General features: G+C 63.2%; 55 protein-coding genes and 1 tRNA gene (2 of these 56 only partly in view). 23 read left to right on the top strand and 33 right to left on the bottom strand.

Annotated elements, in window-relative coordinates; translation table 11 throughout:
• Positions 1–482, top strand: the 3' portion of a protein-coding gene (locus K0F86_RS09085; RefSeq protein ID WP_219134085.1) for a glutathione peroxidase. The gene continues 97 nt to the left of window position 1, outside the view; the window shows 482 of its 579 coding nt (coding positions 98–579); its start codon lies off the left edge, out of view; the stop codon is at positions 480–482.
• A 120-nt stretch (positions 483–602) separates the two neighbouring features.
• Entirely contained in the window at positions 603–962 is a 360-nt protein-coding gene (locus K0F86_RS09080; protein WP_086144438.1) for a DUF1428 domain-containing protein, read from the top strand.
• Here K0F86_RS09080 and pabB read toward each other — a convergent pair.
• The 3 genes from pabB to K0F86_RS09065 all read right to left on the bottom strand — a co-directional run bounded on the left by pabB (position 959) and on the right by K0F86_RS09065 (position 4,230).
• Positions 959–2,797 (bottom strand): aminodeoxychorismate synthase component I, encoded by a 1,839-nt coding sequence (pabB, locus tag K0F86_RS09075; RefSeq protein WP_219134084.1) that lies wholly within the window; start codon positions 2,795–2,797, stop codon positions 959–961. The genes K0F86_RS09080 and pabB overlap by 4 nt on opposite strands.
• A 21-nt stretch (positions 2,798–2,818) precedes the next feature.
• Positions 2,819–3,394, bottom strand: a complete 576-nt coding sequence (gene slmA, locus K0F86_RS09070; protein WP_086144344.1) for a nucleoid occlusion factor SlmA — start codon at positions 3,392–3,394, stop codon at positions 2,819–2,821.
• A gap of 101 nt (positions 3,395–3,495) precedes the next feature.
• Positions 3,496–4,230, bottom strand: a complete 735-nt coding sequence (locus K0F86_RS09065; RefSeq protein WP_219134083.1) for a pyrimidine 5'-nucleotidase — start codon at positions 4,228–4,230, stop codon at positions 3,496–3,498.
• 95 nt (positions 4,231–4,325) lie between these two features.
• Here K0F86_RS09065 and K0F86_RS09060 point away from each other — a divergent pair, with 95 nt between their 5' ends.
• A complete protein-coding gene (locus K0F86_RS09060) occupies positions 4,326–5,195 on the top strand; it encodes a TraB/GumN family protein (protein WP_257572062.1) in 870 nt (289 codons plus the stop codon).
• A gap of 143 nt (positions 5,196–5,338) precedes the next feature.
• Here K0F86_RS09060 and K0F86_RS09055 read toward each other — a convergent pair.
• Together K0F86_RS09055 and argB are read right to left on the bottom strand one after the other, a co-directional pair.
• A tRNA-Thr gene (locus K0F86_RS09055) sits at positions 5,339–5,413 on the bottom strand.
• 65 nt (positions 5,414–5,478) lie between these two features.
• The gene (gene argB, locus K0F86_RS09050; protein WP_010393729.1) at positions 5,479–6,372 is read right to left on the bottom strand and encodes an acetylglutamate kinase; all 894 of its coding nucleotides are present in this window, start codon (positions 6,370–6,372) and stop codon (positions 5,479–5,481) included.
• Positions 6,373–6,603: 231 nt separating this feature from the next.
• Here argB and K0F86_RS09045 point away from each other — a divergent pair, with 231 nt between their 5' ends.
• The 3 genes from K0F86_RS09045 to K0F86_RS09035 all read left to right on the top strand — a co-directional run bounded on the left by K0F86_RS09045 (position 6,604) and on the right by K0F86_RS09035 (position 11,119).
• Positions 6,604–6,804, top strand: coding sequence for a cysteine-rich CWC family protein (locus K0F86_RS09045; protein WP_219134081.1), 201 nt, complete (start codon positions 6,604–6,606; stop codon positions 6,802–6,804).
• 93 nt (positions 6,805–6,897) lie between these two features.
• Entirely contained in the window at positions 6,898–9,936 is a 3,039-nt protein-coding gene (locus K0F86_RS09040; RefSeq protein WP_219134080.1) for a response regulator, read from the top strand.
• 31 nt (positions 9,937–9,967) lie between these two features.
• On the top strand, positions 9,968–11,119 hold the full coding sequence (locus K0F86_RS09035) for a two-component system response regulator (RefSeq protein ID WP_219134079.1): 1,152 nt from the start codon (positions 9,968–9,970) through the stop codon (positions 11,117–11,119).
• A gap of 138 nt (positions 11,120–11,257) precedes the next feature.
• Here the strand turns inward: K0F86_RS09035 and K0F86_RS09030 are convergent, their stop codons facing one another.
• Both K0F86_RS09030 and K0F86_RS09025 read right to left on the bottom strand, forming a co-directional pair.
• Entirely contained in the window at positions 11,258–12,529 is a 1,272-nt protein-coding gene (locus K0F86_RS09030; protein WP_257572061.1) for a PHB depolymerase family esterase, read from the bottom strand.
• 54 nt (positions 12,530–12,583) lie between these two features.
• Entirely contained in the window at positions 12,584–12,997 is a 414-nt protein-coding gene (locus K0F86_RS09025) for a CopG family transcriptional regulator (protein ID WP_034783786.1), read from the bottom strand.
• 278 nt (positions 12,998–13,275) lie between these two features.
• On the opposite strand from K0F86_RS09025, the gene K0F86_RS09020 reads away from it, so the two are divergent.
• The 3 genes from K0F86_RS09020 (at position 13,276) to K0F86_RS09010 (ending at position 15,494) form a co-directional block, all read left to right on the top strand.
• A complete protein-coding gene (locus K0F86_RS09020; RefSeq protein ID WP_070304433.1) occupies positions 13,276–13,509 on the top strand; it encodes a DUF1289 domain-containing protein in 234 nt (77 codons plus the stop codon).
• A gap of 8 nt (positions 13,510–13,517) precedes the next feature.
• Positions 13,518–14,441: an MBL fold metallo-hydrolase gene (locus K0F86_RS09015; RefSeq protein WP_219134078.1), complete on the top strand. Its 924-nt coding sequence runs from the start codon at positions 13,518–13,520 to the stop codon at positions 14,439–14,441.
• A 99-nt stretch (positions 14,442–14,540) separates the two neighbouring features.
• Positions 14,541–15,494: a nitronate monooxygenase family protein gene (locus K0F86_RS09010; protein WP_219134077.1), complete on the top strand. Its 954-nt coding sequence runs from the start codon at positions 14,541–14,543 to the stop codon at positions 15,492–15,494.
• Positions 15,495–15,598: 104 nt separating this feature from the next.
• Here the strand turns inward: K0F86_RS09010 and K0F86_RS09005 are convergent, their stop codons facing one another.
• The 8 genes from K0F86_RS09005 to K0F86_RS08970 all read right to left on the bottom strand — a co-directional run bounded on the left by K0F86_RS09005 (position 15,599) and on the right by K0F86_RS08970 (position 24,763).
• The gene (locus K0F86_RS09005; RefSeq protein WP_071079967.1) at positions 15,599–16,180 is read right to left on the bottom strand and encodes a hypoxanthine-guanine phosphoribosyltransferase; all 582 of its coding nucleotides are present in this window, start codon (positions 16,178–16,180) and stop codon (positions 15,599–15,601) included.
• Positions 16,181–16,243: 63 nt separating this feature from the next.
• Positions 16,244–17,500 carry a phenylacetate--CoA ligase family protein gene (locus K0F86_RS09000; RefSeq protein WP_219134076.1) on the bottom strand — a complete coding sequence of 419 codons (1,257 nt, stop codon included), beginning with the start codon at positions 17,498–17,500 and terminating at the stop codon, positions 16,244–16,246.
• 90 nt (positions 17,501–17,590) lie between these two features.
• The gene (locus tag K0F86_RS08995; RefSeq protein ID WP_219134075.1) at positions 17,591–18,427 is read right to left on the bottom strand and encodes an ABC transporter ATP-binding protein; all 837 of its coding nucleotides are present in this window, start codon (positions 18,425–18,427) and stop codon (positions 17,591–17,593) included.
• Between the two features lie 132 nt (positions 18,428–18,559).
• Positions 18,560–19,879 (bottom strand): ABC transporter substrate-binding protein, encoded by a 1,320-nt coding sequence (locus K0F86_RS08990; protein WP_219134074.1) that lies wholly within the window; start codon positions 19,877–19,879, stop codon positions 18,560–18,562.
• Between the two features lie 65 nt (positions 19,880–19,944).
• Positions 19,945–21,003, bottom strand: a complete 1,059-nt coding sequence (locus K0F86_RS08985) for a branched-chain amino acid ABC transporter permease (RefSeq protein ID WP_034752817.1) — start codon at positions 21,001–21,003, stop codon at positions 19,945–19,947.
• 78 nt (positions 21,004–21,081) lie between these two features.
• Complete coding sequence (locus tag K0F86_RS08980) at positions 21,082–21,978, bottom strand: branched-chain amino acid ABC transporter permease (RefSeq protein ID WP_219134235.1); 897 nt, start codon at positions 21,976–21,978, stop codon at positions 21,082–21,084.
• 23 nt (positions 21,979–22,001) lie between these two features.
• Positions 22,002–22,817 carry an ABC transporter ATP-binding protein gene (locus K0F86_RS08975; protein WP_029496076.1) on the bottom strand — a complete coding sequence of 272 codons (816 nt, stop codon included), beginning with the start codon at positions 22,815–22,817 and terminating at the stop codon, positions 22,002–22,004.
• Between the two features lie 14 nt (positions 22,818–22,831).
• Positions 22,832–24,763, bottom strand: coding sequence for an AMP-binding protein (locus K0F86_RS08970; protein WP_219134072.1), 1,932 nt, complete (start codon positions 24,761–24,763; stop codon positions 22,832–22,834).
• 179 nt (positions 24,764–24,942) lie between these two features.
• On the opposite strand from K0F86_RS08970, the gene K0F86_RS08965 reads away from it, so the two are divergent.
• The 7 genes from K0F86_RS08965 to K0F86_RS08935 are packed head-to-tail and all read left to right on the top strand — an operon-like array spanning position 24,943 to position 31,983.
• A complete protein-coding gene (locus K0F86_RS08965) occupies positions 24,943–25,641 on the top strand; it encodes a Crp/Fnr family transcriptional regulator (protein ID WP_219134071.1) in 699 nt (232 codons plus the stop codon).
• Positions 25,628–27,688: a DUF4132 domain-containing protein gene (locus tag K0F86_RS08960; protein ID WP_219134070.1), complete on the top strand. Its 2,061-nt coding sequence runs from the start codon at positions 25,628–25,630 to the stop codon at positions 27,686–27,688. The genes K0F86_RS08965 and K0F86_RS08960 overlap by 14 nt, the downstream gene beginning before the upstream one ends.
• A 46-nt stretch (positions 27,689–27,734) precedes the next feature.
• Positions 27,735–29,561, top strand: coding sequence for an aminopeptidase P family protein (locus K0F86_RS08955; RefSeq protein WP_219134069.1), 1,827 nt, complete (start codon positions 27,735–27,737; stop codon positions 29,559–29,561).
• On the top strand, positions 29,561–29,809 hold the full coding sequence (locus K0F86_RS08950; protein WP_219134068.1) for a hypothetical protein: 249 nt from the start codon (positions 29,561–29,563) through the stop codon (positions 29,807–29,809). Before K0F86_RS08955 ends, K0F86_RS08950 begins: the two co-directional genes overlap by 1 nt.
• The gene (locus K0F86_RS08945) at positions 29,810–30,550 is read left to right on the top strand and encodes an MgtC/SapB family protein (protein WP_219134067.1); all 741 of its coding nucleotides are present in this window, start codon (positions 29,810–29,812) and stop codon (positions 30,548–30,550) included.
• Between the two features lie 5 nt (positions 30,551–30,555).
• Positions 30,556–31,143 carry a DUF924 family protein gene (locus K0F86_RS08940; protein ID WP_219134066.1) on the top strand — a complete coding sequence of 196 codons (588 nt, stop codon included), beginning with the start codon at positions 30,556–30,558 and terminating at the stop codon, positions 31,141–31,143.
• Between the two features lie 12 nt (positions 31,144–31,155).
• A complete protein-coding gene (locus K0F86_RS08935) occupies positions 31,156–31,983 on the top strand; it encodes a Rossmann-like and DUF2520 domain-containing protein (RefSeq protein WP_219134065.1) in 828 nt (275 codons plus the stop codon).
• Between the two features lies 1 nt (position 31,984).
• On the opposite strand, the gene K0F86_RS08930 is transcribed toward K0F86_RS08935, so the two are convergent.
• Entirely contained in the window at positions 31,985–33,481 is a 1,497-nt protein-coding gene (locus tag K0F86_RS08930; protein ID WP_257572060.1) for a sensor domain-containing diguanylate cyclase, read from the bottom strand.
• A 224-nt stretch (positions 33,482–33,705) separates the two neighbouring features.
• Here K0F86_RS08930 and K0F86_RS08925 point away from each other — a divergent pair, with 224 nt between their 5' ends.
• On the top strand, positions 33,706–34,068 hold the full coding sequence (locus K0F86_RS08925) for a hypothetical protein (protein ID WP_219134064.1): 363 nt from the start codon (positions 33,706–33,708) through the stop codon (positions 34,066–34,068).
• Positions 34,069–34,074: 6 nt separating this feature from the next.
• On the opposite strand, the gene K0F86_RS08920 is transcribed toward K0F86_RS08925, so the two are convergent.
• Positions 34,075–34,656, bottom strand: a complete 582-nt coding sequence (locus tag K0F86_RS08920) for a molybdopterin-dependent oxidoreductase (RefSeq protein ID WP_219134063.1) — start codon at positions 34,654–34,656, stop codon at positions 34,075–34,077.
• 236 nt (positions 34,657–34,892) lie between these two features.
• Here K0F86_RS08920 and K0F86_RS08915 point away from each other — a divergent pair, with 236 nt between their 5' ends.
• Positions 34,893–35,474 (top strand): porin family protein, encoded by a 582-nt coding sequence (locus K0F86_RS08915; RefSeq protein WP_219134062.1) that lies wholly within the window; start codon positions 34,893–34,895, stop codon positions 35,472–35,474.
• A gap of 72 nt (positions 35,475–35,546) precedes the next feature.
• Here K0F86_RS08915 and ettA read toward each other — a convergent pair whose 3' ends face one another.
• Together ettA and rarD are read right to left on the bottom strand one after the other, a co-directional pair.
• Positions 35,547–37,217 carry an energy-dependent translational throttle protein EttA gene (gene ettA / locus K0F86_RS08910; protein ID WP_219134061.1) on the bottom strand — a complete coding sequence of 557 codons (1,671 nt, stop codon included), beginning with the start codon at positions 37,215–37,217 and terminating at the stop codon, positions 35,547–35,549.
• A 96-nt stretch (positions 37,218–37,313) separates the two neighbouring features.
• Positions 37,314–38,198: an EamA family transporter RarD gene (gene rarD, locus K0F86_RS08905; RefSeq protein WP_219134060.1), complete on the bottom strand. Its 885-nt coding sequence runs from the start codon at positions 38,196–38,198 to the stop codon at positions 37,314–37,316.
• A gap of 238 nt (positions 38,199–38,436) precedes the next feature.
• Between rarD and K0F86_RS08900 the strand changes: the two genes are divergently transcribed.
• Positions 38,437–40,314: a potassium transporter Kup gene (locus K0F86_RS08900; protein ID WP_219134059.1), complete on the top strand. Its 1,878-nt coding sequence runs from the start codon at positions 38,437–38,439 to the stop codon at positions 40,312–40,314.
• 167 nt (positions 40,315–40,481) lie between these two features.
• A complete protein-coding gene (locus K0F86_RS08895) occupies positions 40,482–40,943 on the top strand; it encodes an FKBP-type peptidyl-prolyl cis-trans isomerase (RefSeq protein ID WP_257572059.1) in 462 nt (153 codons plus the stop codon).
• 73 nt (positions 40,944–41,016) lie between these two features.
• Here K0F86_RS08895 and K0F86_RS08890 read toward each other — a convergent pair whose 3' ends face one another.
• From K0F86_RS08890 to K0F86_RS08880, 3 genes are all read right to left on the bottom strand, one after another.
• Positions 41,017–41,688 carry a diphthine--ammonia ligase gene (locus K0F86_RS08890; RefSeq protein WP_219134058.1) on the bottom strand — a complete coding sequence of 224 codons (672 nt, stop codon included), beginning with the start codon at positions 41,686–41,688 and terminating at the stop codon, positions 41,017–41,019.
• On the bottom strand, positions 41,685–42,152 hold the full coding sequence (locus tag K0F86_RS08885) for a GNAT family N-acetyltransferase (protein ID WP_219134057.1): 468 nt from the start codon (positions 42,150–42,152) through the stop codon (positions 41,685–41,687). Before K0F86_RS08885 ends, K0F86_RS08890 begins: the two co-directional genes overlap by 4 nt.
• A 120-nt stretch (positions 42,153–42,272) precedes the next feature.
• Complete coding sequence (locus K0F86_RS08880; RefSeq protein ID WP_035823589.1) at positions 42,273–42,698, bottom strand: organic hydroperoxide resistance protein; 426 nt, start codon at positions 42,696–42,698, stop codon at positions 42,273–42,275.
• 284 nt (positions 42,699–42,982) lie between these two features.
• Between K0F86_RS08880 and K0F86_RS08875 the strand changes: the two genes are divergently transcribed.
• Positions 42,983–44,248: a histidine kinase gene (locus K0F86_RS08875; protein WP_219134056.1), complete on the top strand. Its 1,266-nt coding sequence runs from the start codon at positions 42,983–42,985 to the stop codon at positions 44,246–44,248.
• The gene (locus K0F86_RS08870) at positions 44,235–45,017 is read left to right on the top strand and encodes a LytTR family DNA-binding domain-containing protein (RefSeq protein WP_219134055.1); all 783 of its coding nucleotides are present in this window, start codon (positions 44,235–44,237) and stop codon (positions 45,015–45,017) included. The genes K0F86_RS08875 and K0F86_RS08870 overlap by 14 nt, the downstream gene beginning before the upstream one ends.
• Before the next feature lie 54 nt (positions 45,018–45,071).
• Here K0F86_RS08870 and K0F86_RS08865 read toward each other — a convergent pair whose 3' ends face one another.
• The 7 genes from K0F86_RS08865 to K0F86_RS08835 all read right to left on the bottom strand — a co-directional run bounded on the left by K0F86_RS08865 (position 45,072) and on the right by K0F86_RS08835 (position 52,677).
• Positions 45,072–46,115: a histone deacetylase family protein gene (locus K0F86_RS08865; protein WP_219134054.1), complete on the bottom strand. Its 1,044-nt coding sequence runs from the start codon at positions 46,113–46,115 to the stop codon at positions 45,072–45,074.
• A gap of 19 nt (positions 46,116–46,134) precedes the next feature.
• Positions 46,135–47,736 (bottom strand): glutamate--cysteine ligase, encoded by a 1,602-nt coding sequence (gene gshA, locus K0F86_RS08860; protein ID WP_219134053.1) that lies wholly within the window; start codon positions 47,734–47,736, stop codon positions 46,135–46,137.
• A gap of 215 nt (positions 47,737–47,951) precedes the next feature.
• Entirely contained in the window at positions 47,952–48,782 is an 831-nt protein-coding gene (gene prmC, locus K0F86_RS08855) for a peptide chain release factor N(5)-glutamine methyltransferase (protein WP_219134052.1), read from the bottom strand.
• 10 nt (positions 48,783–48,792) lie between these two features.
• The gene (locus K0F86_RS08850; protein WP_219134232.1) at positions 48,793–49,263 is read right to left on the bottom strand and encodes a disulfide bond formation protein B; all 471 of its coding nucleotides are present in this window, start codon (positions 49,261–49,263) and stop codon (positions 48,793–48,795) included.
• A 184-nt stretch (positions 49,264–49,447) separates the two neighbouring features.
• Positions 49,448–50,524 carry a peptide chain release factor 1 gene (gene prfA, locus K0F86_RS08845; RefSeq protein WP_071079939.1) on the bottom strand — a complete coding sequence of 359 codons (1,077 nt, stop codon included), beginning with the start codon at positions 50,522–50,524 and terminating at the stop codon, positions 49,448–49,450.
• A 96-nt stretch (positions 50,525–50,620) separates the two neighbouring features.
• Positions 50,621–51,895 (bottom strand): glutamyl-tRNA reductase, encoded by a 1,275-nt coding sequence (hemA, locus tag K0F86_RS08840; RefSeq protein ID WP_219134051.1) that lies wholly within the window; start codon positions 51,893–51,895, stop codon positions 50,621–50,623.
• Positions 51,896–51,987: 92 nt separating this feature from the next.
• Positions 51,988–52,677, bottom strand: coding sequence for a response regulator transcription factor (locus K0F86_RS08835; protein ID WP_071079937.1), 690 nt, complete (start codon positions 52,675–52,677; stop codon positions 51,988–51,990).
• Positions 52,678–52,844: 167 nt separating this feature from the next.
• Between K0F86_RS08835 and K0F86_RS08830 the strand changes: the two genes are divergently transcribed.
• The gene (locus K0F86_RS08830; RefSeq protein ID WP_219134050.1) at positions 52,845–53,348 is read left to right on the top strand and encodes a hypothetical protein; all 504 of its coding nucleotides are present in this window, start codon (positions 52,845–52,847) and stop codon (positions 53,346–53,348) included.
• 5 nt (positions 53,349–53,353) lie between these two features.
• Here the strand turns inward: K0F86_RS08830 and minE are convergent, their stop codons facing one another.
• The 4 genes from minE to metE all read right to left on the bottom strand — a co-directional run.
• Complete coding sequence (minE, locus tag K0F86_RS08825) at positions 53,354–53,605, bottom strand: cell division topological specificity factor MinE (RefSeq protein WP_071079935.1); 252 nt, start codon at positions 53,603–53,605, stop codon at positions 53,354–53,356.
• A 1-nt stretch (position 53,606) separates the two neighbouring features.
• Positions 53,607–54,422 (bottom strand): septum site-determining protein MinD, encoded by an 816-nt coding sequence (minD, locus tag K0F86_RS08820; RefSeq protein WP_071079934.1) that lies wholly within the window; start codon positions 54,420–54,422, stop codon positions 53,607–53,609.
• 37 nt (positions 54,423–54,459) lie between these two features.
• Complete coding sequence (minC, locus tag K0F86_RS08815; RefSeq protein WP_219134049.1) at positions 54,460–55,197, bottom strand: septum site-determining protein MinC; 738 nt, start codon at positions 55,195–55,197, stop codon at positions 54,460–54,462.
• A 228-nt stretch (positions 55,198–55,425) separates the two neighbouring features.
• Positions 55,426–55,857 carry the 3' end of a 5-methyltetrahydropteroyltriglutamate--homocysteine S-methyltransferase gene (metE, locus tag K0F86_RS08810; RefSeq protein WP_219134048.1) on the bottom strand. Its footprint extends 1,899 nt past the window's final position, so only the last 432 of its 2,331 coding nucleotides appear in the window; the start codon falls outside the window, past its right edge — the gene reads right to left on this strand; the stop codon is at positions 55,426–55,428.

Raw genomic sequence — 55,857 nt, 5'->3', positions numbered from 1 at the left:
CCTGTCCCGCCATCCTCAAGCAGACCTTCAATCGTTTGCAGGATGAGGCGCCGCAAAACCTGTGCCAGTACGCGGGCAAGGTCGTGCTGGTGGTCAATACGGCCAGTTATTGCGGTTTTACCAACCAGTATGAAGGGCTGGAAGCGCTGTACGCCAAGTACGGCAGCAAGGGCTTGGTGGTACTGGGCTTTCCGTCGAACGATTTCGGCAAGCAGGAGCCGGGCAACAGCAAGGAAATCGCCGATTTCTGCTACAACACCTATGGCGTGAAGTTTCCCATGTTCGCCAAATCGGCGGTTTCCGGCCCCACGCCGAACCCCCTTTACGTGGACTTGATCAAGCAGACGGGCAAGACGCCGGCCTGGAATTTCCATAAATATTTGATCGACCGCCACGGCAAGGTGGTGGAAAGCTTCCCCAGCAAGGTGACGCCGGACGACAAGAAACTCGTTGGCGCAGTGGAAAAAGCGCTGGCGATGTAAGTTGCCGACACACAAGCAGGCCTGCGCGCCTGCTTTTTTTAATGCCGCGCTTGTCGTCTTGCCATCATTGTCCTAAGCTGGTGGTTCGTGTCTGTCAAAACAACCATCAAGGAGATCATCATGGCGTATGTCGATGGATTTGTGGTGCCCGTACCGAAAGCCAAGCTCGATACCTATCTGGCCATGTCGCGCGCCTGCGGCGCCGTCTGGCGCGAATATGGTGCGCAGGAATTTCGCGAATGCGTGGGCGACGATGTCAAGCCGGGCAAGCTGACCTCGTTCCCGCAGGCGGTGGACTTGCAGGATGGCGAAGTGGTGGTGTTTTCCTGGATCGTGTTCGAATCGCGCGCCAAACGCGATGAAATCAACGACAAGGTCATGAAAGACCCGCGCCTGGCCGAGATGATGGATCCGGCCAAGCTGCCGTTCGATGGCAAGCGGATGATTTATGGCGGCTACGAAATGCGCGTAGACGCTTAATTGACAAGCTGCGCCATCATGGCGCCGCGCAGCGCATTGCACACGACGATCGCCTCGGCCCGCGCCAGCATGGGACGCGTGATGATGGTTTCCCGCGCATCCCAGGCGGGATCGGCCAGCATGGCCGCGCGCTGCACGCCGGGCAACAAGCCGCAGGACAGGGGTGGCGTGTACCAGCGGCCATCGAGCCGGACGAAGACATTGCTGCGCCCGCCCTCCGTCAGTTCGCCCCGCTCGTTAAAGAACAGCATGTCGAAGCCGCCTTGCGCCTCGGCCGCGCGCCAGGCCGCGTCGTAGCACGCGCGCACGCTGCTCTTGTGGCGCAGGAACAGGTCGTCGGCAGTCGTGGCGTCGGGCGCCAGCAGGATGTTGACCATCTCAGGCAAGGCGGTGAGGGCACCGCTTTGCGTCGTAAACTGGCCGCCCTGGCGCAGCGCCAGGCGCAGGCGGAAGGGGATATCGTCGGAGCGCGCCGCGCAAGCCGCCTGCAGCGCGGCGCGGGCAGCGTCCGCATCCCAGGCAAAATTAAAATAGGCGCAGGAGGCGGCCAGGCGCGCCAGGTGGCGTTCCTGCTGGCGGCAGCCATAGTCGCGGCTGGCGTGCAGGGTTTCGAACAGTTCGAAGTCGTTCGTGAGGCCCGTGAGGAAGCGCGCCTTGAGCTGGCACTCCGCAAATTCCTCGTGCGGGTCGCTGTCGAGCACGATGCCGGCACCCACGCCCATTTCGCCGCGCCGCATGCCGCCAGGGCCAGCCGGCTGCAGAGCCAGCGTGCGGATCGGCACGGACATGCAAAAGTCGCCCACGGCGTGGGCGGCGCCAGCGTTTGGTGGATCGAACCAGCCGATGGCGCCCGTGTAGATGCCGCGCGGCGCCCCTTCCAGTTCGGCGATGATTTCCATGGTGCGGCGTTTCGGCGCGCCCGTGATCGAACCGCACGGATACAAGGCCTGGAAGATGTCGGCCAGCGAGGCGTCGCCGCGCAGGCGTGCCTGCACGGTGGAGGTCATTTGCAGCACGCTGCTGTAGCGCGTCACTTCGAACAGGGCGGGCACATTGACGGAGCCCGTGGCGGCGATGCGGCCGATGTCGTTGCGCAGCAGGTCGACGATCATCAGGTTTTCCGCGCGATTCTTCGGGTCATGGGCCAGGGCCTTGGCGCGGCGCGCATTTTCTTCCACCTGTTCGGCGGGAGCGGCCGGCGCCGTGCCTTTCATGGGACGCGCCGTCAGCTCGCCTTGCGCATGGCGCACGAACAGCTCCGGCGACAGCGACAGCAGGGCGCCGCCACCGGGCAGCATCACCAGCGCGCCATACGGCACGGGCTGGCGCGCGCGCAGCCGCGCATACAGAGCCAGGGGCGAGCCGAAGGCGTCGAAGCGCAAACGATACGTGTAGTTGACCTGGTAGGTGTCGCCGGCCACGATGTAGTCGTGGATGCGGTGCAGTGCGCGCGTGAATTCGGCTTGATCCACATTCGCGCGAATATCGGCCACGCCGGCCGGCGCGGTGTCCGCGCGGACGCGTTCGTCCAGCCACTGCGCCACGTCCTCCTGCGACAGCTGGGTGCAATGGTCAAAGACGAGCACTTGCGCCAGCGGTGGCGCGCCGGGGCCGGGGGCGCGCGGCGGCATGGCCAGCAAGTGCGCGCCCAGCTCGTAGCTGCACACGCTGACGGCGTACTGGCCGCGTTTTAAAGCCCCTTGCAGCCCTTCGAGCAGGGCCGGCCACTGCTCCCCCTCGCTGCACCGCAAGACCGCCGCCAGGCCCGTGTACAGGCGCGAACCGGCGCCGGGTGTGCTGGCGTCGTCGAGCAGGGCGAAACAGTCGGTGTGCATGGGGACAGCCGCGGCGATGACTTACCCCAGCAGCATGGCGATTTGCAGCGCCGCTTCCTGGGAGGGATTGATCTTGAAGCCGCTCTTGGCGTAGCGGTGCCAGCGTCCGATGACGAAGCTGACGATCAGGGTGGCGCGCGCCGCCACTTCGCTTTCCTTGCCATGGCCTTCGGCGGCGGCCACGCGCAAGGCCTGCTTGAGCGCCAGTTCCACGCGGTCGTAGAACTGGTTCATGCGCACTTGCAGGCGCTCGTCCTCATTCACCAGCGCATCGCCGATCAGCACGCGCGTCATGCCCGGATTGCTGATGGCGAAATTGAGCAGCATGCCGACGATGTCGCGCGTCTGCGTCATGCCGTCGCTGTGCTTTTCCGCGATCTGGTTGATCAGGCCGAAAACGCTCGACTCGATGAATTCGATCAGTCCTTCGAACATTTGCGCCTTGCTGGCGAAATGGCGGTACAGGGCCGCTTCCGACACGGCCAGTCTGGCCGCCAGTGCGGCAGTGGTGATCTTTTCGCCTTTCGGCTGCTCCAGCATTGCGGCGAGGGCCTGAAGAATTTGTAGCCTGCGTTGGCCCGGCGGTGTGCTTGCCATATTTTCTCTTGTCGTTAAAAAAATGCTGCCTTGATGGGGCGTTCCGTCACCGCCGCTAGCGGTGCGGCTTCCGGCGTCAACCGGAAGCCCAGGAGTCCCCTTCAACGCAGGCGGTGAAGGCGGCGTACCAAATGCCGGACAGATTTTACTTTGACATCGACGTAAGCGGGGCGATTTAACGCCTTGGGCAGCTTCGCCACGCCGATCGGATCGGCCATTTTCAGGTATTGCGTGACCCAGGCCGTGCGCATGCCCAGTTTTTTTGCGCCCTTCAGGTTGGCCAGGGTGTCTTCCACCAGGATGCAGCGGCCAGGGCGGATCTGGTGCTTGCGCATCAGTTTGCGCAGCATCAGCGTCGATGGCTTGGGCCGCAGCTGGCGGTGCACATGCATCGCCTCAATGGCGATATGCTGCGCAAAGTGCCGGCGCAGGCCCAGATGGCGCATCACGTCGCTCGAGTAGCGCAGCGGCGCGTTGGTGAGTAAAATTTTACGGCCAGGCAGGCGTTTGAGTAAAGCCCCCAGCCCCCGCTCGGCGCGTATCATGGCGCGCAAATCGTCGAAGGCGTGCGTCTCGTGCAAAAAATGCGCGGCCTGCACCTGATGGTGCTTGACCATGCCCAGCAAGGTGGCGCCATAGCGGCGCCAGTAAGCCGCGCGCGCCGCATTGACGATGGCGTCGTCGGCCGGCGTCACGCCGTCGCCCAGCACGCGGGCAATATACGTGTTCATATTGGCCGTGATGGTGGGGAAGATGGCGTGCGAGGCATTGTGCAGCGTGTTGTCGAGGTCAAACAGCCAGACCGGCGACGAGCGGTTAAGATGGGACACAGGCACAGGAGTCTTTAGGCAAGATGATAAGCAAGATGAAAAATTCAACAATCAGGAAAACCATGCGACGCCAGATTATAGTGATGTTTTGCGGATTATTCTTGTTGCCGTTGCCAGCGGCCTTCGCCGAAGTGCCGCCCGTGGCGCAAAACCGGGGTGCCCTGTTCAGAGTGCAGGACGCCGGCCACACCCTGTATTTGTTCGGCACCATCCACGTCGGCGCCCCCGACTTTTATCCGCTGGAACCCACCGTGACGCAGGCGCTGCATCAGGCTGGCGCGCTGGCGCTGGAGATCGATCCCGGCGCCGACCCGCGCGCCGCCCTGGGCGCCGTGCTGAAATACGGCATGGAGGCGCCGGGCAGCCAAGTGCCGGCCGACTGCCGCCAGACCCTGGCCCCGCGCCTGGCGCCGCTGTTGCAAAAATACGGCATTCCGGCCGAAGCGGTGGCGCAGATGAAACCGTGGATGCTGGCCAGCATGCTGGCCATCGGCGAGTTTTCCACCCTGGGCTACCGCTCCGACCTGGCGGTCGACAATTATCTGTCGCAGCAGGCCAAGGCGCGCAAGATCCCCGTGCTGGAACTCGAGTCGATGGAAGGCCAGCTGGCGCTGTTTGGCGCGATGACGCCGCTCGACCAGTGCCGTTTCCTGGAAGACGGCGTGGCCTCGATCGAGGACCAGGAACAAAGCCAGGAAGCGCGCGAGATCGCCAACGCCTGGCGCACGGCCGACGCGGCCGCCTTCGACAAGCTGGCGGCAAAGGCAGCGACAGACCCTTCGTTCGCCGCGCAGTTCGTACAAAAGGTGTTGTTAGATGGCCGCAACCCGGCCCTGGCCGACGGCATCGCCAAGTTGCTGGCGCGCGAAAAGCACAGCCTGGCCGCCATCGGCGTGCTGCACCTGGTCGGAACGAAAAGCGTGCCGGAACTATTGCGCCAGAAGGGCTTGAAGGTCGAGCGGGTGTATTGAAACGCGGAGTAAATGCGGGCTACAGATAGCAGAGCAGATGGAAAAGTGTTCAGGGCAAGGCGGACTGACGAAGACAGTACGAATGTACGGCGAGGAAGGACAACGCCGCCTTGGGCATTTTTACAGCTGCGGGGAAAGGATACTGGTGCCCTTGACGTGGATCGAACACGTGGCCTCTCCCTTACCAAGGGAGTGCTCTACCACTGAGCTACAAGGGCAAATTAAAAGCGGCGCCAGGTGATCTGCGCCGCCAAACTACTCGCTGTGATGCATTGCGATTTTTTTAGTGCGAACGGATCATAGTACCAAAAGCCTGCTCGGTCAACACTTCCAGCAATAATGAGTGTTCGATGCGGCCATCGATGATGTGCACCGTGTTCACGCCGGACTTGGCGGCGTCGAGCGCGGACGAGATCTTCGGCAGCATGCCGCCCGAGATCGTGCCATCGGCGAACATCTCGTCGATTTCGCGCGCGGACAGGTCGGTCACCAGGTTGCCCTGCTTGTCCTGGACGCCGGCGATGTTGGTCATCATGATCAGCTTTTCCGCTTTCAGGATTTCCGCGATCTTGCCGGCTACGACATCGGCGTTGATGTTGTAGGCCTGGCCATCCTGGCCGAAACCGATCGGCGAAATGATGGGAATGAAGGCATCGTCCTGCAGCGCCTTGACGACGGCCGGGTTGATCGCGTCGATCTCGCCGACAAAGCCGATGTCGAGGAATTCGCCCGGATGTTCGCGGTCCGGCATCTGCATCTTGCGCGCGCGGATCAAGCCGCCATCCTTGCCCGTCAGGCCGACAGCCTGGCCGCCGTAATGGTTGATCAGCATGACGATATCCTGCTGCACTTCGCCGCCCAGCACCCACTCCACCACTTCCATGGTTTCTTCATCGGTGATACGCATGCCTTGCACGAAGGTGCCTTGCTTGCCGATTTTTTTCAGTGCGTTGTCGATCTGCGGTCCGCCGCCATGCACCACGACCGGGTTCATGCCGACCAGCTTGAGCAGGATGACGTCGCGCGCGAAGCCGTGCTTCAGGCGTTCGTCCGTCATGGCATTGCCACCGTATTTGATGACGATGGTCTTGCCATGGAAATTGCGAATGTAGGGAAGGGCCTCGGCCAGAATCTGCGCCTTGATTTGCGGCGACACCGCCGTCAAGTCGTCATTCATGTCCAGGTTCAAGTTAGCTAGTTGATTCATGGCGAGTCCGGAAAATAGATTTGTGCGATTTTACAGGGAAGAAGAAAATCCTGGAGGCATTATAGGGCGATCTTGTTGTATTTTCCCTGATGATCCTATAGTCTGGCCCGATATGTCCCCCAGCCAGCCCTTTTACTGCCCGTTACATCTGCGTCGCATCCCGTCGCAGCATGACACACACTTGCCAATTCAAACACAGCCATGAGCGTATGCACCCGCTGCGGCGCCACCTTCCAGTGTGGCCAGACTGACCCGCAGGCCAGCGGACCCTGCTGGTGCTTGGCCCTGCCGCCAGCCGTTCCCGTGCCCGGCGGCGCCGTCGGCTGCTGGTGCCCAGCCTGCCTGCAAGCGCATATCGCCACCCTGACACCCCCTGTAAAAGCCATCACGTCGGCCAATTAAGCGCTTCGATATAAATTGCTTTGCAATAAACCTTGCATTCCGTAGGGGAATACGTTCAGACTTCAATTTTTAAGAATTTCTTATAGGAAAGTTATGCGCTTCAGGGATATCCGCATCGGCGTGCGCATCAATGCCGGTTATGCCATTTTGATCGTGCTGATGCTGGTCGTCATCGTCCTGGCCGGTAGCCGCATCTATGCCATCCGCGCCGAGACCGACGATATCCTGCAGCGCGACTGGGTCGCCGCCAAAGCCACCAGCAAGATCCATGGACTGGCGCGCGAGGCGGCCACGCGCATTCCCAGCCTGCCGAACCAGCACGAATTGGCACGGCGCCAGGCGAATCAGGCGCACCTGGAAGCGATCAAGCAAGGCATCGATGAACAGGTGCGCATCCTCGATGGTCTCGATGCGCGGCCGGAAGAACGGCGGCTGCTGGAACAGATGCACCTGGCACGCGCCGACTACTATGGCTCGCTCAAGACGATGTTCGAACTGGTCGAGCGCGGCGAGGATGCTGCCGCGGAGCTGGCCATGCGGACGCAGACCTTGCCGGTGCTGGAAAAAGTGCTGCTGTATGTGGGCCAGCTCGATGACTTGCAGCAGCAACTGATACGCGACAGCGCGGCCAGGATACGCGACGATATCGATACGTCGCTGATCCTGATGGGTGGTATCGGGCTGGCAGCCCTGTTGATCGGCCTGGCCTTTGCCTGGTCGGCGCGCTCGATCACGCGTCCCTTGGGCGAGGCGGTGGCGATCGCTACGCGCGTGGCCAAAGGCGACTTCAGTTCCGTCATCGAAGTGACGTCGCGCGATGAGACGGGCGAATTGCTGCAGGCGCTGAAAAACATGAGTACCAACCTGGCCGTCGAGCAGGATCTGCGGCATGCCGTCGAAGTGGCCGAGGATGCGACCAAGATGAAGTCGGACTTCCTGGCGAATATGTCCCATGAAATTCGCACGCCGATGAACGGTATCATCGGCATGACCCACCTGGCGCTGCAGACGGAACTCACCTCGACCCAGCGCAACTACCTGGAAAAGGTGGAATCGGCATCGAAGAACCTGCTGGCCATCATCGACGACATCCTCGATTTCTCGAAGATCGAGGCGGGCAAGATGGCCTTTGAAAAAGTCGATTTTTTCCTCGAGGACGTGCTGGCGCAGATCGCCGACCTGTCCGTGATGCGTGCCCAGGACAAGGGGCTCGAACTGCTGTTCGACATCGCCCCCGACGTGCCGAACGCATTGCAGGGCGATCCGCTGCGCCTGGGCCAGGTGCTGATCAACCTGACCAACAATGCCATCAAATTTACGGACAAGGGCGAGATCGTCGTCAGCATCCGCCTGCAGCAGCTGGAAGAACATGCGGCGGTGCTGCGTGTCGATGTGCGCGACACGGGCATCGGCCTGACGCCGCCCCAGCGCAGCAAATTGTTCCAGGCATTTACCCAGGCCGACACGTCCACCACGCGCCACCATGGCGGCACCGGCCTGGGGCTGACCATCAGCAAGCGCCTGGTGGAAATGATGGAAGGCGAAATTGACCTGGTCAGCGAAGCGGGCGTGGGCAGCACCTTTTTCTTTACGGCCCGCTTCGGCCTGGCCGCCGTGCCGCGCGACAGCCTGCCAGTGCCGTCGCAGTTCCAGGGCCTGCGCGTGCTGGTGGTCGATGATAACCCCAGCGCGCGCGAAATTTTCGTCAGCATGCTGACGGCGCTCGGTTTCGATGCGCGTGCCGTGTTTGGCGGCGTGCTGGCCATCGGCGCCGTGGCGCAGGCGCGCACCGAGGGGCGCCCGTACGGGCTGGTGCTGATGGACTGGAAAATGCCGGGCATGAACGGCCTCGATACGCTGGCCGGCATCCGTGCCGATGCCGCCGGCATCGATGCGACGCCGGCCTGTATCATGGTCACGGCCTTCCATCGCGAAGCACTGCTGGAGGCGGCGCGCCAGCGGGAATTGCCGCTCGATGGCGTATTGAACAAGCCGGTCAGCGCCTCGACCCTGCTCGACCAGATATCGTTCGTGTTTGGCGGCGTGACAGGGCAGAGCCGCAAGACGCAGCGCCAGAGCAGCTACCGCGACGACGAACGCGCCCTGCGCGGCGCCTGGCTGCTGCTGGTGGAGGATAATGAGGTGAACCAGGAAGTGGCGCAGCATATTCTCAACGACGCCGGCATTCGTGTCGACATCGCGAGCAATGGCGCCATCGCGCTGGCGAAGATCGAGGAAAACGCCTATGACGGCGTGCTGATGGATTGCCAGATGCCGGTGATGGATGGCTACCAGGCCACCCGCAAGCTGCGCCAGGATCCCCGTTTTTCGGATTTGCCGGTGATCGCCATGACGGCCAATGCCATGGTCGGCGACAAGGAAAAATGCCTGGACGCCGGCATGAACGATTTCATCGCCAAGCCGATCGACGTGGCGCAGCTGTTCGGTACCCTGGCGCGCTGGATCGCGCCGGCCGCGCCGCAGGAAATGACTGTGCTGGTGGCGCAGCCGGAAGCGGAGCTGCCCGTGATCGCCGGCCTGAAAATGGCGGAGGCCATGCGGCGCGTAGGCGGCAATGCCACGTTGATGCGAAAATTGCTGGATCGCTTTGTGGAAACCCAGTTCGATGCCATGCAGCGCATCGTCGCTGCCATCGAGAACAATCAGCTCGAGACGGCAATCCGGGAAGCGCATACCCTGAAGGGCCTGGCCGGCAATATCGGCGCCGGTGGCCTGGCCGACAGCGCGGCGCGGGTCGAGCATTTGCTCAGCCTGGGATCGCATGACGGCTTGCCGCAGGCACTGGCGGCCTGCACCCTGGCGCTCGACGAACTGGTGCCGAAGATCGTGCTGGCCATGCAGTCGCGCAGCAATGTGCCCGAGCCGGGCAACGCCGTGGCGGCACCGGTGGACCGGGCATACCTGGAGGCGGGCTTGCGCGAACTGTCGCAACTGCTGCAGCAGGACGATGCGCAGGCCGTCAAGCATCTCGATGGCATCGGTCCCGTGCTGGTCGCGGCCGGGCAGGCGGAACATGCGCGCCAGCTGAAGCGCATGCTGGGACAATACGATTTCGAAGGTGCGCTGGCGCAGCTGGGCGAGGTGGCCGATGCGCTGGAACTGACACTGTGACAAGGATAACTATGCAGAGCGAAGGACGGGCATGAGAGCGCCAGCAAGCAAGCCAACCATCCTGGTAGTCGACGACACGCCAGACAATATCGACCTGCTGCGCGCGGTGCTGGAAGACGATTATCGCACCAAGATCGCCGTCAATGGCGAGCGCGCCCTGAAGATCGCCGCCGGCGGCGACCAGCCCGATCTGATCCTGCTCGACATCATGATGCCGGGCATGAGTGGCTACGATGTGTGCCGCGCGCTGAAGGCCGATGCCGCCACGGCCGGCATCCCCGTGATTTTTGTGACCGCCATGAGCGAAGTGGCCGACGAGCAGCTGGGCCTGGCCCTGGGCGCCGTCGATTACATCACCAAGCCGATTTCGGCGCCCATCGTGCTGGCCCGTATCAAGACGCAGCTGGCGATGAAGCAGATGCAGGATTTTTTGCGCGACCAGAATCATTACCTGGAAACGGAAGTCGAGCGCCGGGTGCAGGAAGTGGCGGCGCTGCAGGACGTCACGATACACGCCATGGCTTCGCTGGCCGAGACGCGCGACAGCGAGACGGGCAACCATATCCGTCGCACCTCGCACTACCTGAAGGCGCTGGCCGAGAAAGTGCGCGACCTGCCGCGCTTCCGCGATTTTTTGACGGACAAGAATATCGAACTGCTGTTCAAGACGGCGCCGCTGCACGATATCGGCAAGGTGGGCATCCCCGACCATATTTTGCTCAAGCCGGGGCGTTTCGAGCCGCACGAAATGGCCATCATGAAGACGCACACCACCCTGGGGCGCGACGCCATCCTGGCGGCCGAGCACGAGCTGGGCATCGAGGTCGATTTCCTCAAGTACGCGAAAGAGATCGCCTACAGCCACCATGAAAAATGGGATGGCAGCGGTTACCCGCAAGGGCTGGCTGGCGAAGACATCCCGATTTCGGCGCGCCTGATGGCGCTGGCCGACGTGTATGACGCCCTGATCAGCCGACGCATCTACAAGCAGGGCATGGAGCATGCACAGGCCGTGCAGATTATCATCGAGGGGCGCGGTTCGCACTTTGACGCCGAGATCGTCGACGCCTTCCTGCAGATCCAGGACCAATTCATCGCCATCTCCAGCCGCTATGCCGATGGCGTGTGCGAGATCGCCGACAAGCAGCGGCAGATCGCGCCATATACCGAAAACATCAGCTGACGGTCTTGAAGAAGCGCAGCTGCTTTTTGCGACCGGCGGCTGGCGTCCGGGCCTTTGCCGTCGGCCGCATGACTGCCGCTGTCGCTGCCGCCTGACCAGGCATGGCCGGCGCCGTGCATGCCACATCCAGATCAGTGCTTAGCTGACGGTCTTGAAGAAGCGCAGCATCTCGCGGCTGGCGTCCGGCCCTTTTCCGTCCGTGTAGCTGCCGTTATTGCTGCCGCCGGACCAGGCATGGCCGGCGCCGTGGATGACCCAGTGTTCTCCCAGCGGCGAGCCATCGGCCTGGCTGTGCGTGGTGCGCGTGTAGCGGTGGCCATTCGGCACGCTGCCGTCGATGGATGCCGCCTTGGCCGCCTTGCCGCCCGCCTGACTGCGCACGCCCTGGGCAATCAGTTCATCGCCATTGCGCGGGTTGACGGTGGTGTCGCGGTCGCCATGGAAAACGATGATGGGGACGCCGCCCGCCGGCGCCTTGCGCTGGGCACTGGGCATGGCGCCGCCCTTCATGGCGGCCAGCGCCGACGGCAAGTCCTGCGCCGAAGCGAAGGGCAGGCCCGAATGCACGCCAACGGCGGCAAACAGCTCGGGGTACAAGGTGCCGACGATGACGGCCATGGCGCCGCCCGCCGACAGGCCGGCGACGAACACTTCGCGTTCATTCACCGGGTAGTCGTCGATGACTTGCCGCGCGATGCCGGCGATCAGCGACGGTTCGCCCTGGTCGCGCTGCTGGTCGATGGCGTTGAACCAGTTCCAGCAGCGTGAACTGTTGGCACCCTGCGTCTGCGCCGGATAGACGACAAAACATTCCTTTTCTTCGGCCAGCGCATTCATCTGCGTGCCGGCGGCGAAATCGTCGGGATTTTGCGTGCAGCCGTGCAGCATCACGATCAGCGGCATGGCCTGGCCGTGATAGCTGCTGGGGATATACAGCTTGTACGAACGCGTGCCCGCATGGTTGCGGTATACGCCGTCGATGAACTGCGCGCCAGCGGGTATTTCCGCCGGCGTGGCGGCCGGCGCGTTGAAGCCGGGCGGATGAAAATTCGGCAGCTCGAAGCTGGGCATGTCGAAGCTGTGCTGGCCCAGGCCGGCGGGCACGCCCAGGCGCGCCATGAAATCCTGCGCGAATTCCTGCGCCGCCTGCGCGGGCGTGGGCGGCACAGATGCCGCTTCCGGTGCGGCGTCCGCTTGCGGCTGCGCGGCGCGGGCCTGCGCTGGCGCCGGTGGCGGATTAATGTCGCGCATCGGCTGCGGTGGCGGCGCTTGCGTGGACGCCGCGTGCGGCGTCAGGCCGGCGGCAGACAGCGCCTGCTGGATCGCTTCGGTGGCGGCGGCGGGACCGCTGCCCATCAGATTACGGGTCGCTGCGCGCATCTGCGCCAACATGTTGAGAGGTAGTTTCATGACCATCCTTAACGGTGCCGCGCATCGGCCGGGTCATAGCCGCAAACCAATACGCTAGTGAATTCGCCCTGCGAGCGCCGTCTTGACGACGGTGCTGGCGTGCAGGGCACCTAATACGAAAATCGACTCGATGGTGGCCAGTGCCAGTTCCACGGAGACGTCGCTGGCGATGCTGGCCAGTCCCAGCACCTGGATCTGCAGGCGCTGGCCGGCTGCCTGGATCGCTTCCAGGTCGGCGCGCGAATAGTGCTGCATGCCCAATACCAGGCTTTTACGGGCGACGGTTTGTTTCACCACGTCGGCGTGGATACCCAGCTGGTTGCGGATGGCCGTACGGATCAGATCCGTGCGGTTGGAATAAAATCCCTCCTGAACCAGCAAATCGATCTGCCCCAGGTCGATCAAGCCGAGGTTGATCGTGATTTTCTCGGATTCCCCAATTTTGGGCTTGCTGTCTTGCTTGGCCATATCTCTCCAAAAACTCCACGTGGCATCCAATTGCCATCTGTATGGATGGTAGTATAGTTGTGTAATATCTCAAGTCAAGCAGGATCTGGCCTGATCGTGTTGTAGGACGGGCACCCGCAGAGTGAAAACCAGCTGCAAAATAAATTTCCGGGAGATGCGTTTTTGAGCATGCTTTCGCTTGAAAATATACTCACAGAAACATTGCATGCCGACGCCGTCGACGCGCCGGCGCGGTTTCGCGGCATAATGAAAGCCTTCACGTTTACCGATGCCGCTCCATGATGGTCGCTACCCCACCTCCGCCAGCCGTTCCGCTCCCCTTGCCGTCGCCGGTGCCGTCGCCCTGTGTCAGCCTGTGCAAGATGAACCGCAACAGCGGCTTGTGCGAAGGCTGCTTGCGCACGCTCGACGAGATCATCGCCTGGAGCAAGGCCGACGACGATTTCAAGCGCGCCGTGTGGGCCGAATTGCCAGGACGCGAATCTTTGCTCGATTTCGAGCCCGACTACTGAGGAAGCCCATGTCGCGATCGCCAGCGCTGTTCCCCGATGCCATGCAGGTGTTTGAACGCGGCTGGCTGTCGTCGAATAACATCCTGTTCCAGGGGAAGGATGACACGGCCCTGATCGACAGCGGCTATGTCACGCATGCGCCGCAAACCCTGGCCCTGCTGCGCCACAGCCTGGCCGGCCGACCGCTGGACCGCCTGTTCAACACCCATCTGCACTCCGACCATTGCGGCGGCAACGCGCTGCTGCAAGCCGCCTACGGCTGCCAGACGGCCATTCCGGTCTCGGAAGCGGACAAGGTGCGCAGCTGGGACGTGGACACCCTCAGCTTCCAGGCCACGGGCCAGCAATGCCCGCGCTTCGGCTTTGACGCCACCGTCTCGCCCGGCGACAGGTTGACCTTGGCCGACATGGCCTGGCAGGCGCTGGGCGCACCGGGCCACGACCCGCACTCGCTGATTTTTTACTGTGCCGACGAGGGCATCCTCATTTCCGCCGACGCCCTGTGGGAAAACGGCTTTGGCGTGATCTTCCCCGAACTCGATGGCGGCTCCGGCTTTCTGGAAGCGCGCGCCACCTTGGACCTGATCGCCAGCCTGGACGTGCGCGTCGTCATTCCCGGCCACGGGCGGCCGTTCCAGGACGCCGCCGGCGCCCTGCAGCGCGCGTATTCGCGCCTCGACTACCTGTCGTCGGACCCCGTGCGCAATGCGCAGAATGCGGTGAAAGTGCTGCTGAAATTTTTGCTGCTGGAACGCCAGCGTATCGCCCTGGCCGCCATACCGGCCCTGTTGCGCGGCATGCCCATCTTCGAAGAGGCCAACCGGCGCTTCCTGCGCCAGGAGGCGGCCGCGCTGGCCGAGTGGGCCGTGTCGCAGCTGGTGAGGGCTGCGGCGGCAAGAGTCGAGGGTGAGTACTTGCTCAACGAGGGCTGAAACGGACTTGCGATAAATTCAGCACGATCGTACTTTTTCTGCACTATAATCAACGTTCAGTGTGTCTTTCATCCCGATCAACTTTCCAGCGAGTCCGCCATGGCATTGCCTGTTGCGTTGCAAAACCTCTCCTTACCCGTTATCGCCTCGCCGATGTTCATCGCCAGCGGCCCGGCCCTCGTCGCGGCGCAGTGCAAGGCCGGCATCGTCGGTTCCTTCCCCGCGCTGAACGCGCGTCCGGCCGAATTGCTCGACACCTGGCTCACGGATTTGCAGGCCGAACTGGCCGCCTTCCAGGCCGCCAATCCCGATAAAAAAGTGGGACCGATCGCCGTCAACCAGATCGTGCACCAGTCGAACGACCGCCTGGCGCACGATGTGGAAGTGTGCGTGAAACACCGGATTCCCATCATCATTTCCTCGCTGCGCGCGCCGCCCAAGGAAATGCTCGACGCCATCCACAGCTATGGCGGCATCGTGCTGCACGATGTGATCTCGATCCGCCACGCGAAAAAGGCGCTGGAGGCGGGCGTCGACGGCTTGATCCTGGTGGCCAGCGGTGCTGGCGGCCATGCGGGCACCCTGTCGCCATTCGCGCTGGTGGGCGAAGTGCGCAAATTCTTCGACGGCCCGCTGGCGCTATCCGGTTCGATTGCCACGGGCGACGCCGTGCTGGCCGCGCAAGCCATGGGCGCGGACTTTGCCTACATCGGTTCGCGCTGGCTGGCGACCAAGGAATCGAACGTCAGCGACGGTTACCGCGATGCCATCGTCGATTCCAGCGCGGCGGACATCGTCTACACCAACCTGTTTACGGGCGTGCACGGCAATTACCTGAAAAAATCGATCGTCGCGGCCGGACTCGATCCGGAAGCCTTGCCCGAAGCGGACAAGAGTTCGATGAATTTTGGCTCCGGCAGCGCCAAGGCCTGGCGTGACATCTGGGGCGCGGGCCAGGGCGTGGGCTTGATGGATGACGTGCCGAGCGTGGAAGAGATGGTGGCGCGCCTGAAGGCCGAATACGATGCGGCGCGCGCGCGGTTGAAGCTGTAATGCTGGTGAGGGTGTCGGATTACGCGCTGCGCGCTAATCCGACCTACGCCACCGGGCACTGGTAGGTCGGATTAGCGCAGCGTAATCCGACAACCACTGTTACATCACTCCTGCTTCAAATCCTCGGGCTTGATGGCCCACAGCCCCGGCAAGTTGCGCCAGTAGCCGTACGCATCCATGCCGAAGCCGACGACGAAGCGGTTCGGGATCACCAGGCCGACGATGTCGGCCTGCACGGGCTTTTTCTTGCCGATGGCCTTGTCGGCAAACACGGCCAGGATGACTTCGGAGGCGCCCATGTCCAGCAAACGCTGCTTGACGTGCGCCAGGGTTTCGCCTTCGTCGAGAATATCGTCGAGCACGATGACGGTGCGGCCCGCTACGTTCGAGCGGGGGATGACTTTCCACACCACTTCGCCACCCTTGTCGTCGTCGCCGTAGCGGCTCACATGGATGTAGTCGAATTCGAGCGGGAAGCTCAGTTGCGGCAGCAGGTTGCCCGTAAACACGACGGCGCCGCCCATCACCCCCAGCACCAGCGGGAATTCCTTGGAATCCGCGGCGTTGAAGCGCGTGTTGAGCACATCGGCCATGCGCGTGATCGACGCCTGCACGGTATCTTGGTCGAACAGCAGTTCCGCGTTCTTGATCAGGTCACGGGCACGGTTGTGATGAAATTCTTGCATGGACTCTTGCATGGCGATGAATGGGGCTGATGGTCAATGCCGGTATTATCCCGCAAATCGGCCTTATTTGTAATCGCGCATGTCGTCAATGACCTTGCCATCCAGCGCCAGGCTGCCCACGGCCACCAGCACCACGTCGCCGCGCAGCTTGGTCAGTTCGCGGATCGAGCCGATGATGGCTTCCACGCCGCTGGCGTCCGTCGGATCGTCGACTTCGCAATGCAAAGCCATCTCGTCGTTGGCCATGCGCCCGGACACGACCAGCCGCGCCTTCCTGATTTGCGGATGGCGGCGCGCGATGTCATGCACCTGCGACGGATGCACGAACATGGCGCGCACCTTGGTGGTTTGATCGGCGCGCCCCATCCAGCCTTTGATGCGCGTATTCGTGCGGCCGCACGGCGAATCCGGCGCGTCCATCAGCACGGCCGATAAGTCTCCCGTGGCGAAGCGGATCAGCGGGTAGTCGGCATTGAAGACGGTGACGACGACTTCACCCACTTCGCCCGGCGCGACGGGAATGCCGCTGCCCGGATGGACGATTTCAAGCAGGACGTTTTCATCGACGACCATGCCCGGATTGAGCTTGCCATTGCTGGCCGTTTCATAGGCGATGCTGCCGATATCGGCCGAGGCGTAGGTCTGGAACACGTGCGGCACGCCGTTCTCTGCAAACCAGCTGCGCAGCGATTCGGGCAAGGCTTCCGCGCCCATCACGGCCTTGGTGACGCTGCTGATGTCGGCGCCCATTTCGCGCGCCTTCTCGATGATCAGTTTTAAAAATGACGGCGTGCCGATATACGTATCGGGCTTCAGGTCGACCATCGCCTGCACCTGCATTTCCGTCTGCCCGATGCCGGCCGGGATGACGGTGCAGCCGATGCGCGCGGCGCCCCCTTCGACCATGAATGCAGCCGGCGTGAAGTGATACGAAAAACAGTTCTGCAGCAAGCCGCCGGCGCGCACGCCGGCCGCATACATGGGCCGCGCGAAGCGCCACCAGTCGGGGCCGCGGCCTTCCGGATCGAAGATGGGACCGGGCGAGACGAACACGCGCGCCAGGGCGTTTTTCGGCGTCGTGTTCAAGCCGCCGAACGGCAGCGCGTCGTGCTGCAATTGCTTGAGGTCGGACTTGCGCGTCACGGGCAGCTGCGCCAGCGCGGCGCGGCTGGTGATGTCGGCCGCGTGGACGCCATCGAGAATGCGGGCCCAGCCCGGCGCCTTTTGCGCGCGCGCGATCAGCTGCGGCAGGCCGGCCATCAATTCGCGTTCGCGCGCTTCGGCGGTGCGCGTTTCCAGACTGTCGAGCGTATCGTTCATGTCAGTCATTCTCCAATTGTCAGTGCATGTTGATTCGCACGTCCGGCCATCAGGACCGCCGTGCGCGTTGCAGCCAAGGGTTTTGATGAATCAGGCCAGCCAGCGCTTGCGGCGGCGGTAGAACTTCATGTCGCGGAAGCTCTTGCGCCCGGCGCTGGACACGCCCAGGTAAAACTCCTTGACGTCTTCGTTGTTGGCCAGTTCCTGCGCTTGTCCTTCCATCACGACGCGGCCGTTTTCCAGGATGTAGCCGAAGTCGGCGTAGCGCAGCGCCACGTTGGTGTTCTGTTCGGCCAGCAGGAACGACACGTTTTCCTTGTGGTTCAGGTCCTTGACGATGCCGAAGATCTCTTCGACGATCTGCGGTGCGATGCCCATCGACGGTTCGTCCAGTAAAATCATCGACGGCTTGGCCATCAGCGCGCGGCCGATGGCGCACATCTGTTGCTCGCCGCCCGAGGTATAGCCGGCCTGGCTGCTGCGCCGCGTTTTCAGGCGCGGAAAGTAGTGGTAGACCTTTTCCAGCGCGTCTTTCAGCTCGCCGCGCGACAGGCTGCGCGTGTAGGCGCCCGTCAGGAGGTTTTCCTCGATGGTGAGATGGCCGAAACAGTGCCGGCCTTCCATCACTTGCGACAGGCCCCGCTTGACCAGCTCATTCGGCGTCAATTGATCCACGCGTTCGCCCTTGAACTGGACCTCTCCCTTGGTGACGTCGCCGCGTTCGCCGCGCAGCAGGGTCGAGATGGTTTTCAGGGTGGTCGACTTGCCGGCGCCGTTGGCTCCCAGCAGCGCCACGATCTTGCCCTGCGGGACTTGCAGCGACACGCCCTTCAGGACCAGGATCACGTGGTCGTAGATGACTTCGATATTGTTCACCGACAGGTAGGGCGGCGCGGTATCCGGTGTTTGCGTGGCAGTGGGTGTCATGGCTGCTTCGTTTTCATGTGATGTTGGTGCTTGTCGGATTACGCTGCGCTAATCCGACCTACGTGGATGCGGCGTAGCGGCGTAGGTCGGATTAGGCCGCAGGCCGTAATCCGACGCCACCCCGAGAGCCGCTTACTTCATGCACGCCGGCGTGATCTTTTTCTCTTCGGCGTACTTGCCCGACGATTCCTCGACGAGTTTACGCACCAGGGCCTTGTCGCCGACGATCCATTTCGGCGTGATGGCGATCCACTTCTTGCCATCCCACTGCTGCACCTTCACGGCGCCCGAACCTTCATGGTCGTCGCAGCTGGTCTTCACGGTGGGGAACATGCCCAGCGCGCCGACGGCCTTCTGGCGCGCGTCGTCGACGTTCAGGTTTTCCAGGCCCCAGCGCATCTGCTCGCCCGTGACAGGCTTGCCCTTGCCGAATTTTTCCTGCGCCACGCGGATCGCTTCCACCCACAGGATGCCGGCCGTCACGCCGCGCATGTGGTAGACGGAGCCGACGCGCGACTGGTCGGACAGGTTGCCCTTGCCGGACGCGTAGAGTTTCTTGCGGATGTCGTCGAGCACGGGGTAGTTGCCCGGCGTATTGAACGTCATCGCCGTGTAGCCCCTGGCCGCGTCGCCCGATGGAATCGTGTCTTCCTCGGAGCCGGCCCACCAGACGCCCAGCATTTTGTCGCGCGGGAAGCCGTTGCGCTGCGCCGTCTTGATGGCAACGGAGTTCATCACGCCCCAGCCCCACAGGATCACGTGGTCCGGCTTGGCCTGGCGGATTTGCAGCCATTGCGATTGCTGTTCGCTGCCTGGCGGCGCGACGGGAATTTTCACCAGTTCAAAGCCGTACTGTTTCGACAGCGCTTCGAGCACGGGCAGCGGCTCCTTGCCGAAGGCCGAATCGTGGTACAGGTGGACGATCTTTTTGCCTTTCAGCTTGTCCATGCCGCCATCCTTGTCGCCCAGGTACTTGATCATGGCGGCGGCCTGGCTCCAGTAGCTGGAGATCAGCGGATACACATACGGGAAGACCTTGCCGTTGGCGGCGTCCGAGCGGCCGTAGCCGATCATCGTCATGGGGATCTTGTCCTGCGCCACGCGGTCCAGAATGCCGTAGGCGACGCCGGTGGACAGGGTTTCGACCAGGGTGGCGCCGCCCTGCTTGGTTTTCAGGCGCTCATAGCATTCGACGCCGCGCGACGGGTTGTATTCGGTTTCGCATTCTTCCCAGCTGATCTTGACGCCATTGACGCCGCCGGCCTGGTTGACCAGGTTGAAGTAGTCGATGGCACCGCCGTAGAAACCGGAGCCGCCGGCCGCGTACGGGCCCACGCGGTAGGAGGGCAGGGCGATGTACTGTTCCTTGTCCTGCGCCTGGGCGCTGCCGGCCATGGTGAGTGCGGCACTGGCGATGGCGGCGGCCAGCATGAGCGATTTGATGTGTTTCATTGTGTGTCTCCTCTTGTTTTATTTGATTTCAAGTCAACCGACATCAGACTGCAAGGTACAAATTTCTAGTGCGGGAAAGGCCACAGGCGCAGTTTCTCTTTCGCGATCTGCCACAGTCTGGCCAGGCCGTGTGGTTCGACGATCAGGAAGAAGATGATCAGCGCGCCGAACACCATCAGTTCCAGGTTCGAGGCCACGCTGGTCGGCAATGCCAGGCCGTGCGCGATGGTGTTCAGGAAGACGGGCAGCAGCACGATGAAGGCCGCGCCCAGGAAGGAACCGAGAATGGAGCCGACGCCGCCGATGATGATCATGAACAGGATGCGGAAGGACAGGTCCAGGTTGTACGCTTCCGGCTCCACCGTGCCCAGGTAGGCATACGCATACAGGGCGCCAGCCACGCCGCAGTAGAACGAGCTGACGGCAAACGCCAGCAGCTTGGTGCGCATCAGTCTGAAACCGATCACTTCGGCCGCCATGTCCATGTCGCGTACGGCCATCCACGAGCGGCCCACGTTGGAGCGGATCATGTTCTTGGCCAGCAGCGCCATGCCGGCGACGATGGCCAGCACCAGCAGGTATTTGCTTTGCGGCGTATCGAACTGGTAGCCGAGGATGGTCATCTTCTGCACCGTGATCACGCCCGAGGAGCTGTAGTTGGTCAGGTACGGGATCTTGGTCAGGCACCAGACGACGAAGAACTGCGTCGCCAGGGTGGAGGCGGCCAGGTAAAAGCCGCGGATGCGCAGGGAGGGCAGACCGAAGGCGATGCCCACCATGGCCGCACACAGACCACCGAGGATGAACGACACCAGCAGCGGCAAGCCTGGCAGGCGGGCCATGAAGTTATACGAGGCAAAGGCGCCCACGGCCATGAAGGCGGCCGTACCCAGCGACAACTGGCCTGCGTAACCGGTCAATATGTTCAGACCCAGCGCTGCCAGCGCGAAGATCAGGAAGGGAATCAGGATCGCCGACAGCATGTAGGGCGAGGCAAAATACGGCAGCAGGAAGACGGCGACAAGGAGCGTGGCCGTCAGCGCCAGGCGGTCCTGGCGGATCGGGAAAATCTGGTTGTCAGCCTGGTAGCTGGTCTTGAATTGTCCTGCTTCACGGTAAATCATGGAGTGTCCTTTGCTGGCTGTTGGGGTGTTTGTCGGATTACGCCTTCGGCTAATCCGACCTACGATGCTCTTGGGGCCTTATATTCGCCGGATGATCTTCTCGCCGAACAGGCCTTCCGGGCGCACCAGCAGGAACAGCAGGGCCAGCACATACGGGAACCAGCCTTCGATGCCGCCGCCCACCATGGGGCCCAGGTAGACTTCGGCCAGCTTTTCCGAGGCGCCGATGATCAGGCCACCGACGATGGCGCCCGGCACGGAAGTAAAGCCGCCGAGTATCAGCACCGGCAAGGCTTTGAGGGCGATGAAGGTGAGGGCGAACTGCACCCCGTTGCGCGCGCCCCACAGCAAGCCCGCCACCATGGCCACCAGACCCGCCACGCCCCACACCACGGCCCAGATGCGCTGCAGCGGGATGCCCACCGCCAGCGCCGCCTGGTGATCGTCGGCGACGGCGCGCAGGGCGCGGCCCACCTTGGTTTTCGAGAACAGCAGGGCCAGGCAGATCACCAGCAGCGCGCAGATGCCGGCCGCCATCAGGTCGAACTGCGAGATGTTGATGTCGAAGCGGTCCATCAGGAACTGCATCGGTACGTCTTCGATGGGCAGGTCCAGCTTGTGCACTTGCGAGCCCCACATCAGCTGCGCCAGGCCTTCGATGAAAAAGCTCAGGCCGATGGTGGCCATGAACAGCGTGATTTCCGGCTGGTTGACGAGCGGGCGCAAGACCACCCGTTCAATCGCCATGCCCAGAGCTATCATGGTGAGCATCGTCAGCGGGATGGCCAGCCATAGCGACAGGCCGAACTTGTCCATGATGCCGACGCAGGTGAGGGCGGCGAAAAACACCATCGCTCCCTGCGCAAAATTGAACACGCCCGAGGCCTTGTAGATCAGCACAAAACCGATCGCCACCAGCGCGTACATGACGCCCGACAGCAGACCGCCGATCAGCACTTCAAAGAAAAAATTGATATTCATACGGTGTCCAATGCGTCTTAGTGGGCCACGCCGAGATAGGCGTTGATGACATCCTGGTTGCTGCGCACCTCGTCGGGCGTGCCGTCGCCGATCTTCTTGCCGTAGTCGAGTACCACCACGCGGTCGGAGATATCCATCACCACGCCCATGTCGTGCTCGATCAGCACGATCGTCGTGCCCAGCTGGTCGTTGACGTCGAGGATGAAGCGGCACATGTCCTGCTTTTCTTCCACGTTCATGCCGGCCATCGGTTCATCGAGCAGCAAAATTTCCGGTTCGGCCACCAGTGCGCGGCCCAGTTCCACGCGCTTTTGCAAGCCGTAGGGCAGGCGCCCCACGGGCGTCTTGCGGATGGCCTGGATTTCCAGGAAGTCGATGATCTCTTCGGCCTTCTTGCGGTGCTCGATTTCCTCGCGCCGCGCCGGACCCCAATACAGGGCTTGCAAGAGAAAATTCGACTTCATTTTGAGGTTGCGCCCCGTCATGATGTTGTCCAGCACCGTCATGCCCTTGAACAGGGCGATGTTCTGGAAGGTGCGCGCAATGCCGGACTTGGCGGCCGCGTAGCAATCCATGCCGCGCCGGTGCTCGCCCCGGTAAATGATCTCGCCCTGCTGCGGGCGGTAAACGCCATTGATCACGTTCAGCATCGAGCTCTTGCCGGCGCCGTTCGGGCCGATGATGGCGCGGATTTCATGCTGTTTGACGTCAAACGAGATGTCGGTCAGCGCTTTCACGCCGCCGAACGACAGCGAGATGTTCTTCAGGTCGAGGATCACGGGGCCGGTCTTGCGGGCCGTGCCGAAATGGGCGTCGGGTTCGTTCATTTGCATCGTGTTGTGCTCCATCATGCGGCCAGGCCCTGGGGCCGATACGTTTTGCTGTCCCAGATCTGCAGGTTGGCGCTGGTCGAACCGGTGCGGCCATCCTCGAATTTCACCTGGGTCTCGATGTATTGCGTCGCCTTGCCCTCATACAGGGCGGAAATGAGCACCGCATATTTTTCGGCGATGAATTTGCGACGTACCTTGCGCGTGCGCGTCAGTTCGTCGTCGTCCGGGTCGAGTTCCTTGTGCAGCACCAGGAAGCGGTGCACCTGCGTGCGGTCCATCAGCGGATCGGCCGCCAGTTCCGCGTTGACCTGCTCGATGCAGTCGCGGATCAAGCCGTAGGTTTCGGCGCGCGCCGCCAGGTCGGTGTAGCCGGCATACGCGATGCCGCGCCGCTCGGACCAGTTGCCCACCGCTTCGATATCGATATTGATGAAGGCGCACACCTGGTTGCGCGCATGGCCGAAGGCCACCACTTCCTTGATGAAGGGGAAGAACTTGAGCTTGTTTTCGATGTAGTTGGGCGCGAAGATGGCGCCGCACGTCAGCTTGCCGACATCGGCCGCGCGGTCGATGATTTTCAAGTGGCCTTCGCTGTCGAACACGCCCGCGTCTCCCGTATGAAAGTAGCCGTCGGCATCGATCACTTCGGCGGTGGCATCGGGACGCTTGAAGTAGCCGCTCATGGTGGCGGGCGACTTCACCAGCACTTCGCCATTGGCCGCCAGCTTGACTTCCACGCCCGGTGCGGGCAGGCCCACGCTGTCGAACTTGATATTGCCGTCCGGCTGCAGACATACATAGGCGCAGGTTTCGGTGGAGCCGTACAGCTGCTTGAGGTTGACGCCGATCGAGCGGTAGAAGCGGAACAGGTCGGGGCCGATGGCGGCGCCGGCCGTGTAGGCGACGCGCACGCGCGACAGTCCCAGCACGTTTTTCAGGGGACCGTAGACCAGCAGCTCGCCCAGCTTGTAGCGGAGGCGATCCGCCAGCGACACGGGCTTGCCATCGAGGATCTGCGCGCCGCAGCGCTTGGCCACGTCCATGAAATGGCTGAACATGCGGCGCTTGATGCTGCTCGCGTCTTCCATGCGTATCATCACGCTGGTGAGCATGTTTTCGAACACGCGCGGCGGCGCAAAGTAGCAAGTGGGGCCGATTTCGCGCATGTCGATCATCACCGTGTCGCCCGATTCGGGGCAGTTGACGGTGAAGCCGGCCACCATCGCCTGCGCCAGCGAAAACAGGCAGTCGCCGACCCACGCCATGGGCAGGTAGGAGAGGATATCTTCCTCGTCGGTGAGCTTGTCGAAGGCCACGCCGCCAACGCCGGCGGCCAGCAGCGCCGTATGGCTCTGGCACACGCCCTTCGGCTTGCCCGTGGTGCCCGAGGTGTACAGGATGACGGCCGAGTCGTGGCCGGCACCGGCTTCCACCGCTGCCTCATAAAAGCCCGGATGCTCGCGGTCGTAGGCCCGGCCCAGCACCTGCAGGGCGGCAAAGGACGTCAGCTCCGGCTGACGGTAATGGCGCATGCCGCGTTCATCGTCATACGCGATGTGGGCGACGTGCGGATACAGCGCTTTCAGTTCAAGCAGCTTGTCGACCTGCTCCTGGTCTTCGACGATGGCGTAGCGGATTTCCGCGTCCTGCAGCACGTAGGCCATGTCGGCGGCCGGCGCGTCCTGGTACAGAGGCACGGGCACGCCGCCCAGGCTTTGCGCTGCCAGCATGGCCCAGTACAGGCGGGGACGGTTGTCGCCGATGATGGCCAGGTTCATGCCGCGCTGGAAGCCGATGGCAGCCAGGCCGCAGGCCAGCGCGCGCACCTCGTCGTTGACCTGGGACCAGGTCCAGGTTTGCCAGATACCCAGGTGTTTTTCGCGAAAGGCGGGCTTGTCGGATCGTACTATCCCGTGTTGCAATAAGCGCCGTGGAAAAGTCGGCATCGTTGCTGTGGTAGTCGTTTGCACCAGTGTCTCCCTGTTGCTTGTCTCAGGCTCCACCTCGTTGGATGGCGCTCTGTGTTTTTATGTATCAGGCGTTTGTGCAATGATAGTAGCTTGCGTTAGTTTGCCGAGTTGTCTTTTCGGGGACATTTACCCACTTTTCGATGGTGCATCGCACAATGACCTACCCTGATATCACGCTGAAGGATGCCGTGCGCGCGGCCAACTGGGCGCAGCTGCTCGATCCCGTGCAAATGGCCCGCGTCGAGGCGGATGTGTTTGAAACCTTCGTGCCGAAAGGCGGCTTTGTCTGCCGCAAGGGCGAGCCGGTGGACAACTGGATCGGCGTCATCAGCGGCATGGTCAAGATGAATAATTTTTCCGCTTCCGGCAAGGCCATGACCTTCATCGGCGTGCCGCCCGGCAGCTGGTTTGGCGAAGGTTCGCTGCTGAAAAACGAAATCCGCAAATACGACACCATGGCGCTGCGCGACACGCGCGTGGCGCGCCTGCCCGGTGCCACCTTCCACTGGCTGCTGGAAACGAGTCTGCCATTCACGCGTTTCCTGCTGATGCAGCTCAATGAGCGCCTGGGCCAGTTCATCGGCATGGTGGAAAACGAGCGCCTGCTCGACCTGAACACGCGCGTAGCGCGCTGCCTGGCCTCGATGTTCAACTCGCATTTGTACCCGGGCGTGGAAACCTTGGTGCAGCTATCGCAGGAAGAGATCGGCCTGCTGTCGGGCTCTTCGCGCCAGCGCGCCAACCAGGCCTTGCAGGTGCTGGAAAAGAAGGGTTTATTGCGCCTCGATTACGGCGGCATCCGCGTGCTGGACCTGGAAGGCTTGCGCCGCTACGAGGCCGATGATGCCATCTGAGTCCACTCGCGCCGCGCCGCTGCGCGCACGCCTCGATGGCGGCTTTGTCGAGCATGTGCGTTTCACGGGGCCGCCGGTCGATTTTAAAGACTGGGCACCCGAAGAACTGGGCGCCATCTGGGGTGCGTTGCACCGCGCGGCGCGCTTCGGCCATGACGATCCTGCGCGGCGCGCACTGGCGATGGCGCTATTGGCACAAGCGAGCAGCGTGAACCTGGCACCGGCGCTGGCCGGCGACATGTTCCTCGACGCGCTGGACGCGGCCCGCGTGCACGACTGGGATTATGCAATTGGCTGTCTGGCTTGCCTGCGCGGCGCGCCACCGGAAGGCAGCGCGCAGCTGGCGCTGCGCATCCTCGATGAACCGAAGCACTGGGGCGAACAGCATTTTGCCGCCTGGCTGCTGGCGCAGCTGGCCGGTGGCGACGCCCCGGCCCAGTTCGGGCAGATGATGGACGAGCGCCATGCGCGCTACCCGATGCCCTTGACCTTGCAGGAACTCACCGTGCTGCCGCAGCTGGCGCAAGCGTCCCTGCTGGCGCTGGCCGGCTCGCGCTACAGCGGCCACTGGAACCGCGACAGCATCGGCGAGGCGGACCCCGCCGAAGTGCTGGCCGACGATGTGGCGTATGTCGATTTTGCGCGCACGATACTGGAACAGGCGGCGCGCCATATCGCCGCCATCCATGACGGCAGCGTGCCGTATGCGGCCGATGCCGCCTTTGCCACCGCAGACTCTGCGGTGCTGGCGCGTGCCGCGCGGGTGGCGTCCTATCGCGATGATGCGTGGTTCAGGCCCGCGATCACCGTCTTGCTGCCTTTGGTATCCGTTGCGCCCGGCGCGGCCAAGAGCGCGCCGTCGCAATCGCTGGCGATGGCGCTGGGCCATGCGGTGGAAACCATCCCCACGCCCGAAAGCCTGCTGGCCCTGCGCGAGGCGCTGGCGCAGGTACGCCATGCGGGCATCCGCAAGAAACTGGAACGCAATCTGAAACCGGCCGAACGGGCGCTGGCTGAACGGCCCGATATCGCCTGGAGGATCGGCATGCCGGGCCCCATGGGCAAGCGGCGCCAGGCCATGCTGGCGCGCCGCCTGGAAGCGGGCTACGCCAGCGAGGTGTGGTTTGGCCTGGACCAATGGCGCGCCCTGCGCGACGATGCCGATATCGACGCGGTGGCGCGCGCGCTGGTCTGGCGCACGGGCGATGGGCTGGCCTTTATGCTCGACGGGAAAGGCGCCATCGATGCGCAGGGGCAGCCAGTGGATTTGCCTGCGCAAGGCGAGATCGGCCTGTGGCACCCCTTGCATGGCAGCGGGGAGGAGCGCGCCGCCTGGCAAGCGCTGCTCGCGCAGCGGCGCCTGCGCCAGCCGCTGCGCCAGGTTTATCGCGAAATATATGCACCGCCCGGCGATGGCAGTGCCCCATTTGCTGGCTACCAGCTGTCGTTGCCCACCTTGCTGGGACTGGCGCGCCGCGAAGGCTGGCGCCTGGACTACGATGACGGCCTGTCGCGCCAGTTCGGCGCCTGGCGCGCATCGCTGCGCATCGAGGGACGCGTGTATCCGGGGGCGGGCGGCGCCTGCACGTCAAACGGCCTGGCGCCCGCGCAGATGATGCCGATGTCTCCGGTGGCGTATTCGGAAGCGTGCCGCGCGGTGGACCTGCTGGTCAGCGCCAGCGCCTTGGCGCTGGTGGAGGACGAGCAAAGCGTGGAGCGCGCACAGCGCCTGTTTTACCTGGCCAACCTGGCACCGGGGCCGATGGCGGGCATGCGGCGCGCCGTGCTGGAACAGGTATTCGCGGACCAGATCGAGGATGGCCGCATGGCGCTCGAAGCGCGCCACCTGATGGTGGGCCGGCATGCGATCCATCTGAGCACCGGCAGGGTCACGAAGGATGGCGCCGAGGCGGCGATCGAGGTGGCAGCGAAGGGGAACAAGCTGGGCGCCGTGCCGTGGCTTCCCTACGACGAGACGCTGCTGGAAAAAATCGCCGCCGCCGCCGGGGCGCTAATGGCGCTGCACCGAGTGCAGCCCGGCTGCTAATCGCGGTATCATAGACGCTTCCCGGCACCGCTCCATTTTCGCTCCCATGCAGACACCTGACCACCAATCCACTCCCGCCTCCCGTTTGTCGCAACTGCGCGGCGCCATGCGCGCGCAGCATATCGATGCCCTGATCGTGCCCTCGGCCGACCCGCACCTGTCCGAGTACCTGCCGGCCCGCTGGCAGGGTCGCGAATGGCTGTCCGGCTTTACGGGGTCGGTCGGCACTCTGGTCGTGACGCAGGATTTCGCCGGCGTGTGGACCGATGGCCGCTACTGGGAGCAGGCGGAAGACGAACTGGCCGGCAGCGGCATCGTCCTGAAGAAAATCCCGTCCGGCGCCAGCGTGCTGTATATCGACTGGCTGGGCGAGACCATGCGGCCGGGGCAGACGGTGGCCGTCGATGGCGCCGTGCTGGGCCTGGCCAATGCGCGCCTGCTGCAGCAGGCGCTCGGTGCACAAGTCACTCTGCGCACGGATACCGATGTGCTGCAAGCCGTCTGGCCAGAGCGTCCGGCCATGCCCGCCGCGCCTGTGGTGGAACACGCGGCGGCGTATCCGGGCCTGTCGCGCCAGGACAAACTGGCGGCCCTGCGCGCCAGCATGGCGACGCACGGCGCCAGCCACCACGTCATTTCCACCCTCGACGATATCGCGTATTTGTTCAACCTGCGCGGCGCGGACGTCAACTACAACCCCGTCTTCCTCGCGCATGCGCTGGTGGGGCCGGAGCGCGCCACCCTGTTCGTCGCCGACGGCAAGCTGCCCGCTATCCTGCGCGCTACCCTGGAGAGCGAAGGCGTGGACGTGGCCGCGTATGACCGTACTGCGGCCGCGCTGGCCGCGCTGCCGGCCGGCGCCACCCTGCTGCTGGACCCGCGCCGCATCACGTTCGGCACGCGCCAGGCCGTGGCCGACGGCGTGCGGGTGGTCGAAACCATCAATCCGACCACCCTGGCCAAGTCGCGCAAGACCGATAGCGAAGCGGCGCACGTGCGCGCCGCCATGGAGCAGGATGGCGCCGCCCTGTGCGAATTTTTCAGCTGGTTAGACAGCACCCTGGCCGATCCGCAGCGCGCGCCCCTGACGGAAATCGGCGTCGACGAACACCTGACGGCATGCCGCGCGCGCCGTGCGCATTTTGTCAGTCCCAGTTTTGGCACCATCGCCGGCTTCAACGCGCATGGCGCCATCATGCATTACCACGCCCATGCGGGTAGCGAGGCCACCATCGAAGGCGACGGCCTGCTGCTGATCGATTCGGGCGGCCAGTACCTGGGCGGCACCACGGATATCACGCGCGTCGTCCCCGTTGGCAGCATCACCGCCGAGCACAAGCGCGATTTCACCCTGGTCTTGCGCAGCATGATCGCCCTGTCGCGCGCGCAGTTCCCGCGCGGCGTGAAGTCGCCCATGCTGGACGCCATCGCCCGCGCACCGCTGTGGGCCGAGGGCATCGACTTTGGCCACGGCACGGGCCACGGCGTGGGTTTTTTCCTCAACGTCCATGAAGGGCCGCAATCGATTTCCCAGTCGGCCATGCCGGAGCCGCAGACAGCCATGGAGATCGGCATGATCACCTCCATCGAACCGGGCATTTATCGCCCTGGCCAGTGGGGTATCCGTATCGAGAATCTGGTATTGAACGTTCCCGCAGGGACGACGCAGTTCGGGGAATTCCTGCGCTTCGAGACATTGACCCTGTGCCCGATCGACACGCGCTGCGTCGAGCGCTCGCTGTTGCGCGACGATGAGGCGGCCTGGCTCAACGACTACCACGCCACCGTGCGCGCGCGTCTCGCGCCGCTGTTGGCTGCGCCGGCCGATGCGCCTGCGCTGGCGTGGCTGGAACAGCGCACGGGAGCCATCTGATGCGTTCGACCCGCGCCACGTCCGCCATCGAGCGGCTCAAGGAACGCACCGGCCACCGCCTCTACACGATGGCGCGCACGGGCGATGAACTGTTTTTCCTGACCGAAGGCCCGGGCTTGCCGCCCCTGTGCCCGCCGCTGGAACTCGATGCCTTTGTCGCCTTCGTGAATGGAATGGGACCGCAAAAGGCGCGCCGCGTCAGCAAACTCGACGTGGCGTTTGAAAAGCAGCTGACGAAAAAGCCCTAGATGCCGACCATCGACTTCCTGCGCGCCTATTGGTCGCCGGCCGAGCTGGCGACGAACGGCGTGATCCTGCTGAACCTGCTGGGCGCGTTGCTGCTGGGCTTGCTGGTGGGCTATGAGCGCTCGTATCACGGGCGCGCCGCCGGCATGCGCACGTATGGCCTGGTATGCATGGCGTCGGCCGCGCTGACGGTGCTGGGCGGCTATCCGGAGTTCTGGTATGGCGGCCATGGCGCCATCGTTGGCAGCGACCCCACGCGTATCATCCAGGGTATCGTCACGGGCGTGGGTTTCCTCGGCGCCGGCGTCATCATGCGCGAAGGCTTCAATATCAGCGGCTTGACGACGGCCGCCTCGATCTGGGCCTCGTCCGTGATCGGCATCATGGTCGGCATCGGCTTTTATCTGTCGGCCATGGGCCTGGCCTTCATGTGCGCGATGGCGATGATTTTTCTGTCAAAATTGGAGAACTGGCTGCCGTCGCGCCACGCAGTGGCCATCACCATGCGCTTCAAGCAAGGGTTTGTTCCGCGCGAAGATGCGCTGCGGCGCATGGCGGCCAAGCGCGGCTACGACATCGCCGGCGGCTCGCTGACCATCGGCAGCACGGACGGCATGCAGGAATGGCGCTTTGTCGCTATCGCGCATGGCAAGAACACCGGTGCCAGCCTGTCGGCCATGTCGGCCGAACTGGCCGCCTTCGACGGCATCGCCGGCTTCCAGCTATCGCACGCACGCAACTGAAAAGGATGGACATGGATGCACAGGCTCAAGACGTACTCGATTTCTGGTTCCTGCCGCCGGATAACCCTGACTACGGCCAGTCGCGCGTGGAATGGTTCCGCAAGGATGACGCCTTCGATGCGCACATACGCGCGCGTTTCGGCGCGCTGATCGATGCCGCCATCGAGGGCGGCTTGCGCGCGTGGGACGCGACGCCGCACGGCGCGCTGGCGCGCCTCATCGTGCTCGATCAGTTTACGCGCAATGTCTATCGGGGCACGCCGCGCGCCTTTGCCGGCGACGCCCAGGCGCTGGCGCTGGCCCTATCCATGACGCGGCAGGGGCTCGACCAGCAGCTGCCGCCGATGCTGCGCGCCTTCGCCTACCTGCCGTTCGAACATGCGGAAGACCTGGCCATGCAGGCGCGCGCCGTCGAGCTGTTCCAGCGGTTGTCGCAGGCGCAACCCGGTTTTGACGGCATGCTCGACTACGCCGAGCGCCACCAGGAAGTGATCGCCCGCTTCGGCCGCTTCCCGCACCGCAACGCCATCCTGGGCCGCGCTTCCACGCCGGAAGAGCTGGAATTCCTGCGCCAGCCGGGATCGGGTTTTTAGAACATCATCATCATGAACGTGACATTGAATATCATCGGCGCCGGCCATGTTGGCCGTGTGCTGGGCCGTCTGTTCGCCGGCGTGGACGGGATCGCGCTGCAGGACGTGCTGACGCGCTCGATGGCGTCGGCGCAGGCGGCCGTCGATTTCATCGGTGCCGGCACTCCCGTCGCCAGCTATGCGGCCTTGCGCCACGCCGACGTCACCCTGCTGGCCGTCTCCGACGACCAGATCGGCCCGGCCTGCGCGGCGCTGGTGGCCGAGGGACGCCAGGCCGGCGCCATCGTGTTTCACTGCAGCGGCGCGCTGGCCTCGAACGTGCTGCTGGCGGCCACGCAGGCCGGGGCTTTTGTCGCCAGCGCCCACCCGATCCGCAGCTTTGCCGACCCGCAGCAGGTGGCCGCCACCTTCGACGGCACGTTTTGTGGCGTCGAAGGCGATCCGCTGGCGCTGGTTTTCCTCACGCCGGCCTTGATCGCCATCGGCGCGCGCCCCGTGCCCATCGACCCGGCCGCCAAGACCCTGTATCACGCCGCTGCCGTGTTTGCCAGCAATTACCTGGTGACGGTGCTCGACGCCGCCTTGCGCGCCTACCAGGCGGCCGGCATTCCCGAGCCGGTGGCGCGCGAGCTGGCCCAGCCTTTGGTGACGGAAGCGGTGGCCAATGTGTTCCGCCTGGGCGCCGCACCCGCGCTCTCCGGGCCCATCGCACGCGGTGATTCGGCCACCGTGCAACGCCAGCAGCAGGCGGTGCAAAGCTGGGATGCCGCCACGGGCGAGTTGTACCGGGCGCTGGTGGCGCCCACGCAAGATCTGGCCAGGCGCAAGCGCGGGGGATGACTCAGGTGGCGTGCACGCCGTTGCGGCCGTGATGCTTGGCCTGGTACAAGGCGCTGTCGGCGCGCGAAAAGAAGGCCGATTCGCTTTCGTCGGGCCGGTACTCGGCCACGCCCAGGCTGATCGTCACGGGGACGCGCGGCTCGGGCAGGCCGAAATCGTGGCGTTCGATGGCGGCGCGCAGGTTTTCCGCCACTTCCACCGCTTTGGCCAGGCTGCAGTCATTCAGCAGCACCAGGTATTCCTCGCCGCCCCAGCGCGTGATGACGTCGCTTTCACGCACGGTGGCGCGTGCCACGTCCGCCACGCCACGGATGACCTTGTCGCCCCACAGGTGGCCATGCGTATCGTTGACGCGCTTGAAGAAATCGATGTCGAACAGGATGGCCGACATCGGCTGCTCGTTGCGTTTGGACAGGAGCATGGCGCGCTGGAACAGCAATTCCAGCGATTGGCGGTTCAATAGCCCGGTCAGCGCATCCGTCGAGGCGATGCGCTCGATGCGGCGCTGGTAGCGGTTCACCGTCAGCAAAGTCAGCAGCAGTACCAGCAGGGTGACGCCAAAGCTGATGGCCAGGTTGAAGATGAACACGCGCTGCAGCGACTGCACTTCGTCGCTGACGTTCTGCTCGACCACCAGGTACCAGCCCAGTTCGGGAATGAAACGCGAGTTGACGAGGATTTGCGCATGGCCCAGCTGGTAGGACAGGTGCGTCGGTGCGCTCTGGTGGTTGATGATCTGCTCGGCAATGCTGCTCACGCCGGGTAAATTGCGGATGTTGCCGCGCCCCTCGCGCATGGTCTTGCCCGCCAGTACCAGGGCGCCGGCGCCGTCGACAAAGTAGATGTTGCGGTGGAAGCGCACCTGGTAGCGGTCGATGATGTGGCTCATGGTATCGAGGGTCAGGCCGATGCCCGTGGCGCCGATGAACTGGCCGTCATAGTCGACCACGCGATGGTTGATGAAGATGGTCATGCTGTCGCGGTTGGCCATGTCCACGTCGACATTGGTTTCATAATCGGTCTTGTCCATGGCGCGCACGCGGTAGTACCAGAGGTCGCGCGTCGCTTCCGGGCTGACGGATTTCAGCGTGCCTTCGGCATAGTAATATTTGCTGCTCTTGTCCGAGACGAGAAAGCTGGTGATGGCGCCGTATTTCTTCTTGACTTCGGCCAGGTAGCGCACGATCTGCGCCGGGTTGCTTTCGCCGGCGAGTATCCAGTCGCGCACGAAGGTGTCGTGCGCCATCAGCGACGAGATGAAGACGGGGCGTAGCATGTCCTTCTGGATTTCCGAGTAAATGTTGTCGCCCGTCAGCGGCAAGGTCTGGTCGGCGATGCCATGCTCGATGGCCTGGCGCGAGGCCAGGTAGCTGGCCAGGCTGGTGGCCATGAAGCCCGCCCCCAGGATCAGGGTCAGGAGGATGAGCAGGCGGTACTTGATCGACAGAAGGCGCATGGAGACGAGGAAGTGGCAGGCGGGAAGGCAATCTTTACGCAAGCCAAAAGTATGCAGCAGGCCGGGTATTGGCGCAATGATAACTGGCTTTATTGATAATTTACGCTGGTATCCGCGACAAGATAACCACGACTTACCAAATAAAAGTGCCGATTTGTCGACAAAGATGCAAATTAGCAATAAGATTTGACGATGGGAATCATTGCGCACCGCCCCTGTCTTGCCGTCCGTTTTCGGCGCAGGACACCACGCGCAGGGAGTGTAGTATGTTATTTTTAAAGAGTACGTCTGTCAGCAAGGCCCCCGGCATTTATGAGGTCGACATCGCCGCCAAGCCGCCGGGCAAGACCTTCGGCGTTTTTCTCGCCACCGATCCCGACCATCCGCCGCAGGCCTTGCTGGGACAATTGAAGGCGCTCGGTTTCGAGAACACCTATAGTTCGCCCTACCTGCACAAGGATGCGGGCAAAGTGCTGGACCTGCATTTCCAGAAGGATGGCACGGATATCTTCAAGGGCTGGAAAACCGAGGAGTGCGCGCTCAACCTGGCCGCCATCACGGCGCTGTTCGAGGAGCACGGCATCACTATCGCTCCGAGGGTTATGTCGATGGCCGAAGCCTACGCCTAATTTGCTTTAACCCGCCTCCACGCCGATGTGATACAGCGCCCACGGGCAGCTGGCGAAGCGTTCGGCCAGGGGCAGTGCCGCCACGGCCGCGATGCGGTCCGCGTCGTGGATCGCCCATAGCGGCCCCAGGCCGCCCAGCGCCATCGCCTGCCCGTCGAGGTGGGTGGCGACAATAAAACGCTGCGCGCGCACTTGCGCCACGGTCAGCGCCGCCGCATAGCCATCGACGGCGCGCAGCAGCAGGCGCACATCATCTTCCTCCGGGGCGCCTGCCGCCTTCAAGACATCGACCAGCAGCGGCCCGCGCAGCGCATGCGCCTTGCCGTCGTATTCCAGGGTGGGATGGATGGTGCGCGCCGGCAAGTTCGTCAGCGCCGCAAAGTCGAATGCCCGCGCCCGCTCAAAACTGATTTTCTGCTTGTGCATCATCTGGTCGCGCACGGCGTCGAACGGACCCCGGTTGGGCTTGGCGATGCTGCCCGTGATGGTCAGCAAGGCCGGACCGCGCAGCCCGGCGGGCGCCGCCCGGGCGATGGCGGGCAGGGCGGTGGCCGCCATGGCGGCGGCGAGAAACTGGCGTTTGCGCATGCACCTCTCCTGTTCGTCTGAAATTCAAATTTCTCTTAAGTCTATCTTAAGTTCGCGCAACGGTGCGCATTTTACTGTTATTGTCAGTTTGGAATCTCCACTTACATCTTGTCACAGTTCTTACGGAATGGAGAAAGACGTAGCTTTTTTCGGCTGTTATTGTGTAGTCATCGCACTTCGCTGAACTGCGAATCCAGGCACCAATCCAGGAACATTCACTAATTGAGAGAGAGAACATGATGAAGAAGAAAATCCTGTTTGCAATGATCGCTACCACTACTGCACTGACCGGCATGAGCGCCGCGCACGCCGAAGGCGCCTATGTGGGTGCCGGCGTCACGGGCAACCGTTATAGCTTCGATATTCCTGGCGCGACCAGCGCCGATAATCACAGTGGCTACAAGGCGGGCGCGAAGGTGTTCGCCGGTTATGATTTCGATAAAACCTGGGCGGTCGAGGGCGGTTACGCCGATTTCGGCAGCAAGGATTACAGCTATGTCACCAGCACCGGCAACGGTTCCGTGAAAAGCGATTCGCACGGCTACTACCTGGCCGGCAAGGCCAGCATGCCGGTGAGCGATAAAGTCGGCGTGTTCGGCAAGCTCGGTGTGGCCAAGGTCAAGAATAGCTTGAGCGGCACAGGCCTGTCGACCGGCATCAGCGGCAACGACAAGACGGGCGTGTACGCTTCCGTCGGTGCCCAGTACGCGATCAACGAGAAAGTCTCGCTGACGGCGGAAGTGGAACACTTCGGCAAGAGTGCCGACCAGGGCCGCAAGGCGACGGGCTTAGCTCTTGGCGCACGCTACAACTTCTAATTTATCAGAAGTTTGCTGAAAAAAAAGGCAGTTACCGCGAGGTAACTGCCTTTTTGCATTGCTGCACCCGATTTATACGGTGAGCGGTTTGTAGCGGATACGTTTCGGCTTGGCACCTTCTTCACCGAGGCGTTTTTTCTTGTCCGCTTCGTATTCCTGATAGTTGCCGTCAAAGAAGGTGACTTGCGAATCGCCTTCGAAGGCCAGGATGTGCGTGGCGATACGGTCGAGGAACCAGCGATCATGCGAAATGACCATCACGCTGCCGGCAAATTCCAGCAAGGCGTCTTCCAGCGCGCGCAGGGTTTCCACGTCCAGATCGTTCGACGGTTCATCGAGCAGCAGGACGTTGCCGCCCGCCAGCAAGGTTTTTGCCAGGTGCAAACGGCCACGTTCACCGCCGGACAGATTGCCGACGATTTTTTGCTGGTCGCCGCCCTTGAAGTTGAAGCGGCCCAGGTAGGCGCGCGACGGCATTTCGAAGCGGCCGACCGTCAACATGTCGGCGCCGCCGCACACGTCCTGGAAGACGGTCTTGCTGTCCGACAGCGAGTCGCCGCGATTCTGGTCGACGATGGAGACGCGCGCCGTCTGGCCGATGGCCACTTCGCCGCTGTCCGGCTGTTCCATGCCGGTAATCATCTTGAACAGGGTCGACTTACCGGCACCGTTGGGGCCGATGATGCCGACGATGGCGCCTGGCGGCACGGTGAAGCTCAGATTGTCGATCAGCAAACGGTCGCCGAACGCTTTCGACACGTTCTTGAACTCGATGACCTCATTGCCCAGGCGTTCAGCCACGGGAATAAAGATTTCCTGGGTTTCGTTGCGCTTCTGGTATTCGTGCTCGGACAGCTCGTTGAAGCGGGCCAGGCGGGCTTTCGACTTGGCCTGGCGCGCTTTCGGGTTCTGGCGCGACCATTCCAATTCCTTCTGCAGCGCCTTCTGGCGCGCCGATTCCGTCGATTCTTCCTGTTTCAGGCGGGCTTGCTTCTGTTCCAGCCAGGTCGAGTAGTTACCCTTCCATGGAATGCCGCTGCCGCGGTCCAGTTCCAGAATCCACTCGGCTGCGTTGTCGAGGAAGTAGCGGTCATGGGTGATGGCCACCACGGTGCCGGGGAAGCGCAGCAGGAATTGTTCCAGCCAGTCGACCGATTCCGCATCCAGATGGTTGGTCGGTTCGTCGAGCAGCAGCATGTCGGGCTTGGACAGCAACAGCTTGCACAGCGCCACGCGGCGCTTTTCGCCGCCGGACAGCACGCCGATGCTGGCATCCCAGGGCGGCAGGCGCAGCGCGTCGGCGGCCATTTCCAGCTGCAAATTCAAATTGCCGCCGTCGGAAGTCGAGATGATCGCTTCCAGGCGTGCCTGTTCCGTGGCCAGGGCGTCGAAATCGGCGTCTTCCTCGGCATACGCGGCGTACACGGCTTCCAGCTTGGCTTGCGCTTCAAACACTTCGCCCAGGCCCGATTCGACTTCCTGGCGCACGGTTTTTTCCGGGTCCAGTTGCGGTTCCTGCGGCAGGTAGCCGATGTTCAGGCCCGGCATCGGCACGGCTTCGCCCTGGATGTCGGTGTCGATGCCGGCCATGATTTTCAGCAGGGTCGATTTGCCGGAGCCGTTCAGGCCCAGCACGCCGATCTTCGCGCCTGGGAAGAAGGAGAGGGAAATATCTTTCAGAATCTGGCGCTTGGGCGGGACGATTTTGCCCACGCGATTCATGGTGTAGACGTAATTTGCCATTAGAAATCTCGGGTGATATACAAAGACGGACAGGATACGGTAAACGCCCGCTTCCGGCCAGCGCTGCGCGCTGCGGAAACGGACGCCAGGGCAAGACTAGCTGCTGGCGCGCGCCTTGCGGGCCGTCCACAGCCCTTCGGCCGCGTACAGGGCCAGCGCCGTCCAGATGACGAGGAAGCCCAGCATGCGTTCGGGCGTGAACGATTCGTGGAAGACCCACACGCCGATCAGCAGCTGGCCCGTGGGAGCGATGTATTGCAATAGCCCCAGCACGGCCAGCGGCAGGCGGCGCGCGCCGGCGGCAAACAGCAGCAGGGGGATGGCCGTGATGGGGCCGGACGCCAGCAGCAGCGCGCGCGTGGCGGTGGAATCTGTATTGACGAAGCCACTCTGGCCGTGCCAGGCCAGCCACAGCATGTAGGCCAGCGCCAGGGGAAACAAAATCAAGGTTTCGAATGACAGGCCTTCCAGCGCACCGAGCGCGGCCGTCTTGCGCAGCAAGCCATAGCCGCCGAAGGTGGCCGCCAGCAGCAGGGCGATCCATGGCACTTGCCCCGCCTGCCAGGTGAGCCAGGCCACGCCGCAGGCGGCCAGGCCGATGGCCAGCCACTGCAGGCGGCGCAAGCGCTCGTGCAGCAGCATAAAGCCCAGCATGACATTGATCAGGGGCGTAATGAAGTAGCCGAGGCTGGCGTCGACCACATGGCCGTTGTTGACGGCCCAGATATAGATGAACCAGTTGGCGGACAGCAAAAACGCACTGGCGACGAAGCCGGCCACGACCCTGGGCTGCGTTTTCAGGCTGCCCAGCCAGCTCCACTGGCGGCGCACGGTCAGCACGATGCCTAGAAACAACAGAGACCAGACCATGCGGTGCGCCAGGATTTCCTGTGGTGCGATCTCGTCAATGGCATGGAAATACAGGGGGAACAGGCCCCAGCACAGGAAGGCGAGGGAGGCGTACAACATGCCTGGATTCATGATGGGCTTCGCTGGAGAGTAGACAGTCTGTCATTATGGCTGAAAACATCGGGGGCTGCCCGGCGCCGCTGGCGAGGCGTAGAATGGCAACAAATCAATGGCCGCAAGCCCGCGCAGCAAGGCGGAGCGGTACAAAACCACGACTTTGGGGCAGCTGCGGAACCATGCAAAAATACTCTTGCTATTTGCTAATACCTATCATATTGTGCGATGCAACAAAACAAAAACGGGTGCAATCTTGACGTCGGAACACAAAAAAAGCGGCCTGGTCGGCTTGACACTGGCTGCCGTCGGTATCGTCTATGGCGATATCGGCACCAGTCCGCTGTACACCCTCAAAACGGTCTTTGACCCGGCCCACGGGCTGGCAGTGACGCATAACAACCTGCTGGGTATCGTTTCGCTGATCTTCTGGGGCCTGACCCTGATCGTTTCGCTGAAATACGTGACCCTGGTGCTGCGTGCCGATAACCGCGGCGAGGGCGGCATCATGGCCCTGATGGCGCTGGTGCTGTCGTCCGTCAGCAAGTCGTCGCGCTGGCATGTGCCGCTGATGGTGATCGGCGTGTTTGGCGCCACCCTGTTCTATGGCGACAGCGTGATCACGCCGGCCATTTCCGTGCTGTCGGCGATCGAAGGCCTGGAAGTGGCCACGCCTGCCTTCAGCCCGTATGTGGTGTGGCTGACGATCGCCGTGCTGGTGGCGCTGTATTCGGTGCAGTCGCATGGTACGGCCGGCATCGGCCGCTTCTTCGCTCCCATCATGCTGATATGGTTTGTCGCGCTCGCCGTTATGGGCGTGCTCAATATCATCAAGTCGCCAGGCATCCTGGCCGCCGTCAATCCCTTGCACGCCGTGGCTTTCCTGCTCGACAATGGCCGCATCGCCTTCCTGTCGCTGGGCGCCGTGGTGCTGGCGCTGACGGGCGCCGAGGCGCTGTACGCGGACATGGGCCACTTCGGCAAGAAGCCGATCCGCATGGCCTGGTTCCTGATCGCCTTTCCCGCGCTGGCGCTGAACTACCTGGGCCAGGGCGGGCTGCTGCTGGCGCACCCGGAAGCCATTTCCAATCCGTTCTACCAGCAGCTGGGCGCCTGGAGCGTGTATCCGCTGGTGATTTTGTCGACCATGGCCACCGTGATCGCTTCGCAGGCGACCATTTCCGGCACCTTCTCGATGACCAAGCAAGCCATCGCGCTGGGCTTCCTGCCGCGCATGCGCGTGCGCCACACGTCGGAAAGCGAAATCGGCCAGATTTACATCCCGGCCGTGAACTGGCTGCAGCTGGCCGTCGTGCTGCTGGCCGTCGTCGGTTTTGGTTCGTCGGAAAAGCTGGCCGCCGCCTACGGCATCGCCGTCACCGCCACCATGCTGGCCACCACGATCCTGACCTTCTTCGTCATCCGCTACCGCTGGAAGATGAATTTGCTGCTGTGCTGGGCCGCCACCGGTTTCTTCCTGATCATCGATGTGAATCTATTCGCGGCCAGTTCCCTGAAACTGTTCCACGGCGGCTGGTTCCCGCTGTTGCTGGGCGCCGTCCTGTTCATCATCATGCTGACCTGGAAACGGGGCCGCCAGCTGGTGTTCCAGAACCTGGAAAAGCACGCGATCCCGCTCAACGAATTCCTCTCTTCGCTGTTCATCGCGCCGCCGCTGCGCGTGCCCGGCACGGCCATCTTCCTGCGCGGCGAAACGGATGGCGTGCCGCATGCGCTGCTGCATAACTTGCTGCACAACAAGGTGCTGCATGAGCGCGTCATTTTCCTCACCGTCTTCATGCATGAAGAGCCGTGGGTGTTGCCATCCGAGCGCGTGCGCGTGGTGGAGCTGGGCCACCAGTGCTACCAGGTCAATGTGCATTACGGCTTCAAGGATGAACCGGACATTCCGGCGGCGCTGGCGCAATGCGCCGAGCAGGGAATGGATTTCGAGATGATGGAAACGTCGTTCTTCATCGCGCGCCAGACCATCATCTCGACGCCGGGGGCCGGCATGATGCCATGGCGCGAGCACCTGTTCGTCACCATGTCGCGCAATGCGCGCACGGCGGCCGACTACTATCAGATCCCGAGCAACCGGGTGATCGAACTGGGCACGCAGGTGGAAATCTAGGCCCGACGGCGCGGCGGAATGGATGTTTTGTCAATGTTGTATTGGCGCACAATCTTCCGCCGTGCTTACGTCTGCTTACAAATGAGGCTGGCGACACCTGTTAAACTGCTGCTCGCACCGGTCCGCACCGCACGGATCGAGCCACACTCAATATTTAAAGGGAAACCATGAAATCGGTATTTAAAATGATCGCCACGATTGCCTGTGCCGTGGCCCTTGCCGCCTGCGGCGCCGCCGCAAACACGGAAAAGCCGGTCGTGCTCGACCCGAATACGCAGGTGAAAGAACTGACCATTACCGATGTGGTGCTCGGCACCGGCACGGCGGCGGCGGCGGGCGATACCCTGACCGTGACCTACACGGGCTGGCTGTACGACGCTAGCAAGCCGGGCAACAAGGGCACGCAGTTCGATGCGAGCCTGCCAGGCGCAGGTTTCCCATTCGTGCTGGGTTTCGGCCAGGTCATCCTGGGCTGGGACCGCGGCCTGGTCGGCATGCAGGCGGGCGGCACGCGCACCCTGGCCATTCCGTATGACCTCGGTTATGGCAAGGCGGGCAAGCCACCGGCGATTCCCGGCTATGCCGGCTTGCTGTTTGAAGTCAAGCTGATCGGCGTGACGAAAAAGTAAGCACGCGCAAGGCAGCTGATACCAGGGGCGATTCCACGGAATCGCCCTTTTTGCTTTGCGGGTCCTGTCTGCGTCAGGCTGGCGCCAGTTCCTGGAAGTAGTACGTGGCGCCGCCCAGCGTGGGCGGCGCGTCATATTGCAGCACCTGCGTGCGGCGCAGCGCCACAGGGGCGCTGAAGGCGGGGCCGTCGTAGACGAAGGTGTGGAATTCGCCGTTTTCGCCGCAGGCGTCGACGCCGGGCGGCAGGTCGGCGAGGAAGGAAGCATCGAACTCGCGCCCGCAAAACTCGCGTGGCAGGTGCCGGCCATTGATGCAGACGACGATGGCCTTGAAGCCGGCGGCGAGAAATTCGTCGACCAGCGCGCGCCGCGCTTCGCCCCACAGGGGCAGATGGGCGGTCAGGCCGGCCGCGGCGCAGACTTTTTCTTCCCAGTCGCGGTGCGGCTGCAGGTCGATGTCGCCAAACAGGGCGTGCGCTATGCCCTCGTCTTTCGCCGCGCGCAGCATGGCGATGAATTGTTCCTCGTAGCTGGCCCAGCTGGCGTGATAGCGCTGCAGGCGCGCCCCCAGGCTGGCTGCCTGCGCTTCGAGCAGCTCGGGCGGCACGCCGTGCGAGCGCGATTTGCGGCCATCTTCATCCATGGCCGTGATCAGCAGCGGCACGCGCATGCCGGCGTTGCGCGCGCGCCACAGGGCCAGGCAGGAATCCTTGCCGCCGCTCCAGGAAATGAGGGCCGTCGTCATGCCGGTTTCTCCGCGCGCAGCATGTCGATGTGTTGTATGCCGTCTTCGTCGTACGGCGCGCTGACGGTGACAAAGCCGAACGACTGGTAGAAGCGCTCCAGATACTGCTGCGCACCGATGCGAATGGCGTGGCCAGGGTGCTGGCGTTCAGCGCGCGCGATGCCCTCAAGCAGCAGCTGCTTGCCGGCGCCCGTGCTGCGCGCTTCGGGCGCCGTCAGCACGCGGCCCAGCGACATTTCCACGTATTTGGCGCCCGGCGCCAGCACGCGCAGATACGCGGCCAGCCGGCGCTGGCCATCGACCGTTTGCCAGCCCAGCAAGTGCATGGCTGGCTGGTCATGGCCATCGAGGTCCGGGTAAATACACTGCTGTTCGATGACGAACACGCGCTGGCGCAAGGCCAGCACCTGGTACAAAGCGTGGGTGCCGAGTTCGTCGAACGTGTTCCATTGCCAGGCGATCATGCGTACTCCGAAAAATCAGGAAAAGAGCGTCATTCTAAAGGTACACGTGAAAAAAAACCGCGCTGCCTACATGGCAGTGCGGTTTTGATGGTGACGCGCAGCAACTGATGCCAGGTGCGCTCAGACGATCGTCAGGGTGACGTCGATGTTGCCGCGCGTGGCGTTCGAGTAAGGGCACACGATGTGGGCGGCGGCGACCAGCGCTTCGGCGGCGGCGCGCTCCATGCCCGGCAGCGAAATTTTCAGTTCCACTTCGATGCCGAAGCCCGTGTCGATGGCGCCGATGCCGACGTTGCCTTCGATGGACAGGTCTGCCGGCAAGGCGATCTTGTCGCGGCCACCGACGAATTTCATGGCGCCGATGAAGCAGGCCGAGTAGCCGGCGGCGAACAGTTGTTCCGGATTGGTGCCCACGGCGCCATTGCCGCCCAGTTCTTTCGGCGTGGTCAGCTTGACGTCCAGCACATTGTCGGACGACACGGCACGGCCTTCGCGGCCTCCGGTGGCGGTGGCTTGTGCGCGGTACAGGACTTGTTTGATCGACATGATGGTTTCCTTGAGTAAATTAAATAGTTAACGACTAAATAGTGTGCTACTTGTTTCATGGGCGAGTGCCCCAGGATGCCCGTCTGCAGAAGCGATTGCCGGCGTCCATGTGCTCAATATATATCGCGCACTATTTAATTGCAAGCGATTTTATTTTCAGGCGATGAGATTTGTGCTTTATTTTGCTGCCTTTGTCGCCAGTATTGCCCTTCCATCGCATAATGGCCACCGTCGCCGGGGGCGATGGTTATGCTGGGCCCACTTCAAACCCCAAGGAAAAAATCATGACTAGCCTCTTCTTTATCCTGCGCATCACCTTGGCCACGATGCTCACCTACATCATCGCCACGGCAATCCTGGTGGAGAATTTCCTGCGCTATATCTTCGGGCATACGGAAGGCTTCTTTGTCATCGTCGGCGCGCTGCTGGCCAGCGCCGTCATCACGAATGCATTTTCGCATGTGCGGCGCGTGCGCCTGATCGCCGGTGCCGTCAATGCCAGCACTCTGTCGAGCCGCCAGCGGCGTCAGATCGAGATCCCGTTCGAGGCGGGCGAGGTGTTCGACATGATCGACGCGGCCATCCGCGAATTGCCGGGCAGCGAAGTGGTCGAAAGCGCGCGCGACAGCCTGCAGGTGCAGGCCAGAGTGCGCCGCGCCGCGCCGTACACGCACACGGGCTTGCCCCGCATGCGCGTGCTGGGTTTCCTGGAGCCGCGGCCGAACCAGATCCTCGCCACCGTCACGCCGAATGGCGAGGCGGGCAGCGTGACGCTGATCTGCGAGCCGGCGCGCAATGCCTGGACCGACTGGTTCCTCGTCGACCATGGCAGCAACCTGGAAAATGCGGAAGCGGTGACGCGGGCCATGACGCGCCGCGTGGCGCAGCGGCGGCGCGGCGAGCAGGCCGAGGCGCGCCAGACGGTGACGGAAAAGGAACTCACGGTGGCCAAGCTGAGCCTGCTGCACGCGCAGGTCGAGCCGCATTTCCTGTACAACACGCTGGCCAGCGCGCAGCTGCTCACGCGCAGCGACCCCGTGCGCGCCGACGAGATGCTGGGCAACCTGATCCTGTACCTGCGCCACTCGCTGCCGCGCACGGAGCAAGCCATGTCGACCCTGGGCACGGAGCTGGAACGCGCGCGCGCCTACCTCGATATTTTGAAAATCCGCATGGGCGGACGCCTGAACCTGCAGATCGAGGTGCCGCAATACCTGCGCCAGGCGGAGCTGCCGCCGATGATGTTGCAAACGCTGGTGGAAAACGCCATCAAGCACGGCCTGGAGCCGAAAAGCGGCGGCGGCACGATCTGGATCATGGCGCGCAGCGGTGACGGCACGGTGATCGTCACGGTGGCCGACGATGGCAAGGGCTTCAGCGACGACGGTGCCGGCACGGGCATCGGCCTGCGCAATGTGCGTGAGCGCCTGCGCTTGATCTACGGCAATACCGCCGCGTTTGCCATCGTCGCCAACTTTCCCGATGGCGTGACGGCCACCATCACGGTGCCGGACAGCACGGCGCAAGGAGTGTCGTATGCATCCGCCTGAGATGAGCTGCGTCATCGCCGAAGATGAAACCCTGCTGCGCGATGCGCTGGTGGAGCTGCTGGCCGAAGAGTGGCCCTGCTTGCGCATCGTCGCCGCCTGCGACGACGGCGGCACGGCGCTCGACGCCATCGCCACCCTGCGCCCCGACGTCGCTTTCCTCGACATCCGCATGCCGGGCCTGACGGGGCTGGAAGTGGCGGCTGGCGCGCTCGAAGCGAGTCCCGGCACCCAGGTGGTGTTCGTTACCGCCTATGACCAGTACGCGATCGATGCCTTCGACAAGGGCGCCGTCGACTATTTATTGAAACCCATCGCCCGCGAGCGTCTGCAGGCGACCTTGCAGCGCGTGCAGGCGCGGGCCGGCAAGGGACAGGCGGGCGACGGCGCGCTGGCCGGCTTGCTGCAGCAATTGAGCAGCGCCTTGCCGGCGGCGGCCAAGTCGCCGCCGCTGGTGTGGCTGACGGCCAGCAGCGGCAAGGATACGCGCCTGATCATGGTGGAAGACATCGCCTATTTTCAGTCCGATACCAAGTACACGGCCGTCATGACGGCGGACGGCGAGGCGCTGCTGCGCAAGCCGATCCGCGAACTGCTCGACGTGCTCGATCCGGCCATTTTCAAGCAGATCCACCGCTCCACCATCGTCAACATGAAGATGGTGGCGTCGGTCACGCGCGACGAGGTGGGACGCGGCGTCTTGCGCCTGAAAACGCGGCCGGAAACCCTGGCCGTGAGCCAGCCGTTCATGGCGCTGTTCCGGAATATGTGAGTGTCGGGTAGGTCGGCTTAGCCCGCAAGGGCGTAAGCCGACAGCACCACCGCCTCATTCCGCCGTCTCAAAACCTTCGAGCACGTTCACCACATTGATGCCCAGTTCCCTGACCGCATAGCCGCCTTCGAGGATGAAGGCGGTGGGCAGGTTCAGATGGGCCAGGCGTTCGCCCACGCGCAGGTAGTCGCCGCTTTGCAGGGCGAAGTGCGACAGCGGGTCGCCGACGAAGGTGTCGACCCCGAGCGACACCACCAGCGCGTCGGGCGCGTACATCTTGATGCGCAGGCAAGCCGTTTCCAGCGCGGCGAACCAGCTGGCCGTGGTGCTGCCGGCCGGCAGCGGCAGGTTGACGTTGTAGCCCAGCCCGGCGCCGCTGCCCGTCTCATCGGCGTGGCCCAGGTAAAACGGGTATTCGCTGCGCGGGTCGGCGTGGATCGAGGCGAACAGCACGTCGTTGCGCGCATAAAAGATGCTTTGGGTGCCGTTGCCGTGGTGGTAATCGATATCGAGGATGGCGACCTTGCTGGCGCCGTCGTCGAGCAGGTGCTGCGCGGCCAGGGCCGCGTTGTTCAGAAAACAGTAGCCGCCAAAGAAATCGCTGCCCGCATGGTGGCCCGGCGGGCGCGTCAGGGCGAACGTGGCGCGCTCGCCCAGGCGCAGCGCGTGCGCCGCGTTGACGGCGCAGTCGGCGCCCGTCTTGGCCGCCGTCCACGTACCGGCCGTCAGCGGCGTGCCGTTGTCCATCGAATACAGGCCCAGCTTGGCCGTGAAGTCGTCCGGTTCGATATCGCTGCGCAAGGTGCGCACGGGCCACACGGAGGGCAAGGCATCCTTGTTGACATTGTCCGGGTCGAGCGCCAGCCAGTCGTGCCAGGCGTGGCGCAGGAAGTGCAGGTAACGGGGCGTGTGGATGCGCTCCAGTGAGGTCAGCGGTACACCGTGCGGCGTGACGATGCGGCCCAGGTTGCGCCGTCCCAGTTCGGCCACCACCATGTCGGCCCGTTCGGGCGTCTCGAAGCAGGGCACCATGGTGCCGCGAAACATTTCGAAGCGGCCCCGGTGCTGGCTGTGCAATTCATTGTAGAAGGTCAGCATCGGGGCATTTTTCGCAAGGTCAGGTGTGCGAACACAGGGTGCTGGCGCGGTAGGCGGCGACGAAATCGTCGAAGCTGCCGGCGGGCGCCGCTTCCATGGCGCGCTGCTCGGCCAGCGAGCTGGCGGCCATCGCGTCGAAATACGCGCTTTGCTCGGGCGTGGGTGGCTGCGCGCGGAAAAACGCCGCATGGCGTTCGCTTTGCCGCAGGCCGAAGGCGGCAAACGAGCCGCCATTGGCACGCAGTTCAGCCAATACCTTGGCCGATGGCGTCGCGTCCGGGTCGGCCAGTTTGGCCGCCTGCGCCGCCAGGCTGTCCGCATGCGCCGTGCCGCCAATGCGCGCATCGAGCAGTGCCGCCACGGGGGCGATGCGCGCCAGCAATTCTTCGCCCCACGCTTGCAGGGTGATGTCTGCGCCGTCGCGGCGCAGGGTCAGGCCCGGCGTGCGGCCTTCCTTGACGGTGCGGGCAAAATTGTGCGTGTAGCAGGCGCTTTGCTCGGCAGAAATCGGCGCACTGTCGTCGAGCGCGCAGAACAGCAAAAACGCGTCGAGGAAGCGGCCCGTTTCCAGGCTGATGCCGACCGGTTCGAACGGGTCGACATCCATGCAGCGCACTTCGATGTATTGCACGCCGCGCAGGCACAGGGCCTGGATCGGGCGCTCGCCCGTGCGGATCACGCGCTTCGGGCGGATGGTCGAATAGTATTCATTTTCGATCTGCAGCACGTTGGTGGACAATTGAATCCACTCGCCATCCTTCTTTGTGCCCAGCGCCGCATACGGCGGATACGGGTCGTTGACGGCATGCGTGAGGGCGCTGACGTAGTCTTCCAGGCTGTTTTCGTGCGGGCGCAGGCCCGACTGGGCATCGTTCTGGTAACCGAGGTCGCTCATGCGCAGGCTGGTGGCGTAGGGCAGGAACAGGGTGTCGCCGGACAAGGTGTCGAGCTTGTGCGCGCGGCCGCGCAGGAAACCGCTGGACAGCGCCGGCGAGGCGCCGAACAGGTACATCAGCAGCCAGCTGTAGCGGCGGAAATTGCGGATCGTCGCCAAATAGCTTTCCGACTGCACGTCTTGCGGCGTGGCAGCCGCGTGTTGCGGGCTGGCGCTGGTGTCCGGGTTGCTGGCGAGCACTTGCCACAGCTGTTCGTCGAGCGAATAGTTGTAGTGGATGCCGGCGATGCATTGCATGGCCTTGCCGTAGCGCAAGGCCAGGCCGCGCCGGTAGACGTGCTTGAGCATGCCCATGTTCGAGCTGCCGTAGTTGGCGATCTCGATATCCTCCTCAGGCGGCAGCTGGCACGGCATCGACTGGCTCCACAGCAACTCGTCGCCGAGGCGGCTGTAGGCGTGGCGGTGCACGGTATCGAGCTTGTCGAGCGTGACGGCGATGTCGCTTTCAGCCGGTGTGATGAATTCGAGCAGCGCTTCGGCGTAGTCGGTGGTGATTTCAGGGTGCGTCAGCGCCGAGCCCAGGGCGGCGGGGTGGGGCGTGGAAGCCAGTTGGCCGGCATGGTCGACGCGCAGGGTTTCACGCTCGATGCCGCGCAAGCCGCCCAGCAGCGCGCGGTTGGCATCTTCGGTCAGCAATGCCAGGCGGCGAGTCAACAGGTTGGGCAATTTGAGCTTCCTTTCTTGTGCAGCATATAAATAATTTGTGCTGAGATTAACCGAATTTTGGCAAATGCGTCGGCGCCGGCCCAAAAAACGCCGCGTCGCCAGCGTCCGCCCCGGGCAAGAGGGGCGGCGCTTCGGTCAGGAATTCGCTTGATATTTTAACAAACTGCGGGGGATCTGGCGCGCCACTGGGTCAAGCTTTGCGCAGGTGGCAACGGTCAGCCCAGGCGGGCGCCGCTGACGCGCTCGATGCCGGCCAGGTCGCGCCAGCTTTGTACTTTGCTGTAGCCGGCGTCGGCCAGCAAGCCGCGCACGGATGCCGCCTGGTCATAGCCGTGCTCCATCAGCAGCCAGGCGCCCGACGCCAGGTGGCGCGCGGCGCCGGAGACGATGGTGCGCAGGGCCGACAGGCCGTCCGCGTGGTCGGTCAGCGCACCGACCGGCTCGAAGCGCAAATCGCCTTCGGCCAGGTGGCGGTCGCCGCTGGCGATGTAGGGGGGATTCGAGACGATCAGGTCGAATTTTTCCGTGCCCAGCGCTTCGAACCAGTCGCTGGTCATGAAGGTGATGTTGACGCCGTTGGCGCTGGCGTTGCGGCGCGCCACGGCCAGGGCCGTGCTGCTGACGTCCAGGGCCGTGACGACGGCGTCGGGCCGCGTGTACGCCAGCGCGACGGCGATGGCGCCGCTGCCCGTGCCCATGTCGAGCACCCGTCCGCCAGGCGGCAGGCGCTCGAGCGCCAGTTCCACCAGCACTTCCGTGTCGGGGCGGGGAATCAGCACGGCGTCGTTGACTGCGAACGGCAGGCCGAAGAATTCGCGTTGGCCGACGATGTAGGCGATCGGCTCGCCTTGCAGGCGGCGCGCCAGCAAGCCCGATAAACGTTCGGCTTCATCGGAAGTGAGCACACGCTCCGATTGCGTGATCAAGCTGACGCGCGACAGGCCCAGCGCGTGGCCCAGCAGGATGCGGTTGTCGAGCGGATCGAGCAGCGGACGGATTTGCAGGGCGCCGACAGTGCTGCCGGCGGGGATCAGTGTTTCTGGCATGGATAGTCTATTATTTCTTGCGGCGCAGCAGTGTCCACAGCAGGCCTACGGTAAAAATGGCGAACCAGGCGAACGCCCATTGTGGGATCGACAGGCCGAAAAATGGCTCGCCGGCGTTTTCGCAGGCGCCATACGATTCAAACATGAACGGCATGAGTTCGGCCGTGAAGACCTTGTTCAGCGCCGTTTCCACCGGGTCGATGCCGCACGAGAAGCCGGGATGGGCCAGCACGTACAAATGCTTGGCGCCCACGCCCAGGCCGCCCAGGGCCGCCAATACGCCGATGCCGGCGCCGATTTGCGGTCGGTTGGCGGCCGCGCCAGCCAGGCAGGCAATGCCGATGGCGAGGAACAGGTAGCGCTGGATCACGCACAGCGGGCACGGCGCCATGTTCATGGCATGCTGCAAATACATGGCCACGCCCAGCATCAGGAAACACAGGGCGGCGATCAACAGGAGGACGGTGCGTGAATTTTTCATGGGCGACACGGTGAGGTGGATGGAATCGAGCTGGTCATTTTCGCACAAGGCCGGATTTTTATTGCTTAGCCGCTACTTAAAGCTGTCGGCTTACGCGCTGCGCGCTAAGCCGACCTACAAATTGCGGCGTAGGTCGGCGTAGGTCGGCTTAGCGCAGCGTAAGCCGACACAACGGCGCCAGCGTTTAGTCGCCTAAAGCAGCCAGCAGTTCCGCCTGATGCTCCGCCGCCAGCGCATTCGTCAAATCCGTCAAATCGCCGTCCATGATGAAGTCCAGCTTATACAAGGTCAGATTGATGCGGTGGTCCGTCAGGCGGCCCTGCGGGAAGTTATACGTGCGGATGCGCTCGCTGCGGTCGCCCGAGCCGATCAGGCTCTTGCGCGTGGCCGCTTCCTTCGACTGCTGCTCGCGCAATTGCACGTCCTTGATGCGCGCGGCCAGCACTTTCATCGCTTGCGCCTTGTTCTTGTGCTGGCTGCGGTCATCCTGGCACTCCACCACGATGCCGGTGGGCAAGTGGGTGATGCGCACGGCCGAATCGGTCTTGTTGATGTGCTGTCCGCCCGCGCCCGAGGCGCGGTAGGTGTCGATGCGCAGGTCGGCCGGGTTGATGTTGACGTCTTCGACTTCATCGGCTTCCGGCATCACGGCCACCGTGCAGGCCGACGTATGGATGCGGCCCTGCGTTTCCGTGGCCGGCACGCGCTGCACGCGGTGGCCGCCCGACTCGAATTTCAGCTTCGAATACGCGCCATTGCCGACCACGCGCACGATCACTTCGCGGTAGCCGCCCAGGTCGGAGTCGGACGACGACACGAGTTCCACCTGCCAGCGGTTGCGTTCGGCAAAGCGCGAGTACATGCGTAATAAATCGCCGGCGAACAGGGCCGATTCATCGCCGCCCGTGCCGGCACGAATTTCCAGGAAGATATTGCGCTCGTCATTGACATCCTTCGGCAGCAGCATGGTTTGCAATTCGCGTTCCAGGCGCGCCATGGTGGCTTTCGCCGCCTCGATCTCTTCCTGCGCGAATTCCTTCATGTCCGGGTCGCCCAGCATCTCTTGCGCCGTGGCGATATCGTTGCCCGCTTCCTGGTAGGAATGGTACAGCGCCACCAGCGGGCCCAGTTCGGCGTGCTCGCGCGTCATCTTGCGGTAACTGTCCATGTTCGACGTGGCGTCCGGGTGCATCAGCAGTTCGTCGAGTTCGACCAGGCGGTTCGCCAGTTGATCGAGTTTGCCCAGCATGGATGGTTTCATAGCGATTCGCGGTAAAAGAGTGTAGGGATGGTGCGGGTCCGGCAAGCCCGGCAGGCGGGCAGGGGTGGCCGCGCGCGGGCGGCCAGCGGGGCTGCGCTAACGGCGGGGGCGGAACAGTTTCGGCAGCAGGGTGACCAGCTGCTTGCGCTCGTCGCCTTGCGCCTGGTGCAGCGCCTGCTGCGGGCCGTGCAGGAACTTGGCCGTCAAGCCTTTCGACAGCGCTTCCAGCACGGCGTCGATGTCGGCGCCCTTGGCCAGCATCTTGCGCGCCCGTTCGACTTCCATCAGGCGCAGCGCTTCGCTGTTTTCATGCAAATGCTGGATGACGGGCACCATGGCGCGGTCATCGACCCAGCTCATGAACGATTGCACGCGCGTCTCGATGATGGCCTCGGCTTGCGCCACGGCCGCCTGGCGGCTTTCCAGGCCCGTCTGCACGACCTTGCCCAGGTCGTCGACCGTGTACAGGAAGACGTCGTTCAGGCGGCCCACTTCCGCTTCGATGTCGCGCGGCACGGCCAGGTCGACCATGAACATGGGTTTGTGGCGGCGTGCCTTGATGGCGCGCTCGACCAGGCCCAGTCCCAGCAGCGGTAACGATGACGCCGTGCACGAGATGACGATGTCGAACTGGTGCAGCATTTCTGGCAAGTCCGCCAGGCGGATCGCCTTGCCGTTGAAGCGGTGCGCCAGTTCCTCGCCCCGTTCCATGGTGCGGTTGGCAATCGTGATGCTTTTCGGGTTTTGCGCGGCAAAGTGTGTGGCGCACAATTCGATCATTTCGCCGGCGCCGATGAACAGCACGTTCTGCTCGGCAATCTTGTCGAAGATGCGCTGCGACAGGCGCACGGCGGCGGCCGCCATGGACACGCTGTGGGCGCCGATTTCCGTGCTGCTGCGCACTTCCTTGGCGACCGAAAAGCTGCGCTGGAACAACTGGTGCAGATACGTGCCCAGGCCGCCCGCCTCGTCGGCCGTGCGGATGGCGTCCTTGATCTGCCCCAGGATCTGCGTTTCGCCCAGCACCATCGAATCGAGCCCGGAGGCGACGCGGAAGGTGTGGCGCACGGCATCGTGCTGCGGCAGCATATATAAGTGGGGGCGCAGCTCGCTGTAATTGAGCTGGTGATAATCGGCCAGGAAATGCGCACCCGCATCGAGCGGGTTCGGCACATGGCTGGCCGCATACAGCTCGGTACGGTTGCACGTCGAGAGAATGGCCGCTTCGTCGTTGTCGCGCAGGTCGATGCGCTGGAACCAGGTGCGCGCCGCCATCACCGCCGAACCCAGATGCTCAGGCGCAAACGCCAGCTGTTCGCGGAGCGACACTGGAGCGGTGGTATGGTTGAGGCCGACGGCGAGCAGTTGCATTTCAGGGCTGTTGGGAATTCTTATGCCGACATTATAACGCCTTGTGCCCGCTCTTTGAGCAGTTCGCCTGTTTTCACCCGGATGCGTGGGCGTCACCCGCCCAGTTTTTCCAGGCGATAACCATAACTGTAGACGGGCACGAGGCGGTAGCCGTGTTCCGGTTTCAGTTGCAGCTTGTTGCGCACGCGCGAGACGTGGGTATCCATGGTGCGCGAGGGCAGGGCCGTGTCGCGCTGCCACACGGCTTCGTGGATGTAGGCGCGCGACAGGGGACGGCCCATATTGCGGAAAAACAGCAGCGCCAGGGCGAATTCCTTGTGCGTCACGTCCAGCACTTCGCCATCCTTCAGCAGGCGGCCGGGGCGGGTTTCAAACGTGTAATGACCAAATTGCAAATACTCGGCGCCATTCTGCGCCGGGTAGGCCACGCGCAGCAGCGCCTGGGTGCGCAACGTCAGTTCGCTGCGCCGCAAGGGCTTGATCATGTAGTCGTCGGCGCCGGCCGTCATGCCGGCCACCACATCGTCTTCGCCCGAGCTGTTGGTCATAAACAACACGGGTGCCTTCGGCGCCAGTTTTTCCCGGGCACGGCGCAATACTTCGGCGCCATCCAGATCGCTCACATGCCAGTCGAGGATGAGCATGTCGCAACTGTCCTTGCGCAGTTGCCCCAGCATTTCCTTGCCACTCTGAAACTCGTGGCAAGCGTGGCCGGCGGCGGTGAGCACCTGGCAGATCAGTTCTGCCTGACTATGGTCGCTATCGAGTACGGCAATTCGCATAATGGGCTGGAGTGTGTAGCAACAAACAGACGGTCCGCTCTGCTTATCGTAATGTTAAGGAATGCTCAAGTGAAATATAACAGAGATTGCAACTGTGTCCAGTGAAATCGGCGGGCAGATCCTTTACGTTACACTTGTTCATCTACCCTCACCGCGGAGAAACGGCAATGACAGACAAGAGCAGTACCGATTGGACCCTGATACCGGCCAGTCGTGCCGAAATCGAGCAAGTGCGCGAGCGCTGCCGGCGCCTGGTGCAGCGGCGTGCCGTGATGTCGGCGGGCGCCTCGGCCATTCCCATTCCCGGCATCGACCTGATGTCCGATGTCGGCCTGTTTTCCATGCTGATCAACGATATCAACCACGAGTTCGGCCTGACGCCCGAGCAGATCGAGCGCCTCAACCCGCAGTTCAAGATGATGGCCTACCGCGCGGCGGTGGGCATGGGCGGCATGCTGGTAGGGAAGCTGGTGTCGCGCGAACTGATCCTCCAGCTGCTCAAGCGCAGTGGCGTCAAGATTGCCACCAAGCAGGTAGCGCGCTTCGTGCCGTTCGCCGGGCAGGTGGTGGCGGCGGCCATCGGCTACGCCGTGTTCCGCCAGATCGGCAACCAGCACGTGAATGCCTGCGCCGCGGTGGCGCAGGAATTGCTCACGGTGAGGCCGGATTAAAGACGTTAAGCGTCCGGCAGCACCACGTTGACGTCGAGTACCTCCAGGTTGCCCTGGCGGTCCAGCGAGATCTTGATGTCGTCGGCATTGACCTTGGTGTACTTGGAAATGACGGCGATCAATTCCTTGTGCAGGGCGGGCAGGAAGTCCGGACCACCGCGGCCGCTGCGTTCGCGGGCGATGATGATCTGCAGGCGTTCCTTGGCGGCGGTCGCCGTCTTCGGCTTGGGAGGGAACAGGAAAGAAAGCAAGGCCATATCACTTCGCCCCAAAAATGCGCTGGAGTAATCCAGGCTTTTCATAGTTGGTAAAGCGCAACTCGACCTCTTCGCCGAGGAAACGCGAGACCACGTCTTCATAGGCTTGCGCCACGTCCGTGCCCTTGAAATGGATGGCGGGATTACCCTGGTTCGAGGCGGCCAGCACTTGTTCCGATTCCGGAATGATGCCCACCAGCGGGATGCGCAGGATTTCCTGCACGTCCTGGTAAGACAGCATTTCATCCGATTCCACGCGTTTCGGCGAGTAACGGGTGATCAGCAAATGTTCCTTGACCGGTTCGCCGCCCGTCTGCGCGCGGCGCGACTTGGCTTGCAGGATGCCCAGGATGCGGTCCGAATCGCGCACCGACGACACTTCCGGGTTGGTGACGATGATGGCTTCGTCGGCAAACGTCAGCGCCATCAGCGCGCCATGCTCGATGCCGGCCGGCGAATCGCAGATGATGAACTCGAAACCCATGTTGATCAGGTCGTTCAACACGCGTTCCACGCCTTCTTCCGACAAGGCATCCTTGTCGCGCGTCTGCGAGGCGGGCAGGATGAACAGGTTGTCGCAGTGCTTGTCCTTGATCAGGGCCTGGTTCAGCGTGGCTTCCTTGTTGATCACATTGATCAGGTCGTAGACGACGCGGCGCTCGCAACCCATGATCAGGTCGAGGTTGCGCAGACCCACGTCAAAATCGAGCACGGCTGTCTTGTGGCCGCGCAGGGCCAGGCCAGTGGAAAAACTGGCGCTAGAGGTCGTCTTGCCGACACCGCCCTTGCCGGACGTCACAACAATAATTCTTGCCACAAATAATCCTTTTCAGATATCTCTTGAATTGTGCAGCTTAAGAGCGGTTCACGGGAGTGACCGGATTGACAGAGTGTATATCGATTCTGTCTCCAGCCAAACGAATTTGCGCGGGTCCGCGTGCCATTTCCGCCGGGAAACCATCCTCGAACGTGCGGTATACGCCGGCGATCGACACCAGTTCCGGCTCCATGGCCAGCGCGAAAATGCGCGCCTGGGCATTGCCCGAGGCGCCGGCCAGCGCGCGGCCATACAGCGAGGAATACACATGGATGCTGCCGTCGGCGATGATTTCGGCGCCATTGTTGACCACGGCGGTGATGATCAGGTCGCAGCCGCGCGCATAAATGCGCTGGCCCGCCCGCACGGGCGTGTCGATCACCATCACTTGCGCTTCGGCGCCCGCCTGGGCGGCCGCCGTGGGCGTATCCTTGGGCGGCGCATCGTCGCGCGTCTTGCCGCTATCGAGGCTCAAGCCTTGCGCCAGGATGGCGTCCTGCATCTCGGCCGGCGCATTGCGCACGGCCACGGCATTCAAACGGTATTTTTTCAGCAGGGCGACCAGGGGCGCCCAATCGACGGGCATGCCGCCAGGCGGCAAGTCGGCCACGTCCAGCACGGCCAGGTCATCTTCGAAAAAGTCCGCCACGCCTCCCGTCATGTCGCGCAAGGCGGCATCGAGTGCCTGCGTATCGGCGCTATGGACAATGGCGGAAACGGCGACGACGGTGGAAATCTTGATTTCGATAGGCTTCTGCGACGGGCTTTTGGACATAAACATTTATCAAAGTGAAACTGCGGCAGGCCAGATGTTCCGTACGGCAACAATGGGAGCAGTAAATTTCTTGCATTCTACTGCAAAAAAATCAGCGTCAGGGACCTGGAGTGTGCTATTCCGCAGGGCAACAGTGACTTCTTGTCAAAAAACAAGGGCGGCGCCCCGGAAAACCGCTGCGCCGCCCCAAGAGCAGCTGAGAATGCGCCCTGACGGCGCGGTCCCGGATCAAGCCGCGCGCATCTGGTGCGCCGCCTCCACCATATTACGCAACGCGGTTTCCGTTTCCGCCCAGCCGCGCGTCTTCAGGCCGCAGTCCGGGTTCACCCACAAGTTGGCTGGCGGAATGACGGCGCTGGCTTTTTGCAGCAAGCGCACCATGTCGACGGTCGAGGGGATGCGCGGCGAATGGATGTCGTACACGCCGGGGCCGATTTCGTTCTGATACTGGAACTGGCCCAAGCCCGTCAGCAACTCCATGTCCGAGCGGCTCGTCTCCAAGGTGATGACGTCGGCATCCATGGCGGCGATCTGCGGCAGGATGTCGTTGAACTGCGCATAGCACATGTGCGTGTGGATCTGCGTCGTGTCGCTGACCACGGACGCGGCGATGCGGAAGGCGCGCGTGGCCCAGTCCAGGTAGGCGTCCGACTGGCCGCG

The organism is Janthinobacterium sp. UMAB-60, from assembly GCF_900095235.1.
In the GTDB taxonomy this organism is placed as follows: domain Bacteria; phylum Pseudomonadota; class Gammaproteobacteria; order Burkholderiales; family Burkholderiaceae_D; genus Janthinobacterium.
Note: the sequence above shows the minus strand (reverse complement) of the source record. Positions and strands in the feature narration are given on the sequence as shown.

Bases quoted from the DNA above. Each gene is read 5' to 3' on its own strand.
- K0F86_RS09080 (WP_086144438.1), top strand. From the start codon at position 603: ATGGCGTATGTCGATGGATTTGTGGTGCCCGTACCGAAAGCCAAGCTC.
- pabB (WP_219134084.1), bottom strand. From the start codon at position 2,797: ATGCACACCGACTGTTTCGCCCTGCTCGACGACGCCAGCACACCCGGC.
- slmA (WP_086144344.1), bottom strand. From the start codon at position 3,394: ATGGCAAGCACACCGCCGGGCCAACGCAGGCTACAAATTCTTCAGGCC.
- argB (WP_010393729.1), bottom strand. From the start codon at position 6,372: ATGAATGACGACTTGACGGCGGTGTCGCCGCAAATCAAGGCGCAGATT.
- K0F86_RS09045 (WP_219134081.1), top strand. From the start codon at position 6,604: ATGAGCGTATGCACCCGCTGCGGCGCCACCTTCCAGTGTGGCCAGACT.
- K0F86_RS09040 (WP_219134080.1), top strand. From the start codon at position 6,898: ATGCGCTTCAGGGATATCCGCATCGGCGTGCGCATCAATGCCGGTTAT.
- K0F86_RS09035 (WP_219134079.1), top strand. From the start codon at position 9,968: ATGAGAGCGCCAGCAAGCAAGCCAACCATCCTGGTAGTCGACGACACG.
- K0F86_RS09030 (WP_257572061.1), bottom strand. From the start codon at position 12,529: ATGAAACTACCTCTCAACATGTTGGCGCAGATGCGCGCAGCGACCCGT.
- K0F86_RS09025 (WP_034783786.1), bottom strand. From the start codon at position 12,997: ATGGCCAAGCAAGACAGCAAGCCCAAAATTGGGGAATCCGAGAAAATC.
- K0F86_RS09020 (WP_070304433.1), top strand. From the start codon at position 13,276: ATGATGGTCGCTACCCCACCTCCGCCAGCCGTTCCGCTCCCCTTGCCG.
- K0F86_RS09015 (WP_219134078.1), top strand. From the start codon at position 13,518: ATGTCGCGATCGCCAGCGCTGTTCCCCGATGCCATGCAGGTGTTTGAA.
- K0F86_RS09010 (WP_219134077.1), top strand. From the start codon at position 14,541: ATGGCATTGCCTGTTGCGTTGCAAAACCTCTCCTTACCCGTTATCGCC.
- K0F86_RS09005 (WP_071079967.1), bottom strand. From the start codon at position 16,180: ATGCAAGAATTTCATCACAACCGTGCCCGTGACCTGATCAAGAACGCG.
- K0F86_RS09000 (WP_219134076.1), bottom strand. From the start codon at position 17,500: ATGAACGATACGCTCGACAGTCTGGAAACGCGCACCGCCGAAGCGCGC.
- K0F86_RS08995 (WP_219134075.1), bottom strand. From the start codon at position 18,427: ATGACACCCACTGCCACGCAAACACCGGATACCGCGCCGCCCTACCTG.
- K0F86_RS08990 (WP_219134074.1), bottom strand. From the start codon at position 19,879: ATGAAACACATCAAATCGCTCATGCTGGCCGCCGCCATCGCCAGTGCC.
- K0F86_RS08985 (WP_034752817.1), bottom strand. From the start codon at position 21,003: ATGATTTACCGTGAAGCAGGACAATTCAAGACCAGCTACCAGGCTGAC.
- K0F86_RS08975 (WP_029496076.1), bottom strand. From the start codon at position 22,817: ATGCAAATGAACGAACCCGACGCCCATTTCGGCACGGCCCGCAAGACC.
- K0F86_RS08970 (WP_219134072.1), bottom strand. From the start codon at position 24,763: ATGCCGACTTTTCCACGGCGCTTATTGCAACACGGGATAGTACGATCC.
- K0F86_RS08965 (WP_219134071.1), top strand. From the start codon at position 24,943: ATGACCTACCCTGATATCACGCTGAAGGATGCCGTGCGCGCGGCCAAC.
- K0F86_RS08960 (WP_219134070.1), top strand. From the start codon at position 25,628: ATGATGCCATCTGAGTCCACTCGCGCCGCGCCGCTGCGCGCACGCCTC.
- K0F86_RS08955 (WP_219134069.1), top strand. From the start codon at position 27,735: ATGCAGACACCTGACCACCAATCCACTCCCGCCTCCCGTTTGTCGCAA.
- K0F86_RS08950 (WP_219134068.1), top strand. From the start codon at position 29,561: ATGCGTTCGACCCGCGCCACGTCCGCCATCGAGCGGCTCAAGGAACGC.
- K0F86_RS08945 (WP_219134067.1), top strand. From the start codon at position 29,810: ATGCCGACCATCGACTTCCTGCGCGCCTATTGGTCGCCGGCCGAGCTG.
- K0F86_RS08940 (WP_219134066.1), top strand. From the start codon at position 30,556: ATGGACATGGATGCACAGGCTCAAGACGTACTCGATTTCTGGTTCCTG.
- K0F86_RS08935 (WP_219134065.1), top strand. From the start codon at position 31,156: ATGAACGTGACATTGAATATCATCGGCGCCGGCCATGTTGGCCGTGTG.
- K0F86_RS08925 (WP_219134064.1), top strand. From the start codon at position 33,706: ATGTTATTTTTAAAGAGTACGTCTGTCAGCAAGGCCCCCGGCATTTAT.
- K0F86_RS08920 (WP_219134063.1), bottom strand. From the start codon at position 34,656: ATGCGCAAACGCCAGTTTCTCGCCGCCGCCATGGCGGCCACCGCCCTG.
- K0F86_RS08915 (WP_219134062.1), top strand. From the start codon at position 34,893: ATGATGAAGAAGAAAATCCTGTTTGCAATGATCGCTACCACTACTGCA.
- ettA (WP_219134061.1), bottom strand. From the start codon at position 37,217: ATGGCAAATTACGTCTACACCATGAATCGCGTGGGCAAAATCGTCCCG.
- rarD (WP_219134060.1), bottom strand. From the start codon at position 38,198: ATGAATCCAGGCATGTTGTACGCCTCCCTCGCCTTCCTGTGCTGGGGC.
- K0F86_RS08895 (WP_257572059.1), top strand. From the start codon at position 40,482: ATGAAATCGGTATTTAAAATGATCGCCACGATTGCCTGTGCCGTGGCC.
- K0F86_RS08890 (WP_219134058.1), bottom strand. From the start codon at position 41,688: ATGACGACGGCCCTCATTTCCTGGAGCGGCGGCAAGGATTCCTGCCTG.
- K0F86_RS08885 (WP_219134057.1), bottom strand. From the start codon at position 42,152: ATGATCGCCTGGCAATGGAACACGTTCGACGAACTCGGCACCCACGCT.
- K0F86_RS08880 (WP_035823589.1), bottom strand. From the start codon at position 42,698: ATGTCGATCAAACAAGTCCTGTACCGCGCACAAGCCACCGCCACCGGA.
- K0F86_RS08875 (WP_219134056.1), top strand. From the start codon at position 42,983: ATGACTAGCCTCTTCTTTATCCTGCGCATCACCTTGGCCACGATGCTC.
- K0F86_RS08870 (WP_219134055.1), top strand. From the start codon at position 44,235: ATGCATCCGCCTGAGATGAGCTGCGTCATCGCCGAAGATGAAACCCTG.
- K0F86_RS08865 (WP_219134054.1), bottom strand. From the start codon at position 46,115: ATGCTGACCTTCTACAATGAATTGCACAGCCAGCACCGGGGCCGCTTC.
- prmC (WP_219134052.1), bottom strand. From the start codon at position 48,782: ATGCCAGAAACACTGATCCCCGCCGGCAGCACTGTCGGCGCCCTGCAA.
- K0F86_RS08850 (WP_219134232.1), bottom strand. From the start codon at position 49,263: ATGAAAAATTCACGCACCGTCCTCCTGTTGATCGCCGCCCTGTGTTTC.
- prfA (WP_071079939.1), bottom strand. From the start codon at position 50,524: ATGAAACCATCCATGCTGGGCAAACTCGATCAACTGGCGAACCGCCTG.
- hemA (WP_219134051.1), bottom strand. From the start codon at position 51,895: ATGCAACTGCTCGCCGTCGGCCTCAACCATACCACCGCTCCAGTGTCG.
- K0F86_RS08835 (WP_071079937.1), bottom strand. From the start codon at position 52,677: ATGCGAATTGCCGTACTCGATAGCGACCATAGTCAGGCAGAACTGATC.
- K0F86_RS08830 (WP_219134050.1), top strand. From the start codon at position 52,845: ATGACAGACAAGAGCAGTACCGATTGGACCCTGATACCGGCCAGTCGT.
- minE (WP_071079935.1), bottom strand. From the start codon at position 53,605: ATGGCCTTGCTTTCTTTCCTGTTCCCTCCCAAGCCGAAGACGGCGACC.
- minC (WP_219134049.1), bottom strand. From the start codon at position 55,197: ATGTCCAAAAGCCCGTCGCAGAAGCCTATCGAAATCAAGATTTCCACC.